The organism is Neobacillus sp. 19 (genome assembly GCF_049463095.1).
Taxonomy (GTDB): Bacteria; Bacillota; Bacilli; order Bacillales; family Cytobacillaceae; genus Neobacillus.
The window spans coordinates 1-56,966 of sequence record NZ_JBMPZU010000058.1; the positions used below are offsets into that span (position 1 = coordinate 1).

Annotated in this window: 63 protein-coding genes, 1 pseudogene and 1 riboswitch (1 of these 65 running past the window's edge); of the genes and pseudogenes, 14 read left to right on the plus strand and 50 right to left on the minus strand. The window is 38.7% G+C overall.

What is annotated here, in order from left to right; translation table 11 throughout:
* Window positions 1-232: pseudogene (locus ACO1D1_RS17680) on the minus strand (lipoate--protein ligase family protein); the annotation flags it as partial.
* A 194-nt stretch (window positions 233-426) separates the two neighbouring features.
* Here ACO1D1_RS17680 and ACO1D1_RS17685 point away from each other — a divergent pair.
* Window positions 427-810 carry a rhodanese-like domain-containing protein gene (locus tag ACO1D1_RS17685; protein ID WP_149870962.1) on the plus strand — a complete coding sequence of 128 codons (384 nt, stop codon included), beginning with the start codon at window positions 427-429 and terminating at the stop codon, window positions 808-810.
* A 92-nt stretch (window positions 811-902) separates the two neighbouring features.
* Here ACO1D1_RS17685 and gcvPB read toward each other — a convergent pair whose 3' ends face one another.
* Genes gcvPB through gcvT form a run of 3 tightly spaced genes read right to left on the minus strand, consistent with a single transcriptional unit; the run spans window position 903 to window position 4,827 of the window.
* Window positions 903-2,363 (minus strand): aminomethyl-transferring glycine dehydrogenase subunit GcvPB, encoded by a 1,461-nt coding sequence (gcvPB, locus tag ACO1D1_RS17690; protein ID WP_149870963.1) that lies wholly within the window; start codon window positions 2,361-2,363, stop codon window positions 903-905.
* On the minus strand, window positions 2,356-3,702 hold the full coding sequence (gcvPA, locus tag ACO1D1_RS17695; protein ID WP_423336599.1) for an aminomethyl-transferring glycine dehydrogenase subunit GcvPA: 1,347 nt from the start codon (window positions 3,700-3,702) through the stop codon (window positions 2,356-2,358). The genes gcvPB and gcvPA overlap by 8 nt, the downstream gene beginning before the upstream one ends.
* 21 nt (window positions 3,703-3,723) lie before the next feature.
* Window positions 3,724-4,827, minus strand: coding sequence for a glycine cleavage system aminomethyltransferase GcvT (gene gcvT, locus ACO1D1_RS17700; protein ID WP_149870965.1), 1,104 nt, complete (start codon window positions 4,825-4,827; stop codon window positions 3,724-3,726).
* A gap of 271 nt (window positions 4,828-5,098) precedes the next feature.
* A riboswitch (glycine riboswitch) is annotated at window positions 5,099-5,186 on the minus strand.
* Window positions 5,187-5,339: 153 nt separating this feature from the next.
* Between gcvT and ACO1D1_RS17705 the strand changes: the two genes are divergently transcribed.
* Window positions 5,340-7,028: a DEAD/DEAH box helicase gene (locus ACO1D1_RS17705; protein ID WP_149870966.1), complete on the plus strand. Its 1,689-nt coding sequence runs from the start codon at window positions 5,340-5,342 to the stop codon at window positions 7,026-7,028.
* A complete protein-coding gene (locus ACO1D1_RS17710; protein ID WP_149870967.1) occupies window positions 7,006-7,797 on the plus strand; it encodes a YqhG family protein in 792 nt (263 codons plus the stop codon). The genes ACO1D1_RS17705 and ACO1D1_RS17710 overlap by 23 nt, the downstream gene beginning before the upstream one ends.
* Window positions 7,798-7,879: 82 nt before the next feature.
* On the opposite strand, the gene ACO1D1_RS17715 is transcribed toward ACO1D1_RS17710, so the two are convergent.
* The 8 genes from ACO1D1_RS17715 to comGA form a co-directional block, all read right to left on the minus strand.
* Entirely contained in the window at window positions 7,880-8,065 is a 186-nt protein-coding gene (locus tag ACO1D1_RS17715; RefSeq protein ID WP_149870968.1) for a YqzE family protein, read from the minus strand.
* Window positions 8,066-8,126: 61 nt separating this feature from the next.
* Window positions 8,127-8,510, minus strand: coding sequence for a competence type IV pilus minor pilin ComGG (comGG, locus tag ACO1D1_RS17720; RefSeq protein WP_423336600.1), 384 nt, complete (start codon window positions 8,508-8,510; stop codon window positions 8,127-8,129).
* The gene (comGF, locus tag ACO1D1_RS17725; RefSeq protein ID WP_223820794.1) at window positions 8,507-8,983 is read right to left on the minus strand and encodes a competence type IV pilus minor pilin ComGF; all 477 of its coding nucleotides are present in this window, start codon (window positions 8,981-8,983) and stop codon (window positions 8,507-8,509) included. The genes comGG and comGF overlap by 4 nt, the downstream gene beginning before the upstream one ends.
* On the minus strand, window positions 8,931-9,206 hold the full coding sequence (locus ACO1D1_RS17730; RefSeq protein WP_149870970.1) for a hypothetical protein: 276 nt from the start codon (window positions 9,204-9,206) through the stop codon (window positions 8,931-8,933). The genes comGF and ACO1D1_RS17730 overlap by 53 nt, the downstream gene beginning before the upstream one ends.
* Window positions 9,207-9,252: 46 nt before the next feature.
* On the minus strand, window positions 9,253-9,693 hold the full coding sequence (gene comGD / locus ACO1D1_RS17735; protein ID WP_149870971.1) for a competence type IV pilus minor pilin ComGD: 441 nt from the start codon (window positions 9,691-9,693) through the stop codon (window positions 9,253-9,255).
* Window positions 9,693-10,013 (minus strand): competence type IV pilus major pilin ComGC, encoded by a 321-nt coding sequence (comGC, locus tag ACO1D1_RS17740; RefSeq protein WP_149870972.1) that lies wholly within the window; start codon window positions 10,011-10,013, stop codon window positions 9,693-9,695. Before comGC ends, comGD begins: the two co-directional genes overlap by 1 nt.
* 15 nt (window positions 10,014-10,028) lie before the next feature.
* On the minus strand, window positions 10,029-11,060 hold the full coding sequence (gene comGB / locus ACO1D1_RS17745) for a competence type IV pilus assembly protein ComGB (protein ID WP_423336601.1): 1,032 nt from the start codon (window positions 11,058-11,060) through the stop codon (window positions 10,029-10,031).
* Window positions 11,047-12,153, minus strand: a complete 1,107-nt coding sequence (gene comGA / locus ACO1D1_RS17750; RefSeq protein ID WP_149872755.1) for a competence type IV pilus ATPase ComGA — start codon at window positions 12,151-12,153, stop codon at window positions 11,047-11,049. Before comGA ends, comGB begins: the two co-directional genes overlap by 14 nt.
* 274 nt (window positions 12,154-12,427) lie before the next feature.
* Between comGA and ACO1D1_RS17755 the strand changes: the two genes are divergently transcribed.
* Together ACO1D1_RS17755 and ACO1D1_RS17760 are read left to right on the plus strand one after the other, a co-directional pair.
* Window positions 12,428-13,126, plus strand: a complete 699-nt coding sequence (locus tag ACO1D1_RS17755) for a helix-turn-helix transcriptional regulator (protein ID WP_149870974.1) — start codon at window positions 12,428-12,430, stop codon at window positions 13,124-13,126.
* 84 nt (window positions 13,127-13,210) lie between these two features.
* Complete coding sequence (locus ACO1D1_RS17760; protein WP_007086339.1) at window positions 13,211-13,453, plus strand: DUF2626 domain-containing protein; 243 nt, start codon at window positions 13,211-13,213, stop codon at window positions 13,451-13,453.
* 38 nt (window positions 13,454-13,491) lie between these two features.
* Here ACO1D1_RS17760 and ACO1D1_RS17765 read toward each other — a convergent pair whose 3' ends face one another.
* Both ACO1D1_RS17765 and ACO1D1_RS17770 read right to left on the minus strand, forming a co-directional pair.
* A complete protein-coding gene (locus ACO1D1_RS17765) occupies window positions 13,492-14,583 on the minus strand; it encodes a class I SAM-dependent methyltransferase (protein WP_149870975.1) in 1,092 nt (363 codons plus the stop codon).
* Window positions 14,584-14,736: 153 nt separating this feature from the next.
* On the minus strand, window positions 14,737-15,372 hold the full coding sequence (locus ACO1D1_RS17770) for an MBL fold metallo-hydrolase (protein WP_149870976.1): 636 nt from the start codon (window positions 15,370-15,372) through the stop codon (window positions 14,737-14,739).
* Between the two features lie 207 nt (window positions 15,373-15,579).
* Here ACO1D1_RS17770 and ACO1D1_RS17775 point away from each other — a divergent pair, with 207 nt between their 5' ends.
* On the plus strand, window positions 15,580-15,756 hold the full coding sequence (locus ACO1D1_RS17775) for a DUF2759 domain-containing protein (RefSeq protein WP_149870977.1): 177 nt from the start codon (window positions 15,580-15,582) through the stop codon (window positions 15,754-15,756).
* Window positions 15,757-15,786: 30 nt separating this feature from the next.
* On the opposite strand, the gene ACO1D1_RS17780 is transcribed toward ACO1D1_RS17775, so the two are convergent.
* The 22 genes from ACO1D1_RS17780 to ACO1D1_RS17885 form a co-directional block, all read right to left on the minus strand.
* Window positions 15,787-16,926, minus strand: a complete 1,140-nt coding sequence (locus ACO1D1_RS17780) for a hypothetical protein (protein WP_190284675.1) — start codon at window positions 16,924-16,926, stop codon at window positions 15,787-15,789.
* 188 nt (window positions 16,927-17,114) lie between these two features.
* Window positions 17,115-18,305, minus strand: a complete 1,191-nt coding sequence (locus ACO1D1_RS17785) for a M14 family metallopeptidase (protein ID WP_423336602.1) — start codon at window positions 18,303-18,305, stop codon at window positions 17,115-17,117.
* A gap of 90 nt (window positions 18,306-18,395) precedes the next feature.
* On the minus strand, window positions 18,396-19,370 hold the full coding sequence (locus tag ACO1D1_RS17790; RefSeq protein ID WP_423336603.1) for an ROK family glucokinase: 975 nt from the start codon (window positions 19,368-19,370) through the stop codon (window positions 18,396-18,398).
* Between the two features lie 9 nt (window positions 19,371-19,379).
* Entirely contained in the window at window positions 19,380-19,589 is a 210-nt protein-coding gene (locus tag ACO1D1_RS17795; protein ID WP_149870981.1) for a YqgQ family protein, read from the minus strand.
* A gap of 105 nt (window positions 19,590-19,694) precedes the next feature.
* Complete coding sequence (locus tag ACO1D1_RS17800) at window positions 19,695-21,323, minus strand: rhomboid family intramembrane serine protease (RefSeq protein ID WP_423336604.1); 1,629 nt, start codon at window positions 21,321-21,323, stop codon at window positions 19,695-19,697.
* Between the two features lie 124 nt (window positions 21,324-21,447).
* Window positions 21,448-21,645, minus strand: a complete 198-nt coding sequence (locus tag ACO1D1_RS17805) for a hypothetical protein (RefSeq protein WP_423336605.1) — start codon at window positions 21,643-21,645, stop codon at window positions 21,448-21,450.
* Window positions 21,646-21,729: 84 nt separating this feature from the next.
* Entirely contained in the window at window positions 21,730-22,683 is a 954-nt protein-coding gene (locus ACO1D1_RS17810) for an L-lactate dehydrogenase (RefSeq protein ID WP_423336606.1), read from the minus strand.
* A gap of 28 nt (window positions 22,684-22,711) precedes the next feature.
* On the minus strand, window positions 22,712-23,443 hold the full coding sequence (locus tag ACO1D1_RS17815; RefSeq protein ID WP_423336607.1) for a DUF92 domain-containing protein: 732 nt from the start codon (window positions 23,441-23,443) through the stop codon (window positions 22,712-22,714).
* Window positions 23,440-24,006, minus strand: coding sequence for a 5-formyltetrahydrofolate cyclo-ligase (locus tag ACO1D1_RS17820; RefSeq protein WP_423336608.1), 567 nt, complete (start codon window positions 24,004-24,006; stop codon window positions 23,440-23,442). Before ACO1D1_RS17820 ends, ACO1D1_RS17815 begins: the two co-directional genes overlap by 4 nt.
* 59 nt (window positions 24,007-24,065) lie before the next feature.
* Window positions 24,066-24,215: a 50S ribosomal protein L33 gene (gene rpmG, locus ACO1D1_RS17825; RefSeq protein ID WP_149870986.1), complete on the minus strand. Its 150-nt coding sequence runs from the start codon at window positions 24,213-24,215 to the stop codon at window positions 24,066-24,068.
* 62 nt (window positions 24,216-24,277) lie between these two features.
* Complete coding sequence (locus ACO1D1_RS17830) at window positions 24,278-24,904, minus strand: hypothetical protein (protein WP_423336609.1); 627 nt, start codon at window positions 24,902-24,904, stop codon at window positions 24,278-24,280.
* Between the two features lie 3 nt (window positions 24,905-24,907).
* Complete coding sequence (locus ACO1D1_RS17835; RefSeq protein WP_423336610.1) at window positions 24,908-26,185, minus strand: glycosyltransferase family 4 protein; 1,278 nt, start codon at window positions 26,183-26,185, stop codon at window positions 24,908-24,910.
* Window positions 26,178-26,732, minus strand: a complete 555-nt coding sequence (locus ACO1D1_RS17840; protein WP_423336611.1) for a DUF4912 domain-containing protein — start codon at window positions 26,730-26,732, stop codon at window positions 26,178-26,180. The genes ACO1D1_RS17835 and ACO1D1_RS17840 overlap by 8 nt, the downstream gene beginning before the upstream one ends.
* A 298-nt stretch (window positions 26,733-27,030) precedes the next feature.
* Complete coding sequence (gene phoU, locus ACO1D1_RS17845; protein WP_423336612.1) at window positions 27,031-27,690, minus strand: phosphate signaling complex protein PhoU; 660 nt, start codon at window positions 27,688-27,690, stop codon at window positions 27,031-27,033.
* A 13-nt stretch (window positions 27,691-27,703) separates the two neighbouring features.
* The gene (gene pstB / locus ACO1D1_RS17850) at window positions 27,704-28,477 is read right to left on the minus strand and encodes a phosphate ABC transporter ATP-binding protein PstB (protein WP_149870991.1); all 774 of its coding nucleotides are present in this window, start codon (window positions 28,475-28,477) and stop codon (window positions 27,704-27,706) included.
* Window positions 28,478-28,489: 12 nt separating this feature from the next.
* A complete protein-coding gene (gene pstB / locus ACO1D1_RS17855) occupies window positions 28,490-29,269 on the minus strand; it encodes a phosphate ABC transporter ATP-binding protein PstB (protein WP_411675500.1) in 780 nt (259 codons plus the stop codon).
* Window positions 29,270-29,328: 59 nt separating this feature from the next.
* A complete protein-coding gene (pstA, locus tag ACO1D1_RS17860) occupies window positions 29,329-30,216 on the minus strand; it encodes a phosphate ABC transporter permease PstA (RefSeq protein WP_423336613.1) in 888 nt (295 codons plus the stop codon).
* Window positions 30,217-31,083, minus strand: a complete 867-nt coding sequence (gene pstC, locus ACO1D1_RS17865; protein WP_223821011.1) for a phosphate ABC transporter permease subunit PstC — start codon at window positions 31,081-31,083, stop codon at window positions 30,217-30,219. It lies immediately after the preceding gene.
* A gap of 135 nt (window positions 31,084-31,218) precedes the next feature.
* A complete protein-coding gene (locus ACO1D1_RS17870) occupies window positions 31,219-32,142 on the minus strand; it encodes a phosphate ABC transporter substrate-binding protein (RefSeq protein WP_423336614.1) in 924 nt (307 codons plus the stop codon).
* 263 nt (window positions 32,143-32,405) lie between these two features.
* Entirely contained in the window at window positions 32,406-34,502 is a 2,097-nt protein-coding gene (locus ACO1D1_RS17875) for a peptidoglycan D,D-transpeptidase FtsI family protein (RefSeq protein WP_423336812.1), read from the minus strand.
* 193 nt (window positions 34,503-34,695) lie between these two features.
* Entirely contained in the window at window positions 34,696-35,922 is a 1,227-nt protein-coding gene (locus ACO1D1_RS17880) for an MFS transporter (protein ID WP_423336615.1), read from the minus strand.
* A gap of 108 nt (window positions 35,923-36,030) precedes the next feature.
* On the minus strand, window positions 36,031-36,639 hold the full coding sequence (locus tag ACO1D1_RS17885) for a superoxide dismutase (protein WP_149870995.1): 609 nt from the start codon (window positions 36,637-36,639) through the stop codon (window positions 36,031-36,033).
* A 354-nt stretch (window positions 36,640-36,993) separates the two neighbouring features.
* Between ACO1D1_RS17885 and ACO1D1_RS17890 the strand changes: the two genes are divergently transcribed.
* The 4 genes from ACO1D1_RS17890 (at window position 36,994) to ispG (ending at window position 40,190) form a co-directional block, all read left to right on the plus strand.
* Window positions 36,994-37,689, plus strand: coding sequence for a Crp/Fnr family transcriptional regulator (locus ACO1D1_RS17890; protein ID WP_423336616.1), 696 nt, complete (start codon window positions 36,994-36,996; stop codon window positions 37,687-37,689).
* Window positions 37,690-37,770: 81 nt separating this feature from the next.
* Complete coding sequence (locus ACO1D1_RS17895; protein ID WP_149870997.1) at window positions 37,771-38,544, plus strand: DUF1189 domain-containing protein; 774 nt, start codon at window positions 37,771-37,773, stop codon at window positions 38,542-38,544.
* 95 nt (window positions 38,545-38,639) lie between these two features.
* Complete coding sequence (locus ACO1D1_RS17900; protein WP_423336617.1) at window positions 38,640-38,972, plus strand: hypothetical protein; 333 nt, start codon at window positions 38,640-38,642, stop codon at window positions 38,970-38,972.
* A gap of 108 nt (window positions 38,973-39,080) precedes the next feature.
* Window positions 39,081-40,190 carry a flavodoxin-dependent (E)-4-hydroxy-3-methylbut-2-enyl-diphosphate synthase gene (ispG, locus tag ACO1D1_RS17905; RefSeq protein ID WP_149870999.1) on the plus strand — a complete coding sequence of 370 codons (1,110 nt, stop codon included), beginning with the start codon at window positions 39,081-39,083 and terminating at the stop codon, window positions 40,188-40,190.
* A 120-nt stretch (window positions 40,191-40,310) separates the two neighbouring features.
* Here ispG and ACO1D1_RS17910 read toward each other — a convergent pair whose 3' ends face one another.
* Window positions 40,311-40,673, minus strand: coding sequence for a hypothetical protein (locus tag ACO1D1_RS17910; protein ID WP_423336813.1), 363 nt, complete (start codon window positions 40,671-40,673; stop codon window positions 40,311-40,313).
* 310 nt (window positions 40,674-40,983) lie between these two features.
* Between ACO1D1_RS17910 and ACO1D1_RS17915 the strand changes: the two genes are divergently transcribed.
* Window positions 40,984-41,592, plus strand: a complete 609-nt coding sequence (locus tag ACO1D1_RS17915) for a 5' nucleotidase, NT5C type (protein ID WP_149871001.1) — start codon at window positions 40,984-40,986, stop codon at window positions 41,590-41,592.
* Between the two features lie 32 nt (window positions 41,593-41,624).
* Here the strand turns inward: ACO1D1_RS17915 and ACO1D1_RS17920 are convergent, their stop codons facing one another.
* From ACO1D1_RS17920 to ACO1D1_RS17930, 3 genes are read right to left on the minus strand one after another with little or no spacing between them, the layout of a single operon-like run.
* Entirely contained in the window at window positions 41,625-42,035 is a 411-nt protein-coding gene (locus ACO1D1_RS17920) for a Fur family transcriptional regulator (RefSeq protein WP_149871002.1), read from the minus strand.
* On the minus strand, window positions 42,022-42,882 hold the full coding sequence (locus tag ACO1D1_RS17925) for a metal ABC transporter permease (protein WP_423336618.1): 861 nt from the start codon (window positions 42,880-42,882) through the stop codon (window positions 42,022-42,024). The genes ACO1D1_RS17920 and ACO1D1_RS17925 overlap by 14 nt, the downstream gene beginning before the upstream one ends.
* Window positions 42,879-43,652: a metal ABC transporter ATP-binding protein gene (locus tag ACO1D1_RS17930; RefSeq protein WP_423336619.1), complete on the minus strand. Its 774-nt coding sequence runs from the start codon at window positions 43,650-43,652 to the stop codon at window positions 42,879-42,881. The genes ACO1D1_RS17925 and ACO1D1_RS17930 overlap by 4 nt, the downstream gene beginning before the upstream one ends.
* A 175-nt stretch (window positions 43,653-43,827) precedes the next feature.
* On the opposite strand from ACO1D1_RS17930, the gene ACO1D1_RS17935 reads away from it, so the two are divergent.
* Entirely contained in the window at window positions 43,828-44,085 is a 258-nt protein-coding gene (locus ACO1D1_RS17935; protein WP_149871005.1) for a DUF2624 domain-containing protein, read from the plus strand.
* Window positions 44,086-44,111: 26 nt separating this feature from the next.
* On the opposite strand, the gene ACO1D1_RS17940 is transcribed toward ACO1D1_RS17935, so the two are convergent.
* Together ACO1D1_RS17940 and ACO1D1_RS17945 are read right to left on the minus strand one after the other, a co-directional pair.
* Complete coding sequence (locus tag ACO1D1_RS17940) at window positions 44,112-45,005, minus strand: deoxyribonuclease IV (protein WP_423336620.1); 894 nt, start codon at window positions 45,003-45,005, stop codon at window positions 44,112-44,114.
* 26 nt (window positions 45,006-45,031) lie between these two features.
* Window positions 45,032-46,348: a DEAD/DEAH box helicase gene (locus ACO1D1_RS17945; protein ID WP_423336621.1), complete on the minus strand. Its 1,317-nt coding sequence runs from the start codon at window positions 46,346-46,348 to the stop codon at window positions 45,032-45,034.
* 262 nt (window positions 46,349-46,610) lie between these two features.
* Between ACO1D1_RS17945 and vrrA the strand changes: the two genes are divergently transcribed.
* Together vrrA and ACO1D1_RS17955 are read left to right on the plus strand one after the other, a co-directional pair.
* Complete coding sequence (gene vrrA, locus ACO1D1_RS17950) at window positions 46,611-47,297, plus strand: VrrA/YqfQ family protein (protein WP_423336622.1); 687 nt, start codon at window positions 46,611-46,613, stop codon at window positions 47,295-47,297.
* Between the two features lie 139 nt (window positions 47,298-47,436).
* The gene (locus tag ACO1D1_RS17955; RefSeq protein ID WP_423336623.1) at window positions 47,437-48,384 is read left to right on the plus strand and encodes a 4-hydroxy-3-methylbut-2-enyl diphosphate reductase; all 948 of its coding nucleotides are present in this window, start codon (window positions 47,437-47,439) and stop codon (window positions 48,382-48,384) included.
* 44 nt (window positions 48,385-48,428) lie between these two features.
* Here the strand turns inward: ACO1D1_RS17955 and ACO1D1_RS17960 are convergent, their stop codons facing one another.
* The 8 genes from ACO1D1_RS17960 to ACO1D1_RS17995 form a co-directional block, all read right to left on the minus strand.
* Window positions 48,429-49,544, minus strand: coding sequence for a Nif3-like dinuclear metal center hexameric protein (locus ACO1D1_RS17960; RefSeq protein ID WP_423336624.1), 1,116 nt, complete (start codon window positions 49,542-49,544; stop codon window positions 48,429-48,431).
* Window positions 49,531-50,262, minus strand: coding sequence for a tRNA (adenine(22)-N(1))-methyltransferase (locus tag ACO1D1_RS17965; protein ID WP_423336625.1), 732 nt, complete (start codon window positions 50,260-50,262; stop codon window positions 49,531-49,533). Before ACO1D1_RS17965 ends, ACO1D1_RS17960 begins: the two co-directional genes overlap by 14 nt.
* A gap of 82 nt (window positions 50,263-50,344) precedes the next feature.
* Window positions 50,345-50,710 (minus strand): cytochrome c550, encoded by a 366-nt coding sequence (cccA, locus tag ACO1D1_RS17970; RefSeq protein ID WP_423336626.1) that lies wholly within the window; start codon window positions 50,708-50,710, stop codon window positions 50,345-50,347.
* Between the two features lie 202 nt (window positions 50,711-50,912).
* Entirely contained in the window at window positions 50,913-52,052 is a 1,140-nt protein-coding gene (locus tag ACO1D1_RS17975) for an acyl-CoA dehydrogenase family protein (RefSeq protein WP_423336627.1), read from the minus strand.
* Window positions 52,053-52,432: 380 nt separating this feature from the next.
* On the minus strand, window positions 52,433-53,560 hold the full coding sequence (gene rpoD / locus ACO1D1_RS17980) for an RNA polymerase sigma factor RpoD (RefSeq protein WP_149871014.1): 1,128 nt from the start codon (window positions 53,558-53,560) through the stop codon (window positions 52,433-52,435).
* 44 nt (window positions 53,561-53,604) lie between these two features.
* Window positions 53,605-55,413, minus strand: coding sequence for a DNA primase (gene dnaG, locus ACO1D1_RS17985; protein WP_423336628.1), 1,809 nt, complete (start codon window positions 55,411-55,413; stop codon window positions 53,605-53,607).
* Between the two features lie 446 nt (window positions 55,414-55,859).
* A complete protein-coding gene (locus tag ACO1D1_RS17990; protein ID WP_423336629.1) occupies window positions 55,860-56,669 on the minus strand; it encodes a pyruvate, water dikinase regulatory protein in 810 nt (269 codons plus the stop codon).
* Between the two features lie 35 nt (window positions 56,670-56,704).
* On the minus strand, window positions 56,705-56,966 hold the 3' portion of the coding sequence (locus ACO1D1_RS17995) for a helix-turn-helix transcriptional regulator (RefSeq protein WP_423336630.1). It continues 398 nt past the right edge of the window; the window shows 262 of its 660 coding nt (coding positions 399-660); its start codon lies beyond the right edge, outside the window; the stop codon is at window positions 56,705-56,707.

Sequence of the window (56,966 nt, forward strand, 5' to 3'; positions counted from 1 at the left end):
GGTCTCCTGACAAACCCCAGCCCATGTTCTTTGACGGCCTCCATGTCAATTTCCTTTTCTACCTTTTGAAAAATAGCCCACAGTACAGAGTGGGAGGATTCCAGCCGTAGAATCGTATAACCGGAGGGATTTTTCCCTCACTATGCCAATCTAGTAATGCTTCATCCAACGCCATATTAAAAGATGGTGAACAATTTCCAGAATCGATAAAACGCCATACTTCTTTTTTCATGAACAAACCTCATTTTTTAAAAATGTTTTCAAGAATTAGTCTACCAAAATCTGATATGATTTCAAAACGTGATGATTCTGCTATAATTTAATTAGACAAAAATGAAAGATTTTTCCCCTTTCATCTTTATCTTTAGGGGAATGACTTATATAATAAAAACTAGTGCAACAAAGCTTGAAAGGAGCAAAAAGAAGTTGAACTCACTTTATGTTTTATTAATCATGATCGTAGCACTTATCATCTACTCCGTTTTCACCTATTTTTATCAAAAAAGGATTGTAAAAACGGTAACTGAGGAAGATTTCCGTGCAGGGTACAGAAAGGCACAACTAATAGATGTTCGTGAAGCAAACGAATTCGATGGCGGCCATATTTTAGGTGCACGTAATATTCCCATGTCACAAATGAAAATGCGCATGAAAGAAATCCGTCCTGATATGCCTGTTTACCTGTATTGCCAAAGCGGGATGCGCAGTGCACGTGCAGCGCAATTTTTACACAGAAAAGGCTATAAAGACCTAACACAGCTGCAAGGCGGATTCAAGAAATGGACAGGTAAAGTAAAGGCGAAAAAATAAATGATTAATGAAGGTTCCGGAACTGTTCCGGAACCTTTGTTATTTAAATAAAAAAGGCCAGATTCAAGCATCGAATCTGACCTTTTTCAGTATTAAGCTCTTTGGTATTTTAAAATCGGTTTACGAGCGGCCATTGTCTCATCCAAGCGTCCGACAACAGTTGTATGTGGTGCCTCTTGAACAACCTCCGGATTTTCTTCCGCCTCTTTGGCAATTTGAATCATGATATCAATGAAAGAATCAAGCGTTTCTTTTGATTCCGTTTCAGTCGGCTCAATCATGATACATTCTTCCACATTTAACGGGAAGTAAATGGTTGGCGGATGGTAGCCAAAATCAAGCAGGCGTTTCGCAATATCCAACGTACGGACACCTAATTTTTTCTGACGCTTTCCACTAAGAACGAACTCGTGCTTACAATGTTTGTCAAAAGGTAAATCGTAATGCTCTGCTAATCTTCTCATCATATAGTTAGCATTTAATACCGCATACTCTGTTACAGCCTTTAATCCATCAGGTCCCATGGAACGGATATACGTATAGGCACGAACATTAATGCCGAAGTTTCCATAGAACGGCTTAACACGGCCAATTGATTGCGGACGATCATAGTCAAGTATAAATTCTTCGCCGCGCTTTGCAATAATTGGTTTTGGCAAATACGGTATGAGATCCGCCTTCACTCCGACGGGGCCGGAACCAGGGCCGCCGCCGCCGTGCGGGCCTGTAAAGGTTTTATGAAGATTTAAATGAACGACGTCAAAGCCCATATCTCCAGGTCTAGCCTTCGATAAAACGGCATTTAAGTTCGCCCCGTCATAATAAACCTTTCCGCCTGCATCATGAACAATATCAGCAATTTCAAGAATATGTTCTTCAAATAATCCAAGTGTATTTGGGTTTGTTAACATAAGGGCAGCTGTATCATCACCGACAACACGCTTTAAGTCCTCTAGGTCAACCAAACCCTTATCAGTTGATTTAACGGTTACCGTTTCAAACCCTGCAATGGTGGCAGAAGCAGGATTTGTCCCATGGGCAGAGTCTGGAACAATTACTTTTGTCCGGTTAAGATCACCATTGGCCTCATGGTAGGCACGGATCATCATCAATCCTGTCCACTCTCCATGTGCGCCGGCAGCCGATTGTAATGTTACTTCATCCATTCCGGTAATTTCAATTAAATGCTCCTGTAAATCATATAATAGGCCGAGTGCACCCTGGACAGAGCTTTCATCCTGAAGCGGATGTACATGGGCAAAACCGTTAAATCGGGCAACATTTTCATTAATTTTTGGATTGTATTTCATCGTACAAGAGCCTAGCGGATAAAATCCTGAATCAAGGCCATGGTTTCTTTTTGAAAGAGCCGTATAGTGGCGCATGATATCAAGCTCAGAAACCTCAGGGAGTTCAGCTTCTTCCGAACGAAGGTACTCGTTAGGAAGAAGACTTGAGACATCTACTTCTGGTACATCCATTTCCGGAAGGCTGTATCCGATTCGGCCGGGTGTGCTAGCTTCAAAAATGAGCGCTTGGTCTTGATTATGCATGCAGATCCCCCAATTCTTTCACTAAAGTATCGATTTCTTCCTTCGTCCTCTGTTCTGTTACGGCTATCAGCATATGATTAGCAAGTTCAGAATAGTCGCGGCCTAAATCATAGCCCCCAATAATTCCTCTTTGTAATAATTTTTGATTAATTTCTTTAATCGGTTTGTCAAATTTTACAACGAATTCATTGAAGGAATATCCATCGTTAACGACTTCAAACCCAGCTTCTTTAAAAGCTGTTTTTGCATAATGTGCCTTCTGTAAATTGGCTGCGGCCATTTCCCTGACACCTTTTTTACCTAATGCTGTCATTGCAACAGCTGCAGCAAGGGCGTTTAGCGCTTGGTTTGAACAGATATTTGAAGTCGCTTTTTCACGGCGAATATGCTGTTCACGCGCTTGGAGTGTCAATACAAAACCACGGCGTCCTTGATCATCCACAGTCTGGCCGACAAGACGTCCCGGAACCTTTCTCATTAATTTGTTCGTTACTGCAAAATAGCCGCAGTGCGGTCCACCAAATGCAGTTGGAATACCAAACGGCTGTGCATCGCCAATGACAATATCTGCACCAAATTTCCCTGGAGGAGTTAGAACCCCTAAAGATAATGGATTGCTGTTTACTACAAACAAACCTTTATGCGCATGAATAATTTCCTCAACCTCTTTTAATGGTTCGATTCTGCCAAAGAAATTTGGATATTGAACGATGACTGCGGAAACTTCATCATTTACCAATGCCGTTAGCGCCTCTATATCTGTTACTCCGTCTTTAACAGGAGCTTCTACCACTTCTATATATTGGCCCTTTGCGTACGTTTTAAGAACGTCACGATATTCAGGATGAACAGCACTTGATACAACAACTTTCTTCCTTTTTGTATGACCGGCACTAAGCATTGCAGCTTCAGCAAGAGCAGTTCCGCCATCATACATCGATGAGTTTGCCACATCCATCCCTGTCAGTTCACAAATCATCGTTTGAAATTCAAAAATTGCCTGCAGCTCACCCTGTGAAATTTCCGGCTGATATGGTGTATAAGCCGTATAAAATTCGGAACGAGATATCACATGATCAACGATTACAGGCATGTAATGATCATAAACACCAGCCCCTAGAAAAGAAACATTTCTTTTAAGATCGGCGTTAAGATCTGCTAATTTAAAAAGCTCTTTCATGAGCGCGGTTTCGGACTTTGCCGCTTTAATGTTGTACTCACCCTTGAACCTTACTTTTTCCGGGATATCGCTAAACAGCTCATCAATTGCAGAAACACCAATGGTTTCAAGCATAGCCTTCTTATCTTGTTCAGTCATAGGTAAATAGCGATGTTTCATAAACCTAACTCCCTCCTTCGTTTACTTTTCTCTTTTATAAAAAGGTGTTGGAACTACTGATGCCTTCAATCGTTTCCCGCGAATTTCAACTTCGATTTCGGTTTCAATCCCGGTAAAATCTGTCTTAATGAGGGCAAGTCCAATATTCTTCTTTAAAGTTGGTGACTGTGTGCCAGTAGTAACCTCGCCAATCAGCTCATCTCCGCTATAAACAGCGTAACCGTGACGAGGAATTCCGCGGTCAATCATTTCAATTCCTACAAGTTTTCTTGATAATCCATTTTCTTTCTGCTGTTTTAACGCAGCTTTACCAATAAAGTCAGCTTCCTTATTTAATTTCACAGCAAAGCCAATTCCTGCTTCAAGCGGTGAAATGTCTGGTGAAAGTTCTTGACCATAAAGGGCTAAATTCGCTTCAAAACGCAGGGTATCACGCGCACCTAATCCACACGGAAGAATCCCTTCCTCCTCACCAGTTTGTAAAATCGCTCTCCAAAGTTCGACAACATCATTTGCATCACAATACACTTCAAAGCCGTCTTCACCGGTATACCCCGTTCTAGATACAAGAGTCTTTTTGCCGTTTATGTTTACATCCTGCTGGAATTTGAAAAAGCCAATATCACTTAAATTTGTGTCAGGCGCCAGTTTTTGCAAAACCTTCTCGGCAAGAGGTCCTTGAATAGCGAGTTGAGCCATTTTTTCTGAAAGGTTTTCGATGCTGACATCACCTTCTAGATGCTCTTCAAGCCATTTGTAATCCTTTTCAATATTAGAAGCATTTACCACTAAAAGATAATGTTCGTCCTCGATTTTATAAACAAGTAAATCATCGATCGTGCCGCCGTTTTCATAGCACATTGCTGTATACTGGGCACCGCCGTTTTTCACTTTCGAAATATCGTTTGTCATCAATTTTTGTAAGTAAGGCAAGCTGTCAGATCCCTTTACCTCCACTTCTCCCATATGGGATACATCAAACAGGCCAGCACGATTTCGGACTGCTTCATGCTCTTCCTTAATGCTGGAGAATTGTACAGGCAGCTCCCAACCGCCAAAATCGATGGTTTTCCCGCCATTTTCTTTATACACTTCAAAAAGTGGAGTACGTTTTAATTCTGTCATCCTAAAGTCCCCCTTCACTCATCACTTCATTAATTTGTTTTAAATGACTCTTTAAAAAAGATTGAACTAATAACAAAATCAGGAAATATTACTATTCAGTTTTGGATTAGTGAAAAACAACAAAAAGTGTAAACATTCTGAAAAAGGGCGCAAAAAAGGACAGAAACCTCCCTTTAACGAAAGAAGGTCTCTGTCCTTGCACCTGAAAGTTTACCTAAATGGTTTTCCCCTTTGGTGGCTGGCCGAATTGGACCAGCACTCTCCAGAGCTGCGTCAAACAAGAGTTCTTTTGCCTGAGAGATTCACATTTCTGCTTGCTCCTTCGGCGCTACAAAGGTAGTCTCTCCCCTTGTTATCATTCGCATTATAATATTTTCCAATTTGGTCATACTAATTATACTTAAAAAATAAATTACCTTATTAAAATATTTAAAACTTTCAAAGCTATTATCATCCTACCATTAAACCCATACATTGGGCAATAACATTTTACATGAAAAGGAGCTGAAATGATGTCGGTCAAAATTGAATTTGATTCCTCTTGGCAGGATGATTTTTTACATAGAATTGACAACGACGGGCCATGGGGGAACTGGGAGTTATTCAAGCTGGCAATCGGGGTTGAAAAACATTTAGTAATCCCTGAATTCGTGGGATTACAAGCACCTAATCACCTGCAAAATTTAACACCCCTCCCACACCAGCTCGAAACAGCAAAACAAGTAATTGAAAACATGAATGGAAAAGCGATTCTGGCTGACGAGGTAGGACTTGGAAAAACCATTGAAGCCGGTTTAATTTTAAAAGAGTACATGATACGAGGTTTAGTGAAAAAAGTACTGATTCTTGTCCCAGCTTCTTTGGTCACTCAATGGGCAATTGAACTGAATAGCAAATTTTTCATCCCTGCGATTACACAAAGGAAAAGTTATGTATGGGAACAATGTGATGTCGTTGTTTCATCCATCGATACGGCAAAGCGTAACCCCCATCGGGATATTATTTATAAACAGGACTATGATCTCATTATTATTGATGAAGCACACAAACTAAAAAATAATAAAACGAAAAACTACGAATTTGTGCAAAATCTAAAAAAGAAATTTTGTTTACTATTAACAGCAACACCGATTCAAAATAGAATCGAGGAAATCTTTAATCTTGTTTCCCTGCTAAAACCCGGACATTTAGGCAGTGAAACAGCATTCTATGAGAAATACAAACGAGATGCACGATCGTTAAATGATGACGAACATTTGAAGGAATTAGTCAACAAGGTGATGATCCGCAACCGTCGTGCCGATACAGGAATTGAGTGGACGAAACGGCATGTGGAAACGATACCAATTGAATTTTCACCACCGGAAAAGGAGCTTTATCAAGCAATTAACACTCTCAAAAACGAAGGGGACTGGGCGCAGACAAGTGCGTTCTCTGTGATGACGCTGCAGAGGGAGGCATGCAGCAGCAGGGAAGCTGTATTTTATACGTTAAAAAACATGCTCCAAAAAAAGGAGAATCCAACTAAGGCCTTCGAGGATCAAATTCAGTTTTTAATCCAAAAAGTAGAAGCTGTCCAGCAAAACTCGAAAGCAGAAAAAGCTCTTGAATTAATTAAAAACGTTAATGACAAGGTTATCATTTTCACCGAATATCGGGCGACACAGATGTATCTGCAATGGTTTTTAAAACAGCATGGGATTAGTTCTGTACCGTTCCGCGGGGGCTTTAAGCGCGGGAAAAAGGACTGGATGCGGGAATTGTTTCAAAAGCATGCACAGGTACTGATTGCAACAGAAGCCGGCGGTGAAGGAATTAACCTCCAATTCTGTAATCATATCATTAATTTTGATTTACCTTGGAATCCGATGCGGCTCGAACAGCGGATTGGAAGAATTCATCGTCTTGGCCAGGAGAAGGATGTAATGATTTACAATTTCGCCATCAAGAACACGGTTGAAGAACATATCTTAAAGCTTCTTTATGAAAAGATTCATTTATTTGAAAAAGTCATTGGTGAGCTTGATGATATTTTAACAAAGCTGGAATTTGGCAATATAGAAGATCATTTAATTGATATTTTTGGACAATCCGCGTCTGAAGGCGAAATGAGAATCAAGATGGAGAATTTATCATCAATGATTGAATTTGCTCAAACCATGAAGGATGGTGATTCACATGCAGCAGCAGGAAATTCATGACTTCCTTTTGGATTATTTTCAAGCAAACGAGTGCCCAATTGTCGAAAATAACGCTGGTCATTTTACAGTCCAGTTAACAATCGAACTTGATAAAGAACTAATGAACCGGCCATTTTACTGGCACTATTTAGAAAAGACAGGCGGCGTTCCAAATCCAATGCGTCTTACCTTTATCACGAACAAAGAAAAAGCCCCTGAAAATATTAAGGGTGAAACGATTCATTTTGGTTCACCGCGTTTGCATCAAATTTTCGAATCAACAAAAAGTCTTGCCAGTTACATTCGCCTTTATGAGAAACATTCCTTTCATGGCAGCCAAACACCCTTGCTGCCATGGTTGTGCATGAATGTAAAGATCTCTTATCAATGTGACCGAAAGCGGGATGTCTTTAAATCGATTGGCTTACAGTTGATTAATGGCCATATGGTTGAGGATTTTCACGACCGATTAATGCAAATACCGCTGACACCAAAAATACCCGACTACTCCTTTACTCTATCGCCATTAGTTAGACCGAAAAGCGGAATGTTAAGAATTGAAAACTATTTGAAATCAGTCATTGAAAAAGAGGATCACTCATGGGCAGAGGATGCAAAAAAACGCTGGGATAAGGATTTAAACCTCTTAAATCATTTCTATGAGGACGTAGATGAAGAGAACGAAAGCTACGAGACAGAAAAAAAGGCTCTCCAGGAACAGTATGAACCAAAAATAAACATCTCGTTCATCAATGGAGGCCTCTTTTATCTAACAGAAAATGCTATATAAAGAAACAAAAGGTCCATTACACCTCGTTTTAATGTAATGGACTTTTTATTATAGGGTTTATTCACAATTTGGAGTCAACTTTTTAGAGTTTCCGTTTCTTCTTCACTTCTGAATAAAGGATATAGGGTAATATCCCAAACCATCGATACCAAAAATCCGCCTTTGTCTGCTTTTTCTCTATCCGAAGTCGTTTTCGTTCATCTTTTGGCTGGTCAACATATTTTACAATGGTTTGGGTCATGTATTTTACATAATCATTTGTCTTCATGGACACACCTGCCTTTTTTGTACACCTACATTATATCCATTTTGAAGAGAATTCAATCAAATCATTTAAGCTCCACCCACTTGACCATTTTTTTTGATTTCGTATCAAATGTTCCATAACCGGAGATGGTTTCACCGGAATTCATACGAAGCGTGAAGGTTATTTTTTGGGCAGATCCGGCCGGGATTTCGGCTTGGTAGTCCATGGTTCCATTTACATAGACAATCGATCCCTTTGATGGATTCATACCATTATTTTGTATTGCCGATTCCATTTTTTTCACTGAAGAAAGTAAATAATATTCCTGTTGCAGGATCGAAGTTGTTTCGTGAGCCATTTTGCTTTCTGTAACTAATTGTTCAATTTGCATCGAGAAAAATAACAGAAATATGATAAGCAGGCACAAGACAAGCGGGTAGGTAAACCCTTTTTCGTTATATTTCATTGGCCTGCATTCCAATTGATTAATGGATAGCATGTAATTGCATATTCTTTACCCCTGATGTCTGTAACATTGATTTTAACAACGTTATTTGTGACGGAGAACGACGATTGAGAAACATTCTGGAGCATTATTTCGTGCCCAGTTGAATTTACCCTTCTTCTGATATTCGTCCCATACACCTCAATTTGGATGATCTCCGAACCCTTTGTGAGGATTAAACGCCCCGAGCTAACATCCGCCCGTGAAGCAAGCCGTACTTCTTTTTTTATTTGGCTGGAAAATACCTCCCATTCCATTGCCTGTAAATTGCTGTCATTACTTTTTGTGTTAAGTAGTATTTGAAAAATTGGGGACATAAAGAAAATAATGGTGGAAAAGATTGAAAAGGCAATCAAAACTTCAATAAGAGTAAAAGCTCTCTCATTCGAGTACACCACAAACTTTGCATTCCGGGAGGGTACTAATTTTTTCAACCTTCACACACACCTCCTTTCGGCCGTCCAATCCTAAATCATTCCAATTGATTTTGTACTCCACCTTATTTCGAATGATGGAGTAATTATTAAAGGATTGACCATCACTAATCTTTGCCTGCAATTCTTCATACATAAGCTTTCGCGCTGTATTCTCTATTTTTAATTGCCAGGATTGTTCCCTTAACTCCATTAATAATGGCAGCAAATATAAACTCAGCATGAACAAAGCTGACAGTGATAACAACAATTCTAGTAAAAAAAAACCACTATTGTTCCGCAACATAAAACCGTCCCTTTCCAATCAAAACGGTTAGTTTGTAATTCTTTTTTGGGGTATAGATAAGGATGGTTCCAAACCTGTTAACATTTCCGTCACTTAAGAATTTGAAATACAATGGGATAGAACCTTCCCTTAGCAAAACTTTTGAAGAATATTTCCTCACGAGAAAAGCGGGATGATCCGATCGTGTAATCATATAATATTGATAGTTATTTGGCTGAAATGTGACTGACACTTCATGCTGGTGTGAAATTGCATATTGCTGTGCATACAGCAGATCTGCTTGTAATTGAGTTAAAAAAACCTTATCCTCCATTACCGTGTGCTGCGGCTTTAAGAAAAAAACGGTAATGGAGGAAATAATCATAAAAATGGAAAAAACGACTAAAGACTCAATTAGGGTAAATCCTTTTTCGCGGTTGTCCATTATGGATTAGTTACTTTTGCAACTGCCGTGACATTACCCTCAGTATCAATCATGACGTCTTTTCCGTTTGGACAGCCTGCTGCTTCTTGATTTATATATCCCTCTGACTTAAGTTCTGCAAGGGTTGGCACTTTGTTCTTATCCATTTTATACGCTTGAACTTGTGCTTGTACCATTTTCACGTATGCGTCGCAGCCCTTGTTATTGATATTTGAATTATGTTTGGCGACATTTGGAATGGTGACAATTAATAACACAGAGATGACAAGCATAACAATCATCATTTCAATGAGCGTAAAGCCTTTTTCATTTTTCAACATGTTTATTCCTCCATTTTATATTCCATCAAGCAAATGGAACATTGGTAATAATATCGCTAAATACATGGATACAACGAGAAATCCAATAAACAAATAAAGAAGGGGCTGGATAGTTTTTAAACTTTTTTCAATCATTTCTTCCATGTTTGTGACGCAGTGTTTGCTGAAAAACAACAGTTCTTGCTCTAATTTTCCATTTTCTTGGCCATGTTTAATAATCATCGGAAATTCCTTTTCGAAAAACGAAAAGTCTGCTAAAATTGATTCTAATTTTTCTCCGGTAACAAGCTTTATTTTAATCTCTTCAGCTACTCGGCTATAGAAAGGCTGCCGCCCATTCTTTTCGAAAAGAATTAGTGCTTCAGAGACCGAAATTCCACCAGATAATAAGAAGCTTAGTTGAATGGAAAAGTAGTGAGTAAAGAGCAATTTGAGGATCCTGCCGGCGATTGGGATTCGTACAAGCTGTGACCTTTGCTGCAGGATGGAGAGTTTTCGAAATACAAAAAAGTAATAGACTGCTGTCAGGAAGAGGAGCACTAACACCGCACCGATTACAATCGGGAAATACTGGTCAAAAGCATAGATGACCTTCGTGAAAAAATTTGCTTCAAGACCGAGTGAGGAAAAAAGTGTTGTAAACCGTGGCAGCAATGTATTTTCAATGAAAATAAAAAGTAAACCGGTAATAAACATTAATAATATTGGATATTGGAGTAATTTAAGAAGTTTCCGCACATCTTTATCCTTTAAAAGTGCGAGTTCACTCCCTTCTAACAAGGCATCAGCAAAGCTCCCATGCTGTTCCGCAAAATATACATAACCAATTAAATCTTTGTGGAACCCCAAATTGTTTAGGACATCATGAAAAGGGGTGCCGTTTTTTAACTCAATCAAACATCCATTTAATTCCTCCTTTCTTTTCGACGGTAATTGTAATGCTATCGACTCAATTGCTTCTGCAATTGGATAGCCCCGTGCTAATAATTCCCCTGTTCTCTTCAAGAAACTAGCTTGTTCATTCATGGGCCATTTACGTGGTTTCATCAGCAAACACCAGCCGTTCATACTCCGACTCTTGAATGTATCCAAGTGCAATCCCCTTGTTAATCACCTTACTAAGGGTTCTGTAATGTGTTTCGACTTTTTCCCCTTTTGCCGCTTTCATCGCTGTGTTTAAATTTCTTCCAGACAACAGTTCAAACACACTCGCTCGTTTCCACCTTCCATAGGAATAACATAAGGGCGAACATTCACCTTCGCAGAATGGGCACGTAAGTTCTACTAGTCTTTGAGCGGTTACCGCAATTAATGTTTGCTCGACCTCCAGCCAATTCACACCAAATTCACGGAGGCGGTAAACTGCTCCCTTGGCATCTCTTGTATGCATAGTTGAGAGTACTAAATGCCCTGTAAGGGCCGCTCTGACGGCAATTTTAGCGGTTTCAGCATCCCTGATTTCTCCAACCATGATAATGTCGGGATCGTGGCGAAGAATCGCCTTTAAACCAGCAGCATAGGTTACGCCTGCTTTTTCATTCACTTGTACCTGAAGAACAGAGTCATAGTTTTTTTCGATAGGATCTTCTAATGTGATGACATTGCGATGAAATAAGTGGGCTGTTTCATTTAAAAGAGAATAGAGAGTAGTCGTCTTCCCACTGCCGGTGGGACCGGTAAAGATGATTAAGCCATGGGCGTGCTTGAGCAGGGCCAGCAATTTCCGCGTCATTGCCGGGAATAATGAAAGCTGGTGGAATGGAATCTGTTCTTGTTGGGGTAATAACCTGATGACGAGGCTTTCTCTGTTGTTAGAGGGGAGTGTTGAAAGCCTGAGCCCCATTAATTGTCCGTCTACCTCACAAAAAATGGCACCGCTTTGGGGGCGTCTTCTTTCACCGATATCCATATTTGCTGTAAATTTAAAGTGTGAGATTAATCTGTCGCATTCATCTTTTGGAAGGGATAATCGGGGAATGAGTTTGTTGGTTAAACGGATTTGAACAAGTGTGTCCTTCTTTCGCGGTATTATGTGAATATCTGTCGCTTGGTTCCGTGCTGCATCTGTGATAATCCGATTCGCTAAAATTTCAATCGCACTAACAATTGGTAACACCACCTTTTTATTTTGTCTTTGCATATATTTCGACATGGTTCATTCTTTTCCTTCTTTATTTTTAAAAAAATATTTTTTTCTTGAAAAGTTAGTTTAAATTCCTTTTTTCCTAAACATACACTATTGACAAACTACAATTTTCCTAAAATATACAACATTTATTTATGATTGTTACAATATATAGACAGTAATTGTGAACATTTTCTAAACATATAGTGTTAAACTTGTTAACTTCATTCCCTTGTTATAATTGCTGTATTATAATGGAATAAATTATGGGGGTCAGAGGTGAACAGAGATGGAACAAACATTAAAAATAACAAACGTTTTATCAGATCCAACACGTTACTACATTTATCAATACATTACAAAGCGACATCAAGAAGTTACTGTTCAAGAGGTGGCAGAAAATTTTAATATTCATCCAAACGTTGCAAGACTGCACTTATCAAAGCTAGAAGATGTGAACATGTTAGCATCTGAGACTAAGAAAACAGGGAAAGGCGGCAGGCCAAGCCGTTTGTATCGTTTATCAGACGATGTCATTCAGCTTCATTTCCCATACCGTGACTATATGCTTCTTTCCAAAGTAGCCATTCAAACGATGATTTCTCTTGGGGACGTTGGGAAGGAAGCCCTTTTCTTAACCGGAAAACGATTTGGTACAGAAATTATTGAACAAGAAATGGTCAAAAAATCGCTCGGAGAGGAATTAACATTTGATCAAAAGCTAACAATATTAAAAAGTGCCTCAACTTTAGCAGGTTTTTACCCGGAATTTGAAGCAAACGGTGATCAAACAAAAATCTATTTCCAAATTTTCAACTGCCCCTTTAAAGAAGTGGCAGAAGAACATACCGAAACAGTGTGCAGTATGCACCATGAATTCCTGAAAGGGATGTTTGGAGCACTTTTCAATACCGTTGAATTAATTGAAAAAGAAAACATGATTTCCGGCTGTGATACTTGCTCATATCAAGCACTTGTAACAAACTAATTCGAAACCATTATTTACATTACACCTCCTTTTACATTATAATATTGTAATGATGGTATCGATGGGGTAAAAGGAGGGATACATATGGATCGCATGTTCAGAGTTTGTGGTTTCTGGACGGGCATTTTTACCGTTATGTTTTATCTAGGTGATATGGATAAAACAGCGATGTTATTTTTAGCCCAAACAGGATTCTTCGTTCTGTTGAGCTATCTTAAACTTTCCGAGCGTATGTATTTATGGGTGTTCGGAGCATATTTAACAGTTTTCTTCGCAGGCTTCACATATTGGACTACGTTCATGATGCCGCTTGGCGGAGGACATTGAGAAAAAAGCTGGAGTATTAGCTCCGGCTTTTTTTCTTTTCATTCAGAAAACACGTCGTTTTCACTTAATTGCAGCCCTTTCTGTTGAACAATTACATGAAAATAAGAACTCATCCCTGAAGGCATGATTAAACTGCGAATTGCCCGATTCCGTTTACTCACCTCGGAAAATGGATTTGGGTCATAATGGTCTTCTAATTCGTTGAGAATCCCTACTTTTAATAAAAATTCATCTTGCCTTAACTTTGTTACCAATTGCAATTCAAACAGCTCGCCTTTTTGAATGAGAGAATCAAAATGGATATGTGTGGTGATATCCATTTCTCCAGGATTCTGTAAGACATTATCTATCATCTGGTGTTGAAGATACCCTCTTAGACTTCCCTGTATCCTTCTTGGGTCCATCCATTCCTCGTTTGTGTAACCATAATCAGCTGTCACAACCATACCTTTAATTAGAACAGCTGAAATCTCTTTCACCATTTTCTCCATTGCTAATGGAATTTCAATCCGCTGATTTTCTTTTAATTCTATTTTACTTTCCTTTAAAAAAGAATGAATTTCAGGATTGGTTAATGGGATTTTCTGCTCGTACAATTTCTCTTCTTGGACCCCTACCATTATCTCGAATAGCTGCCCATTATTTTTTTCTATCACATGGACAGGGAGGGCATCAAAAAGTTCGTTTGAAAAAACCATCCCTTCGAATGGCCCTATCTCGTTCAGACTTACCACTTGTACAATAGAAAAATCGGATGGTAGTAATTCATTTTGTAGGTTCCGATGATATGGACTGCCTTCCACAATGAAATATTGTAAAGGGGCTTTTATCGATTCGTTCCATTCCTGCAAAAAAGCTTTTGCAAAGCGGCCATTACCTGCTCCTATTTCACAAAATACTGGCGGCAGATTCGTTTTTACACAAATACTGGAAAACCACTTTGCTGCCAGCCTGCCATATACATCAGAAATATTACTAGTTGTAATAAAATCTCCTTTCTTCCCGATTTTCTGTTTGTCCCTCATATAATAACCAAATTCCGGATGGTAGAGTGCCGCCTCAATATAGTCAGCATAAGAAATGAACCCCGCTTCTGAATTTGAAATTAACGTTTGTAAATATGTATTCATGGCAACTCCTTTTTATTTAACACTATTGACATAGTGTTAACTTTATTATATTGTAAGGGTAGTAGCTTAACAATATCCCCTCCCATTATATGAAATAAGAACATCCCCCAGAAAGACCCTTCTCATCGGTGAGAAGGGTTTTTCTATTTGTCTTTAAAAGCCATTCAAAAACGGGTTGTGATCCATTTCCTCACCAATCGTCGTAACAGGTCCATGACCTGACAATACATAGGTCTCTTCTGGCATGGTTAACAGCTTGTCGTGAATACTTTTTAATAGCTGATCATGATTCCCTCCTGGCAGGTCTGTGCGGCCAATACTGCCCTGAAATAGGGCATCACCAGAGATAACAAACCCCTCCTTTTCGAAATAACAAGAGATACTGCCGGGCGAATGTCCCGGTGTATGAAAAACAGCAAACTCAAAATCAGCGATTTTCATTGTACCTTCTTTGGTAATAATATGATCAGCAGAATTTACGCGAATAGGTTCAACATGCATAAACAACTGGGAACCATTTAATGCGGGATCCCCCAGCCATTTTTCTTCTAGTTTGTGAAGATAAACTGGAATTTTATATGTATCTCTTATCACATTTACTGCACCGATATGATCAAAATGCGCATGTGTTAAAACAATCGCAACCGGCTGTAATTTTCTTTCGTTCAACAAATGAATCAGCTTTTTTCCTTCCCCGCCCGGGTCAAAAATTAAACATTTCCGGTCGGGATTTTCAACTATATAACAATTTGTTTGCAATGCCCCTAAGGGAATTTGCTGCCATTTCATAATAAAGTTCCTCCAATACAATGATAATTATTATTTTACAGTAAACAATAGAATAAAGAAATCAAAGCTCTTACATTCCTGTATTTTTGCCCTCGACAAATGCGAGAAAAAACTATAAAATAAGAGTCGAATGTATATAATATAGTTACATAATTTTTTCGAAGATGTTAGGCTTTTAGCCTGATTATACTAAAAGGGGGTTTAATCATGGGATTAGTTATCATTTTTGCGCTTGTAACGATTCTAGCTGCAATTGGCGGATTCAGCGCATTAAAGAACAAAAACTTCTTAGGCGCATTTTGGGGTGTAGCATCATTTTTGGTTTTCGGCTGGTTTACAGTCATGACCGTTTTAAATTCAGGTTATCCTACTGGAACACATTAAAAAAAAGACTGTCGATTTGACAGTCTTTTTTTATTGCTCCTGTAAATCATATATCTTTTTCGCTTTTAAATCGATTATTTGTTCAAACTGGTAGCCATACAGCAGAGCATCACCAGCTGGTGAAAAGTAGATTGGTTTATTTTCCAATCCCTCCATAATCAATTTGCTGTTTCCTTTCCTAAAGTTATGGGTTTCCAGCTGAAAACCGTCTGAATAGGAATCAAAATCACCACTACGCAAGGGTTTAAAGGTAATAAATTCTTCCTTCTCTTGATTGAAATCATAATAAGGAATTAGCCAATCAGAAAACTTTGTTAATTGCGGGATTGAAAATGTATCTAGTTTTTTCATTTTTTTATCAAAAAATGAATAGTCAGCCAGTGTCTGATCTTGCTCGTTAACTGAGATCGTCATCAGCAGATTTCGAAAAGCTGAAAACTGGGTGGCCGACGGGAACACCGTTTTTTCAAAGCCATTTTCTAGTTCTTTAACGGTAAGCGGGGCAAATAATGATGGATTATCTTCATCCCAATCTAAAAAGGCAACCTCTTTTTCATTTATCCATTTTACAAATGGCTGTGGTAAGGTAATATCGGTAAGGTTATTGTTTTTCATGTTAAGTAAAAATAGTTGGAAACTCCAATCCTCATCAAATTTTGAAACAAAAACCTCAGACTCATTATAGGGATTCCATTCAAACACTAGTTCATAGGATGGAAACGACTTCTTCCATAATTCGGTTCCATTAAGATTAATTATGGTGACGATTCCTTCATAAGAGGACGGTGAGGAATGGACCAAAAGATTGTTGCGCGAGGGACTAATTTGTACAGTAACTATGGGATTCTCGCTCTTTAAGATTAATTCACTTTTACCTGATAATAGATTGTAACGAAATACGTCTGAAGTTTGTTCAAGGTTGGTAATATAAACTATTTCACTATCAGAAAGCCAGCCGGCGATTTTGTAAAATTCACCTTCGCCATTTGGAATGGAGATAGGCAATTTCCATTGTTGTCCAAGAGCGGCAGCAGGTTCTTTAGGCCTTTCATTTTTAGCTGGTATTGTATGGTTAGGCTGCCCCTTATTCGTGCAGGCAACAAATAGGAGGGTCAATACAAATAACATTAGTATAATGAAAATTCGTTTAATACGTTTTAGCTGATACAATTTATTGAAATCCCTCCCCCAAATACCTTCAAATGTTAGTACGTTTTTTTAACAAAAATGTTTCAATATTTTCAAACATATTAAAAAAATAGAAAAAAAGCCGGAGAAGATCAGCTTTAATCACAATCCATACACTAATGATATCTAATTGTAATCAGTACCTAACGATATTACAAGTGAAAGGTCCACTATTGAATGGTAATAGCTGCAATAAAGATCGCTTCTGCACTTTTAAGTATCCGGGGAAATTGTGAAAGTGGCAGCGGATTAATCCCTTTGCCCAACTCAAGTGTAAAACCCGGACGCTTAAATTCTTGAATAAACCAATCCTTAAATCCCGCATGGCTGTTTACATAGCGAATCGCCTGATATCCGCTTTCTCGTTCAAATTCCTTCGCAAGATGCTCGGATTCCTTAGGTTCAAACCCTTCGTAGCCCCAATAAAATTCTTCTCCTTGGGTATGGAAGGCGAGGACACAATCAAATAGCTGGTCTTCTGCTAATTGAGCCATAGCAGCTGCCTCAGGCTCAGTTAACGGTGCGTGCCCAGGGAAGTCCCTTGGTGCAGGTGCGTTGACCTTTTTATACTCCTTGCAAATATCCCAATTAGCCGGAAATTGATTATTCAAGTCAATTCCATTAATATTCGCCTTCCAATGGATAAAATCATCGCTGTCTTCATTTATATCTATTACAGAATCTCTATAATTGGAAGGCGGACCATTTAAAACAAGGTCTACCCCATCAGGATTGACCATCGGAACGATCGATAACTCGACCTCTTTATACAGGTTATTGACTGTAATGCCTTTCATCAATGTCCCATTTGTTAAAGATAGTAAGTATTGGTTAACCAAGCTCATTAGAACCATCGTTGTTATCCATTCATTTGCATGGAAGGAGGCATTCATATGTATTTTTTTAGCCCCCTTTCCAATCCTGATTTCATGAATTGGATGACCAATAACACTCCTGCCAATTGTGTTTACTGCAATAAATGGATAAACTCTTTTTAGATTATTAATTATTTTAACCAGTCTTTTATAATCACTCGGAAAGTTAGTCTCTGTAAATGGAGAATTTATTTTTTCAGGCAAAAAAATGGTCTCACCCACTAATAAATGATCAGCATCCTTAGTTTGATTAAGTAGTAAAAGTGAATCAACCGCTAGATTTTTTTCGTCGGCTATTTTCCAGAAGGTATTCCCCTCTTTTATTGTATATGGAACAGAAATATAACCTGGCACTTGAATTTTCTCTCCTGGTCTTAGGTTATCTGGATCTACTTTTGGGTTAGAATCTATAATCAAATGAACGGGCACCATGAATAAATTGCCGAAATAGGACAGTGTATCTTCAGAGCGTACAATAATCTCCATTTCCATCTCCTCCCATCATAAAGAATCATATGAGGGATTAAGGAAAAAATGATAAAAACCCGCTTTATGCGGGCTTTTCTTTAAAAAGGATTATTGATTTAATTTATTTTTAATAAGCCAGGCAGCTCCTAACACACCCGCATCATTTCCTAAAGTAGCTAATGCTAGTTTTGTTGAATCCCTTACGGCTGAAAAGGTAAATTTTGCAAAATTTTCATTGACGGCTTCTAATAAAATGGATCCTGCTTTCGAGACACCGCCGCCTAATACGATTTTTTCCGGATTTAATGTATTGGCTATACTCGCTAAAACAAATCCTAAATGGAAGGATACCTCACCTAATACTTTTTTGGATACTAGATCACCATTTCTGGCGGAATCAAATACATCCTTAGCAGTGATTTTTCCATTCTTCGTAAACAGCTCGCTCAATTCACCTAATAATTCATTTTTAGTAAGTTCTGCCATTGCTAACCGGACAATTCCCGTTGCTGAAGCAATTGTTTCCAGGCAGCCTGTCCTTCCGCAATTACAAGAGGCTCCTCCGAAGGGAATGGCTGTAATATGACCTATTTCGCCTGCTGCACCGTTTATCCCTTGAACAATATTTCCATTTGCAATCACGCCGCCGCCCACACCAGTTCCTAATGTGACACAAACAAGATCCCTGGCACCGTTGCCGGCGCCCTTCCACATCTCGCCCAATGCCGCACAGTTTGCATCATTTTCAATCACCGCCGGGAGAGAAGTTGCGGCTTCAAGACTGTCTTTAAGCGGATAATTATCCTGCCAGCCTAAATTAACCACATTTAAAATAATTCCAGTTTCATAGTCCACCGGTCCAGGGGCACCCATCCCGATTCCTGCCAGCTTGTCATGTGTCTCACCAAGCTCATCAAGTTGTTCCGAGAGTGCCTGAGCAATATTGATCGTAATATTTCGGCCTTCATTGGAATTATCGGTTGGAATTTCCCATTTATGAACAATTTCTCCATCCATCGTAATAAAAGCTATTTTAGTAGTTGTTCCGCCAAGATCAACACTGGCTAACCATTGTTCTGCCACGTCATTCACCTATCTCTGTTTACTTTTTTCTTTTTGCATTTGGATTTCATGCCTTAGGATTAAAAGTGCTGTTTGAAATTCCCTTGTTTCAATCAATTGCGCCTGATAAAGTTCCTTTAATTCTGATTCCATCAGTTCAAGATTGCCGACACGATCACCTACATAAATAATCGTTCCAAACTGCTTTAAGAATTGTTGAATCTCATAAATTGTTTTCATTTTTCTCTACTCCTCCCCCTAATTTTAATGGAGAGTTTGATTTAATTCACATCACAAGAAAAAGGATAACGCATGCATCATTTTACCGCATGCTACCCGAAAAATCTATCCTCCTCCGCCAGTGGATTGAATATGTTGATTAATTTCACGGACTAATTCGGAGTATTGCTTTTGATTTGGTTCTAATTTTGCCGCCTTTTCGGCATTTACCTTCGCCTGTTCAACGTTATTTTGCTCCAGATTAATGAGTGCCAGATTAAAATAGGCTTCATGAAATGCAGGGTCAAGTTCAATAGCTTTTTGTAAATGTTCCTTTGCCTCAGTAAGCATACCCTTCTTTATTTCTACAAATGATAAAAGAAAATATGTTTTTTCGGTCAGGTTGCCTGCTTCCTCTTCGGATTTCTTTAAAACACTGTAAGCCTGATCATATTTATCCTGTTTTATATATTCTTGCGCCATTAGCAGGTTGGCATTTTCATCAACCGATTGAGCGGATGTGTTAAATCCGTAGGTTAATGCCCCCCATACAATCGCTCCCGAGGCAATCAGAAACACCAATTGCCCTAAAAACCTTTTCTTCTTCGGAAAGTGGACAACGCCGGCTGCTAGGAATCCCCCTGCCAGACCCCCTAAGTGGCCAGCATTATCAATTCCTGATGCCGTAAACCCAAACACAAGGTTTATGCCTAGGACAATAATCAAATTCATTCCCATGGTCCGGAAAAATAATTTTGGATAGATGGCCCCAAAATACAATAACGCACCAAAACAGCCGAATATAGCACCGCTTGCCCCTGCCGATAAGGTGGAATTAAAAATAAAACTAGCAATAAAACCTGTGATACCCGAAAACAAATAAATAAATAGGAAACGCACATTACCAAACATTTTTTCGACTGTCGTTCCTAGAAAATACAATGCCATTGTATTCATCACCAAATGCAAAAAGCCAATGTGCAAAAAAACAGGTGTAATAAATCTCCACCATTCTCCCTCTTCAATCAATTGGTTTACCTTTGCCCCATATTTAATCAGAGTGGATGTATTTGTACTCCCGCCATGCAGTTCAAGCCAGAAAAAGACAGCTAACTGTATGGCTATAAATACATAAGTAAAGAAGGGTTTTCCATTAGAAAGAAGGGACTTTTCCGTTTTCACCTTTTTTATTGCATATTCCAATGCTGCTTTCTTTATGGTCTCTACATCTTCTTCTGAATAATTTTCATGAAAGGTCAGGGTACTCGCCGCCCCAAGCCTTTCGGAAATCCGCTCAAATCCAGTATCATATTCACCTTTTGTTAACAGGATCGTGCTTACAGACGTTTTATTACCTTCCGGATATACAAATGGTTTTGATATCCGATATTCATATTCATCAACAGGCGGGAATTGGCTGACGTAAATATTCATTACATTTAACTCAGACCGGCCAATTTGCTTGCGGATTCTTTCCCCATTGGAAGCAGTATATTCAATGTCTCTCTGCATCGCATTACTCCAGTCTAAATCATGGAGCAGCATGCGAATAATAGGAGCCTGCTTGTTTTCTAACCTTTCAAGCCATAGTTCTTTTTGATTTTCAAATAATTGAATGATTCGATACCCATGATCAGAGATGAAAGAATAGGCCAGCCTCCAAAAGATGTAACTTTCTTTATTATTCATTTCTCCCCTACTTTCTTTACAAAATGCCACTCCGAAGTTATCCATCATGACAATCAGCTTATTCATATGTAGTTTATTTTTGCCGCTATGCTTTTATTATAAACGATGGAAGCCCTTTTACATTACTGAAACCACTTGAATTGTGGATATTTCATAAACTCTGTAAAATGTAAAAAACCATCTGTGGTTTTCACCATTCAGATGGTCTTCCAAATACCGATTGCATCATTTTATTTTTCACACCGGGAAAGCTCATAATCGAACCTACAGTAAGCCGGCGCATCCAGCTTGAGCCAAGCAACAGATTTATTAGTCGGTAGCGGTAACGGAAAACAAAATAACCAATCGATCCAATCATAAAAATAGATGTTAACATTCGAGACATCATAAATCCCTCCTGCTATTATTCTGTGATAGATCCAGTTATTTTATCCATAAAAAGCGCGGATTCCAATAATCATGTCTGTTCCATTTAAATATTATTAAATACAGGTTCCATTGTTTTCTTTAATACCCTAACAGAATTTGTGAATTTTGCATTTTCCTCATCATTTAAATCCAATTCTACTATTTGCCGAATTCCCTTTCGGTTAACGATCGCCGGTACACCAATGTAGATATCGCTTTGTCCATATTCGCCATCCAAATAAGCTGATACAGTTAAAACAGAGTTTTCATTTTCGAGAATTGCCTTGGTCAATCTAACTAGTCCCATAGCAATTCCATAATGGGTAGCGCCCTTTCGTTGAATAATGTGGTAGGCAGCATCACGGACATTTAAAAAGATCTTATCGAGATCTTGATGATTAAATCCATCTTTATTTTTAGTCCACTCAGAAATAGAGGTACCTGCAATATCTGCATGACTCCATACTGGAAGCTCTGTATCACCGTGTTCCCCAATAATATAGGCGTGAACATTCCGGGTGTCTACATCAAAATATTCTCCAAGCAAAAAGCGGAACCGTGCTGTATCTAGAATGGTTCCAGACCCAATTACCCGTTCTTTTGGAAGACCGGAAAACTTCCAAACAGCATAAGTTAGAATATCTACGGGATTAGTAGCTACTAGGAAAATCCCATCAAATCCAGAGGACATAATTTCTTCTACAACACCTTTAAAAATCCTCGTATTTTTTTCAACTAAATCGAGCCGTGTTTCACCAGGTTTTTGATTTGCACCTGCTGTAATAACCACTAAATCAGCCTCAGCGCATTCACTATAATCACCATACCAAATTTTTGTCCGTGATGGAGCGAAGGGAAGTCCATGATTTAAATCCATTGCATCTCCTTCAGCCTTGTCTTTATTGAGGTCAATTAAGACAAGCTCTTCGGTAATTCCTTGATTTAAAAGCGCAAATGCATAACTGGAACCAACAAATCCTGTTCCAATAAGAGCAACCCTATTCACACGTTTTAACATTACTCATCCTCCAGTAGAAATATTTTTATTATGAAACAATCATTAGCAAAATCGCTAACATAGCTGCAAGGAATCCTGAAAGAAAATTCACCATATCATTATCCACTAATGTAAATCCTTTTATTCTAGTTGTTGGCAGCAGACAATGCTTCTTTTTTTCCGTCTCCAATCCGCAACGCTGACAAACATATACCTGTTGGTAAAAGGCACCTATGAGAGTATCAATGACATTACCAATAAAACCAAAGAAAAAAACTAGGAAAGTTAAAATAATGTTTAAATCAAATAGCAAAAAACTTAGCACCGAAATAAGTAATGACCCTGAAAGTGCAGCAGCACTCCCTAATAAGCTGATGGCTCCTGATGTTCCATTATCAACACGCTTCATTGTTCGTATGTAAATCGGTTTTTTTCTACTTAAACTGCCGATTTCTGATGCCCAAGTATCCGAATTCGCACTCGCAAGACAAACAATAAACCCAATAAGCCAAATTTGATCAGGCTGTAAAAAATACATTATGCTAAAAAATCCGGCTCCTCCGCCGTTGGCCATCACTTGACGCCAATTTCTTGCTGATCCGTTTGCCAGCTTTTCTTCCATAGGTTTTTTTACTGAACTTTTATATTTTGACCAAAAGCTTGATGTAACAAAGAAAGTACAGATTACTACGATTCCATTAATACCAAAACCTATATAGACAGCCAGCCCTACTAATATCGCAGTAAAAGCCCCGGAAGCAGTCAGTAAACTAGTCATCATACAATTTTGATTGTCTCATTGGCAGTGATTATTTTCGAGACAGGAATATCATGTGTTGCTACCGGGAAGTATGGGATAATTTGTTCACGAAAAGCAAGTGATAGGGTTTTACCGGAGTAATTTGTTAAATATCGATCATAGTAACCGCCTCCGAAACCTAGGCGATACCCTTCCACTGTATATGCCAAGCCAGGAACAATTAATAATTCAATCTGTTCAGAGGTTACTTCTGTCGTCAACGCCTCAATCGGCTCGAGTAATCCATAAAAAACAGATTCAAGCTGCGAAAATTCAGAAAATATTCTAAAAGACAATCTTTTTTCTTTCGGATGACATTTCGGCACTGCCACTTGTTTTCCCAGTTCCCAAGATTTACGGATAATTTGGTATGTATCTACTTCAGGCCGTTTCGAAACAGTAATCCCGATTACCTTTGCTTTTTGAAAGTCTTCGTCTTCAAAAAGCCTGCCTGCAATTTTATAGGAATAATCTTCATAGAGGGGTTTGGATAGCTGTGCGAGGGATTCCTTTACCTGATTACGGACAGAATTTTTATCAATCATATGTATTCTTCTTCCTCCTATCAATAAACAACAAAAAAAGCAGCAGGAAGCCCTACTGCTTATTTTGTTTCACGGTGTGCTGTTGATTTTTTGTCTCTTGGGCAATATTTCTTAAGCTCAAGACGGTCTGGGTTGTTACGTTTATTTTTTGTTGAAATATAGTTACGATCTCCACACTCAGTGCAAGCTAACGTAATATTTACACGCATGTCAATTTCCCTCCAAACGAATAAGCTAGTTCGTGCATACGACTTTTCTATAATATCACTTTTCAAAGGGAAATGCTAGTGTTTTTCTTAAGAGCTTTTTCCATTAATATTAATTCACTTTTGCTTGAACCAGTTATCGTCCAAGTGGTCATTTTATTGGTTTCGTGTGGTGCAACGGACATCTTCATGGCAAAGATACTGGCCGCAGGTCCTTTGGCCATTGGCTGATATTTTAAGATCCCCTTCTGAATCGAACCCCAGATTTGATCGGTATAAGCGGTCCACAGCGGCATGGACGTGTATTCTTTCATGCCTGATTGATTGTAATTTGCGTTAATTAGAAAAGCCTTTTTATTTGCATGATGAAAGATGTGATTATCTGCTGGCGAAACAAATGTTAAATGGTCTTGTCCAACATTTAGAAAATGGTGCATCGCTAAAATTTTTATCTCTTTCATCTGATCGCTGTGATTACTGACATATACACTTGAAAAACGAATTTTGGAGTGGATTTGTTCCTGCTTTACTTTCATAATTAATTCTTCATCGTAAATAACCTTTTCCATGGTATTTTGCAGCCAATGGCAGTTGCCATTTACCCATATACCGGGAACAAATTGGAGTATATCAAGCGGCGAGTGGTTTTCAGTAGACGGTTGGTTTTTTTGTCGTTCCGTTAGATTCATCATCCATTACACCTTTTTTACATATGATTTGTTAGTCGGTGTTACATTTTGCACATTTTCATTCACGCGTGTGTTTAATAGAGTATCTTCCATCACTCTGATGGTTTCAAATGCGATTCGTTTCCAGCTGTACATGCTTTTAACAATTTGTCTTCCCTTTTCACCGATTTCTTCCGCTTTTTCAGGATTATTCATGAGGAAATGGACTTGTTCCAGTAAGCTTTTGGCATCCCCTGGAACCATCAGCATCCCTGTTTGTAAATGCTTCACAATCCCCTTCATACCGCCTGTATTGGAAACAATAGTTGGTTTCCCAAGCATCATTGTTTCCAGTGCAACAATGCCAAATGGTTCATATAAACTTGGAATGACCGTTATTTCACTGCCATTAATGAGAGCATTTCTTTGTTCGTCAGTAATATATCCAATAAAAGCTACATATTTGTCTAATTTTTTCTCCCTAATTTGCTGTTTATAGGTTTCAAGCATGGGTCCCTTACCCGCAACAACGAAAAAACAGTTCATTTCCATCTCTTTGGCTAATGCTGCCGCCTCAAGAATTGTTTCAAAACCTTTTTCCCTAACAATTCTTCCAATCGAAAAAATATATTTTTTCTGCGTTATTTCAGGAAAGCACGGCTTGAAATTTTGTTCCACATTCAAATTATCAATCCCATTTGCAATGATGGCAATCTCATCATCTTTAGCATGAAAAATGGACATAAGCTCATTTTTCATATAATCACTGCAAACAATAATTTGATCAGAGTCAGATATTAATTGTTGTTCTTTATCATGAATAAACTGCTGTATTTCGGTATGGATACCATTATTCCTTCCATGCTCGGTGGCATGAATAGTCGTTAATAAAGGGACTCTCAGTGACTCTTTTAGTGCAATAGATGCTGCACCAACTAGCCAATCGTGTGCATGCAGCAGATTAAATTGGATATCTTCTGACAGCTGTTCAGCCTGGATTGCCATTGCTAAATTTAGACCGGCAATCCAGGAAAGGAACTGATCATCCTGTTCATTTATTGGGCGCACTCGATAGACATTTACACCACTCATTCTCTCAAAAGATGGAAGCTTACTATTTCCTGCAGTTAAACAATAGACATTGTGCCCCTGGTCAGCCAAATGAGTGGATAATCCGAATACGTGTCTAGAGAGACCGCCGACGATATTAGGAGGAAATTCCCAGCAAAGCATCAATATATTTAATGGTCGCTTTTGTTGTGATTTACATTCTAAATCTTTTTGCTCAAAAGTTTTATTAGTCATTATTCTCCTCCAATTTGTTCGATTCCAGGTAATAGCTGTATGTACTTACCTGTTCCATCCATTTTGGAGTCTCTTCTTCTTCATACTTCTTAAAATGCAGAAAATCCTGCTGCGGTACATTTCCGTTTGGCATTTCAGGTGTCGGAGTATGAATACAACCAGAGCGGTAAAGCGGAAAATAATCCTTCCCGGATATATATATCCCAATTTCAGCAATATAGCTGCGATTTTCCACCAAACCTTTTATAAACCAATGTCCGCTGTTATAGGAGACGGGTAACTCGTGGTAATAATGCGCATTCTTTCCATTGAAGAGTATGTTTGTAACATCATAAATCCTAACAACCTGGACAAAACCCTCGAACTTTTGATCAAAAAATAAATTAATAATCCTTTTCGGTAATTCAGAAACATCCCAAAAGAGAATTATTTTCCGTGGGGCAACAAGCTTTGCTTGTAGTTCTCCCTTTAGTGGCAAAAATTTTGCTGAGGCGTTTGTTTGATGCAACAATCCATCCCCTCTAAGTTTGATCATTTCCTCAATCATGTCTTTCCTCCATTCTGCAAACACTCAATATATGCACGAAGAATCCAAATTATTCATATTTATTGATAATTTAATCGTATCATTAGAGAGGGAAGCAGACAATAAACACAATTTGTCGTTTTCTGCCAGTCCATACAAGAAGCGAGATGGAGAGTGGGAAATTTTTAATATTTTAAAGTTAAATGCGTCTTTCTACACGAATCAACATCAATCAATTGTGATCACATCCTGTTTTTCGACACTATTTAAAATAAAAAAAAGATGAAACTAATGGTGTTAGCTTCATCTTTTTAACTATTTAAGCATTCAAATTGATTCGTTTTCCGGTTGCAAGATAAATCACGTTCTCAGCAATATTTGTTGAATGATCTGCGATCCTTTCAATAAACCTGCATACAAATGCTAACTGAATAATCTGATTCGTTGAGTTTGGATTTTGCGGGATATAGCTTAATAGCTCATGTACCAACTCTCCAAACATTTTATCCACTTCATCATCTTTTTTCGCACATTTTTTAGCCAGTTCAATATCTTCGGAATAATAGGCAGTAATGGATTCAGAAACCATTTCTAAGGCAATCTCCATCATTTTGGGTATATCGATGATTTCTTTAAAATGTTGTTCATTCCCGATATGCTGAGCAGATTTAGCAATATTTACCGCTATGTCGGCCAGCCTCTCCACTTCAGATGAAACCTTTAATGCTACACTAATTTTCCGAAGGTCAGTTGCAACCGGCGATTCCATAGCAATTAATAATAATGCCTTATCGTTAATTTCATCTTCCAAATCATCGATTTCATTATCGCCGTCAATAACCTTCTTCGCCTTATCCATGTCCTGATTTAAAAGTGAAAGCATTGCCTCTTTAATTGCTATTTCCGATTTATGGGCCATTGTTAAAAGCATTTCTTTTAACTCTTTTAAATTATGATCAAAATTTGCTCTTGCACTCATTTATGCCACCTCTTCATCCGAATCTTCCAGTAATATAACCCTCTGTACGTGAATCATGGGGATTTGAAAAAATAGTTGATGTTGAATCAAGTTCGATTAGTTCACCCATTAAAAAGAAAGCCGTCTTATCCGAAACCCGTGAGGCCTGCTGCATGTTATGAGTGACAATGACAATAGTATATTTTTCTTTTAACTCTAAAATTAATTCTTCAATTTTCAAAGTAGAAATCGGATCCAAGGCAGATGTGGGCTCATCCATTAACAATACATCTGGTTTTGTCGCAAGGGCTCTTGCAATACATAACCGTTGCTGCTGTCCGCCCGATAATCCTAGTGCTGGTGCATTCAATCGATCCTTAACTTCTTCCCATAAAGCAACATCCATTAGCGATTTGATGACAAGTTCATCAAGATGCTTTTTCTTTTTGATTCCATGGACTCTTGGACCGTATGCAACATTATCATAAATTGATTGGGGGAATGGGTTTCCCTTCTGAAAAACCATACCAACATGCTTTCTTAGATCGACAAGATCAACTTTATCGTCTAAAATATTTTTCCCGTTTAAGTTAATTTCACCAGTCATCTTAACATTAGGAACCATGTTAATCATCAAATTCAGTGTTTTAATAAATGTAGACTTTCCACACCCGGATGGACCGATAATAGCCGTTACTTCTTTTTTATTAATTGGAAAATTAATATCCTTTAATGCATGATGATCTCCATACCATAAATTTAACTTATTGACATCAAATACTTGTCTTGTCAATGTTGCAGTAACCATACCGTTTCCCCCTTATCCAAACCTTCCGGAGATATATTCTTCCGTCTTCTTAACAGAAGGATTGGTGAAGATTTTTCCAGTCGCATCATATTCAATTAAATCACCGTTTAAAAAGAAGGCCGTTTTATCCGATATACGGGAAGCCTGCTGCATATTATGGGTGACAATTATGATGGAATAATCCTTTTTCAATTCAACAATCAGCTCTTCCACCTTCGCATTGGAAATTGGGTCCAATGCCGATGATGGTTCATCAAGGAGCATTACCGTCGGCTTCATCGCAATCGTCCTGGCAATGCAAAGACGCTGCTGCTGTCCACCTGAAAGTGAAAGCGCGGACTTATGGAGCCTGTCCTTTACCTCATCCCACAATGCTGCTTTTTTTAAGCTTTCTTCGACAATTTGATTGAGTGTGCTTTTATTTTTAATACCCGCAAATTTAAGTGCGTGGGTAATATTTTCGTAAATTGATTTTGGAAAAGGATTAGGCTTTTGAAATACCATGCCAATTTCTTTACGCAATGCCACTACATTTATTTGTTCAGACAAAATATTTAGGTCTTCATAAATAATTTCTCCTTGTGCCCTTGCACCAGGAATCAGGTCATTCATTCGATTAATACTTCTTAAAAATGTAGACTTTCCACAGCCAGACGGTCCAATAAGGGCCGTAACGGAATTTTTTCCAATATCCATTGAAATCCCATTCACAGCTCGTTTCTCGCCATAAAATATCTCTAAATTCTTTACATTTAAAATATTTTCCATTTGCAACGGGACGGTTGATTGCATCGTTTGTTCTGTCGTTTCTCTTTCCATTAAAGTCGTAACCATCCGTTCTCACCTGCCCTTTATTTAGTTGCAGTAACTTTATTCGTAATCATTCTACCTATCCATCTAGCCAAAAGGTTAAAAAGTAAAACAGAAATAACTAGGACAGCTCCTGACCCACTCGCTATTTCCTCGACATCCGGTATTAACCCTTGGGTGTTGACTGACCAAATATGAACAGCAAGAGTTTCTGCAGGACGAAAAATATTTAATGGTGATTGGTCAGAAAATGGATTCCAATTGGCATAATCAAGCCGCGGTGTGGAAAGGCCAGCAGTAAATAAAAGTGCTGCCGCTTCACCGAATACCCTTCCCGCAGCGAGGATGACACCTGTTAAAATTGACGGGAATGCACTTGGCAAGATTACGGTTTTTATCGTATGCCATTTCGTAATTCCTAATGCAAGACTTGCTTCTTTTAAATCCCTAGGCACTGAACGGATGGCGTCTTCACCAACCCGTACGATGGATGGCAGATTAATAATGGTTAATGCTAAGGCACCGCCTAAAATTGTATATCCCCAGCCTGTTGTATTAACAAATACCAATAATCCAAACATGCCGATAACAATCGACGGAAGGGAGGCTAGTACTTCGATACAGGAACGAATGATATCCGTAACTTTTCCAGGTTTAGCATATTCGGCCATATAAATGGCACCACCCAAGCCTAGTAGAATCGAAATCAACATCGTAATAAAAAGGACATAGAAAGAATTAAATAATTGGTCACGTATTCCTCCGCCTGCTCTTACATTACTCGAAGGGCTCGTTAAAAATTCCCAAGAAATATGTTTAAATCCATTTATAATAATAAACGAGAATAATCCAACCAAAATCGTAATGATAATAATAGCTATGGCAATAAAGACTCCAGTCGCAATTCGATCAGCAGTTTTGCTTTTCATTTACAGCTTCCTCCTTGATGAGAGATATCGAATCAGGAGAATAAAGGCAAACGACATCACTAATAAAATTAAGCCCATAGACCACAGGGTGTTATTTTCAACACTTCCATAAGTGGTATGACCCATGTTTAAAGTAATAATGGTCGTTAACGTTGCCGAGGCATCTAATAGACTCGATGGTAAATTTCTCACGTTTCCGATTACCATTTGTACTGCTAAAGCTTCACCAAATGCACGTGCCATACCTAGAACGACAGCAGTAAGCAAGGATGGGAGTGCTGCAGGGATGAGCACCTTTCGAATCGTTTGCCAGCGTGTTGCACCAAGCGCATAAGAGCCCTCTCTTAAATTTTTTGGTAAAGAGCTCATTGCATCTGTAGCTATAGTGGTAATTGTTGGTAAAATCATAACAGCAAGGACAATAGTACCCGAAAGCAAACTAAAACCTAGCCCTCCGATATGATCCCTGACAAAAGGAACTAATACTGTAAGCCCGATGAATCCATAAACAACAGATGGAATTCCAACTAATAGCTCGACGACTGGCTGTAATATTTTCCTTCCCCAAGAAGGTGCTATCTCTGTCATGAATATCGCGCCACCAATTCCTAATGGTGCTGCGACTAATGCAGCAAGAAATGTAACGGCAAAAGAACCGAAAATAAATGGCAGCGCACCATATTCTGGATTGGCTTTATTGGTAGGATTCCAGGCTGTACTGGTTAAGAACTCAATAAGACTTACACCATTTTTAATAAATGATTGTAAACCCTTTGTGCCCAGAAAAATGGTAATGGATATAGTTGCTGAAATCATAATAACGGCACATAGAATTACCAGAATCTTTCCACGTAATTCCCCATCCATTCTAGTTTTTGAGGTTTTTAACAATCTTTCTTTTGCAGGAAGTATCTTTTCCAAAATGCACCAAACTCCTCTGTAATACGTCGTAACGGGGTAAATGCCATTATGCATTTACCCCGATTATTCATTTACTTATTTTTAAAGATTCTTTTGATTTCCTTCAGCATCGCGTTCAACTTTCATTTTTGTTACAGGAAGATATCCTTGTTCTTTAAGAAGTGTAGTTTGGATTTCATCTGACATTAAATAATCAAGGAAGGCTTTTGCTAAATCAGTTGCTTCACCTTTTGTGTATGAATGTTGGTAAGCCCAGACAGGGAATTTACCAGACTGTACATTTTCTTCTGTTGGTTCTACACCATCAATCGCAAGTGGTGTTACAGAATCATCAGTGAAGTATGAGAATGCAAGGTAACCAATCGCACCTTCTGTTTCATTAATAATCTTTTTTACAGTGTTAGATGAATCTTCTGTAATACCTTCTGCTGGTGTTGCACCATCAAGAGCAAACTTATTGAAAATTGCACGTGTACCAGATGAATCAGGACGGTTTACAAGAACGATCTTTTGATCAGCTCCGCCAAGTTCTTTCCAGTTAGTGATTTTACCAGTGAATACTTTGATTAAATCATCTTTTTTAATGTCTTTAATGCCTACTTTAGGATTAACAGCTGCCGTCATACCTACAACCGCAACTTTATGATCCACTAACTGATCAGCAGGAATTCCTTCTTTTTCTTCAGCAAATACATCGGAGTTCCCAATTTGTACAGATCCTTCAGCAACTTGTGATAAGCCTGTACCAGATCCGCCTGCTTGTACTTGTATATCAACTTTTGGATTTTCAGCCATAAACTCTTCTGCCGCAGCAGCAACCAATGGCTGCATAGCAGATGAACCGGAAATGGATAGTGAGCCGGAAAGTTCCTTAGTTTCTTCAGTTTTTGTCGAATCATCTGTTCCTTGAGTCTTATCTTTAGATGCTCCGCCACCACATGCAGCCATAACAACCATTAACGCTGCAAAAATTGTAAGTAGGCTAAATTTTTTCAAACTTTTCATTTCCTTTATTCCCCCTAAGGTTTTTGTTGGTGATGATGTTTGTCTGCCTTACATGTTTTAGAATAAGGGATGACTGTAAACTGCGTTTTAATGAATTGTAAAGGTTTTGTAAATTTATGTGCTTCTTTTGTAAATCGACAAATTCCTGCATGTACCTAGTTGTTCTAACAAAAGATTACACATTCTTTAAATTATATTGCTCAAGTAGTTTGAGCAGTATGTAAAAAAAATACCCGCCTCACACGAGACAGGTATTTAACAAGTTATTGCCCAGATTGCTGGCTGTTTTGAGTTGTGTCAGTAGTATTTGTTTGTTGCTCTGTGGTGGTGTTCTCTTCATTAATCGGACGGGTTTTTTTCAATTCAAAATAGGCGTCCATTACTCGCTTGCCAATCGTCATATTAATACTTGGACCAGTATTCCCTTGGTATGCCCAAGGTACAACCACGGCCATTGCCACTTCCGGATTATCAAATGGAGCAAAGCTGACAAGACTTAAGTTCATGACATCTACATTTTTTTGCGATTTTACAGGACCATCATAAAACGCTTGGGCTGTTCCCGTTTTACCAGCTGGGCTATAGGTAACACCTTTAAATGTACCAACACCAGTACCGTCACCCACTTGCATGACCATACGAAATCCTTCTTGAACTCGTTTGATCCATTCATCTTTCATATCTAAATGATTCAGCACTTTCGGTTGGATTTCTTCGACTATAGGACCCAATTCATTACTATCCATAACCGGTTCGCGAATTTCCTTAACAATATGCGGCTGTACCCGGTTACCTCCATTTGCAATCGTGGACACATATTGAGCAAGCTGTATAGGTGTATACGTATCATACTGACCAATTGAAAGGTCAAGAAGTAAACCAGGTCTGTTATCTGATCCTGGAAAACCGCTCATTTCATTTGGAAGATCAATCCCTGTTCGAGTCCCAAGACCAAATTGACTAAAAGATTGCCTCATCGTATTAAATGTCTTTTCAGTATCTAATACAAGCGGCCCGTTCGGAACATACTTTCCATGACCCATTGCAATGACCGTTTTCCACATGTAGACGTTGGATGAAACCTGTAATGCTCTTAGATCATTGATGGAGCCAAATGTTTTCCAGGATTTCTTTGGTTTTGTTCCCTTAATAACTAACGGCTGATCAAGCAGGTAATCCCCTGGGCTTATTGCGCCGGTTTTATAACCAGTTAATATCGTCGCTCCTTTAACGGCAGAACCAACGTTATAAGAGGTGGTAATATTACCTCCGGCAAAATCATTCATAACCGTTTTGCCATCTTTATCCTTCCCAATTTGTCTTCCTGCGAGCGACAATACTTCCCCTGTGTGAGGATTCATTAAAACTACAAAGGCACGATCCAGAAGAGCAGTACCAGACTTTTGTTTGGCACTCCACATTTCTTCTTCAATAATCTTTTCTACTTGCTGCTGCAAATCCATATCGATGGTTAAGACAAGGTCTTTTCCGCGCTTCCCTTCCGAGATTACCTCAGTAGATAGAATTTTCCCAGACTTATCTGTTACATTTTTCACTTTTGCTTTTTGACCGTGAAGAACGGCTTCGTATTTAAGCTCGAGATAACTCTTCCCTACGCGGTCATTTCGGCTGTAGTCACGAGCAAGATATTTTTCCAGTTGTTCTTTAGGAATACCTGCTTCTGAAGTTGTCACATCCCCCAAGATGGATTTTAACGTATTACCAAATGTATACATACGTTCCCAGTCTGTTGTCGTATCGACCCCAGGCAGATTCTCTAAGTTTTCGCTGACCACTGCAAATTCTTCCGGCGTTACCTCTTTATTTTTGACAATTTGAGGCGTTAAGGCATATCCGCTGTTAAATTCCCGGTAAATCGCCAGTGTTTCAAGGTCTTCCCCTTGAATACTTTCTACCTCAGCATCAGTAATACGGTCAACCTGCAATTTATAAATTTGCTTATCATCTAATTTTTCCTGATCATATAAATCCCATTCTTTTTTCGTGATTTTTGCTTTTGCTTCCTCTGGGTGTTTAATGATCCAAAAATCCTTTTTGTCACGGACTGGAACCTTTGATGTATCCTTGTTAATTAATTTAGCTAATTTTTCAGCTGTTTCAAGCATTTCCTTTTGATTGGTAGTTTGGTATTTTGTGTAAGTTATAGCATTTAAAGGGGTGTTGTCGACAATCACTTTTCCATTTCGGTCAAACATTTTCCCTCTAGGCACTGGGTTATTAACAGTAATATCCTCAGTCCGTTCAATTTCCCGTTTAAAATCATCTCCAAAAACTATCTGTAATTCGCCCAGGCGAAGAACTAGTATGGAAAAAAGCATAAATACCACAAAGAATACCATGTTCAAACGAAACGGGACATGTGTTTTCTTCTTTTTCTTTTTGTTATCCAAGATCTATATACACTTCCTTTTTTCTGCGCTTAACATAACTTTCTTTATTTTATAAGATAATGTCCCATTTATCTATGAAAAACCCTTGCCAATTACAAGAAAACTAAAACCCTTATTAAAAATGCGATGAGTCGGAAGAAACTCATCGCATTTTTACCTCAGGAACATGAACCCTCTTTATGAACAGATATATTATGGAATGACCGGCACCCAAAAACAGAAGTAAAATGGGAATGCTTGACGTCTCATTAAACCAGGTCACTGCAGCTAGGAAAGCAAGAATGGATACAATACGCCCTATATTTAAAAAGATTTCTCTGACAACTATATACTCAATTCTCATTTCCGCTGCTTTCCAGCCGCTTCCAATTACATCATATGTAGTTGACATATATGGCACAAGCAGCAGCGGATAGGCAACCGCAATCATTGCAGCGTAAATTAATAATTTAACAAAATTTATATCCCAAACGATTAACAGGACAGCAGCATAAAGAATAATCCCGCCAATAAGAATGGCTTTTTTTCGATAATTTTTTTTAATCATCCTGGAAGCTAAATAATAGGCAATAAAGGATATTCCTGAATTAATTAGACCAAATGTACCTAAAGCCATTTCACTTCCCGTGGAGATATAGACAAACACTGAAATGATAAATAAAAACGTCCCTTCTCTTAGACCCTGAAAAAAGTGGGCATTCGTAACGAGACGCCAATTTTCATTTACTTTTCTTTCCTCTAAAATCCGCTTAAAACAGTACCTGCCTGCCGCAGGTCTCGGCTTTAATGAAAAACTCATGAAAACAGCAAGTGCAAATAAAGCTAATGATATGCCAAAAATAATCGTATAACCGGTAAACTTTTCAAATCGCGTTATGATAATTCCAGCGGCAATTGGGCCAATCATTCCCCCTGCAGACGTAAGCGTACCTAAAAATCCATTAAAAAAATCTCTGGTTTCAGGTTCTGTTATTTCAAACGTCAACACATTATAAGCAAGCCAATAAAAACCATAGCCGACTCCCAAGAGGCCGCCTAATAATAGTAAATAGGTGGCTGCATTTGTACCTGTTATTAATACGGCAAGGTAAAATAACGCTAAAAAGATTACACCTATTCTAAGGACAATCACTCTGTCGATTTTCTTAGCCCATCGCCCTGCCAATATAAATGTTAATGGCTGTAAGACGACAATTGATAAGTTATACAAAGCTAAATCAGAATACTTACCTGTTTGTTTCCATAGGTATATATTCACAAATGTGTTGGATAAGGCAACGCTCAGTGAGTATAACCCGCCAATAATCAGCAATAGTGATAAATCCTTGGTTAATTCAACATCACCTAAAATTTTAAATCTTTTAGCCATAAAAAAACTCCCCTTTGTCTTAAGGGTAGTCTTTATCAAGGCAATGGTTCTTATTCAAATTTGGGCAAATGAAAAAAGACAGCTTTAGGGCCGTCTTCTTTCATATCATTATTTCGCTGCGTTAAAACGTTTTGAAACTTCGTCCCAGTTAACTACATTCCAGAATGCACCAATATAGTCTGGACGTTTGTTTTGATATTTTAAATAGTATGCATGCTCCCAAACATCAAGGCCAAGAATTGGAGTTTTTCCTTCCATTAATGGAGAGTCTTGGTTTGGAGTGCTTGATAATTCTAATTCGCCATTGTTTACAGATAACCATGCCCAGCCAGAGCCAAAACGAGTAGTTGCTGCTTTAGCGAACTCTTCTTTAAAGCTTTCGAAGCTGCCAAATTTGCTGTTGATTGCGTCAGCTAATTCACCAGTTGGTGCACCGCCGCCATTTGGAGAAAGAATTTGCCAGAATAATGAATGGTTAGCGTGTCCGCCGCCATTGTTACGAACCGCAGTACGTGCAGCTTCTGGAACCGCATCCAAATTAGAAATTACTTCTTCTACTGATTTAGAAAGTAATTCTTCATTACCTGCTAATGCATTGTTTAAATTTGTCACATATGTGTTGTGGTGTCTAGTGTGATGAATATTCATGGTTTCTCTGTCAATGTGTGGTTCAAGCGCATCCTCTGCATAAGGTAATGCCGGTAATTCAAATGCCATGTTAAATTCCTCCTATGTACATATTATTTTTTAGGCTTTAGTAATTCTTACTTTATAAGAATATTTCTAAAGCTTTAGTCTAAACATACCAAAATTGATGCTTTGTTTCAAATAAAATGCTTTAATTCAAACATATATACATTACCCTTTCCGCATCATTTTATTCCCGCTTTTAAAAAGGACTTTGTAATTTAGATTTTCAAAAAATTGTCATAATTCATCAAAACAGCATCCTGTCAACGATTTTTGTCATAACTGCACTTAACTCCTTCCAAATCATGTAAATACCATATTGACATGTTGTTAATAATTCATTTAAATCAAGCTGAAGGGCTGATAAAGGAGTGACTAAATATGCAACAACACAGCATCACTATATATAATTTAATGGTCCAATTTTTCCAAAAAAATGAACCCATTCAAAAGTTTAAATCGAATTCCGTGCTTTTCCAAGAAAAGGATCCCGTAGAAAATGTTTATTTGCTGTTAAAAGGAAGCATTGCCCTTGGAAGGGTTCATGTTAGGGGAAAGGATTTCATATTAAAAATCTTAAATGATCGGGAATTAATGGTTGAATATCAATTATTTAAAGCCCATCCTCATTATCAATTTTACGCAAAAACCTTAACAGACTGCGAATGTCTTGTTATTAAAAAGGAACAATTTGAGGATTTTGTCTTAACAGATCCTGATGCAATGAAGGCACTTGTTGCTTGGTTAAGCACCGGGTATTTAAAAGCTCAAATGAAATGTCAGGATTTAATTATGAATGGAAAAAAAGGGGGGCTATACTCCATCCTTATCCGACTTTGTAATTCTTATGGAGTAAAAACAGACAATGGGATTCTTATTAATCTCCCTTTAACACATCAAGAATTAGCTAATTTAACCTACGGTACGAGAGAAGTCATACAACGAGCCTTGAAAGATCTACGTGAGAAAGATATTATTTCATATGAAAATCAAATGTTTACAGTTAAAAATGTGAATTACTTGAAAGAGGAAGTTGATTGCCAAAACTGTTCGTTTGAAATCTGCGGACTTAATTAATTTTCTGAGAAACCACTTTGGGTAGCTTTTTACTATTTCACAAGCTACAATAGAAATGAATCTGTTTAAAGGTGGTCCAGTATGAATATTTTCAAACAATTTTATAAGAGTATCTACTCTCCAAAGGATATTGCTTTATATCGTTTTCAAGGAATCGGAAAAACGATTTTATACGTTTTTTTCCTAACCTTCATTTCAGTTCTTCCGTCTATTATTTATTTAAGTACTGCACTTACAACGGGAATAGATTCTGCGCGATCGATTATCAAAGATGAAGCACCTGACTTTTCAATACAGAATGGTCAGCTGTCAGCTAAGACTGAGGTTCCAATTACCATTAATAAAGATGATTTTACCATTATTATTGATCCAACTGGAGCCATTTCGGATGCAGATGTGGAGAATGAAGGAAATGCCTTCGCCATGTTAAGGGATGAGTTTGTCCTCTCTTCAGGTGGACGGACTGATACATATTCCTATTCAATGTTGCAAGACCTCCATATTACGAAGAATGATTTCCTTGATTTCACTAATACGATTGGTGGATTAAAGGGAATAATCATCCCAGTTGCATCACTATTAATTTATTTGGTTTCCAGTGCCGCTAGCTTTATTGAGGTATCGATATTAGCCTTGTTTGGTCTCGCATTAAAAAATCTTTTAGGCAGAAAGCTGAATTACCGACAATTATGGAGAATGGCTGCATACAGTGAAACCCTTCCAACCTTATTTTTCACCATTATGGCGGCCGTTAAAACGTCCGTACCAAACAGCTTTGTCATTAACTGGGTTGTCGCCATTATCGTCTTATCCTTAGCCATAAACGAAATGCCTAAACCGAAAAAAGCAAATTAAAAATGCGCCCGAGGGGGCGTATTTTTTTATTGAGTACTTTTTAAGAGTGGACAAGCATAGGAATGTATAAACATTCCCTTTTGGAGGCTTGTACGATGAATAAGATAGTAGGATTTCTTTTTGTTATTTTAGTCATATATGTTATTTACTTTGACTTAACTGTGGGTACCCTGCCCGCCTCCAATACGAAGCAGGTTGATGCCAAAATCGAGTCTATTGAGAAGTTGTCCAAAACAGACATACCTTCCTTCGCTGCAGAAGTAAAACCCGGTGAAACTGTGATTTCAATTGTCGAGCACGAATTAAATAAACCAATTCCAGTCTCTATCACAGATTTGATCGAAGACTTTAGTGAACTGAATCCAGGACAATCCCCGGAAAAAATTCAAATTGGTGCTACATATCTATTCCCTGATTACTCAAACTAAAGTGGATAGATGCTTATTCTTGTCAAAATCTGCTGTGGACTGATACAATTAAGTCGAATTGTTTAAATACAATTATTCGAATTCATTTTGAAGGAGAGCGAATTCCACGTGAGTGAAATTATACATCGTACAAAAACCCGTCCAATTAAAGTCGGCAATTTAACGATTGGCGGGAGCAATGAACTTATTATTCAAAGCATGACAACAACAAAGACTCATGATGTTGAAGCAACCGTTGCGGAAATTAAACGCCTTGAGGACGCTGGATGTCAGATTGTCCGTGTGGCCTGTCCTGATGAACGGGCGGCAAATGCCATTCCGGAAATCAAAAAAAGGATCAACATTCCACTTGTGGTCGACATCCACTTTGACTATAAATTAGCACTTAAAGCCATTGAAGGCGGAGCCGATAAGATCCGAATCAACCCGGGAAACATTGGAAGACGAGAAAAGGTCGAGGCGGTCGTAAAAGCTGCTAAGGAACGCGGTATCCCTATTCGTATTGGGGTAAACGCTGGATCGCTTGAACGTAAAATCTTGGAGAAATACGGATATCCAACTGCCGATGGAATGGTGGAGAGTGCCCTTCATCATATTAAAATTCTCGAAGATTTAGATTTCCATGACATTATTGTTTCCATGAAAGCTTCAGATGTCAATCTTGCAATCGAGGCATATGAAAAAGCAGCACGGGCATTTGATTACCCGTTACATTTAGGTATTACTGAATCTGGAACGCTTTTTTCCGGTACCGTAAAAAGTGCGGCAGGACTAGGCGCGATCATTAGTAAAGGGATTGGCAATACGCTCCGTATATCCTTGAGTGCCGATCCGGTTCAGGAAGTAAAAGTTGCCCGAGAACTGTTAAAGGTATTTGGCCTTTCGTCAAATGCAGCAACATTAATTTCCTGCCCAACCTGCGGAAGAATTGAAATTGACCTCATTAGCATTGCAAATGAGGTCGAGGAGTATATTTCAACTATTAAAGCCCCAATTAAGGTATCTGTTTTAGGCTGTGCAGTCAATGGTCCCGGTGAGGCTCGTGAAGCAGATATCGGGATTGCCGGTGCCCGCGGCGAAGGGTTGTTATTTAGAAAAGGTGAAATTGTCCGGAAGGTACCCGAAGCAGATATGGTTGAGGAATTGAAAAAAGAAATTGATCTTGTCGCAGAGGAATATTTCCAAAAAAAGGCTGAAGAAGAAAAGCTAACGAAATAAATATTAAGAAACCCGGTTTTTAGTAACCGGGTTTCTTTTTTTTATCCAGCTCCAGCGCCCTAGCGGCGAGACGCCGCTGATCAGGCGCATACGCCTTTTTTGCTCCTATTGCAAGATCTGTTAAAAGAACGGAAGTATGAAGATACCAACAACAATCGATATCACTCCGATACCGATTGCCCAAGCCCCTAGGCCCGTGGCACCTCTGCTTCTGGCAACGAACCCTAACACAATACCTGCAGCACCAAATAGAATAGGCATTACAAATAGTGATAAAATCGATAGTGCTAATGCAAGGGTACCCATTCCCGTACCGCCAGCAGTACGCTCCCGATTTTCATCCTGTTCCCTTTTCCGGATTAGAGGAACAGGTGCAGCAATTTCTGCAGCTGTTTCTTCTCTAAATTCAGAAGATCGTAACGGAACAGAAGCACCAATTTCAGGAACATGCTCTTCTTTTTTCAATGAATAGGAAGTCTTAATAGGTGCAGCGATTTCTGATGCTGCTTCCTCCCTGAATTCTGCGGGAGAATTGGGAATATCTTGACCAATTATCGAACTTCGAAGAGCTTCTTGCACCCTCGTGTCTCTTTCATCTGCCATCCTAATCCCTCACTTTCAGTTATAGGAGCATTACTTATTGTTTACGTCTCTTCTCTTTTTACTATGTTAATGATTGTCTTAAATAGGTGATTATTTCATATGCCGAGAATTATTTCATAAAAATAAATACTTCATTGTCCCGTTATTTTGGTAAAATATAATGAGATAATAAGATGAAGGTGAAGACACAATGAGAAAAAAATTCGGAATTGATATTGACGGCACCGTAACATGTCCGACTTCAATCATCCCTTTTATAAATAAAGCCTTTGGTATGAATATTATGTATGAGGATGTAAACCAGTATGACCTCACACCTTTTGTAAATGTTTCAGAAAAGGAATTTGCAAAATGGTTTATTGAAAACGAACCGGTTATTTATCAGGAATCCCCGCCTGCCCAAGGTGCGGTGAACATTCTTAATAAATGGAAACATAAACATGAACTGTTTTTTATCAGTGCCCGCGGATCCCACTTGCTTGATGTCACAGAGGAATGGTTCTTGCAATATGGCTTAACCTTTCACCATATTGAACTAATTGGCTCTCATGATAAAGTGGAAACAGCTAAGAAACATAAAGTGGATATTTTTTTTGAGGATAAACATGATAATGCCGTCATGATTCATGAAGAGTGCCGAATTCCGGTTATTTTATTTGATACACCTTACAATCAGGATCCAATCCCTGCAGGTGTCATCCGCGTGAGCAACTGGGAAGAAGCCAACTTGTGGGTAGATAAATGGTTAAAGCAGGAAAAAACAAATCGTGAAGAGGCTGGTATATCCCATTCACGTTAAAACCAGCTTGTGCGGATGCACAAGCTGGTTTTTTAATGACATTCCGGGCAGCGTCCATAAATTTCAAATTTATGTCCGGATATGTCGTATCCTTTTAAATTTTCACTTAATCCATCCATTGGACATGTATCAATCTCTTTTGTTTTACCACAGTCGAGGCAGATAAAGTGATGATGATGCTGGTGTCTTGAACAAGTAAAACGGAAATGCTTTTCACCGGATAACTCTGTCATTTCTAATATCCCCATATTTACAAACAAAGTCAGGTTCCGATAAATGGTATCAAAGCTCAATCCTGGATAATCTTCCTTTAATTGGTCAAGAACCTCCTTGGCCGTTAAATATTTATCACTATCAGCAAATAATTGGAGCATATCCTCCCGTTTTCCCGTTTGTTTAAATCCATTTTCTTTTAAGTACTGAATTGCTTCATGTACGTTCACTCTGCTCACCACCTATAGCACTTGTTAGTTTTTTATAAAAGATTGTTATGATCAAAATGAAAACTGCTAGCATAACGATCGTTCCTCCTGGTGCCAAATCCAGATAGTAGGCCGTAAAAAGCCCGCCAAGAACAGATACTTCCCCAAAAAGGAGGGAGAAAAAAATAGTCTGTTTAAACCCTTTGGCAATTCGAATACTTGCAGCAACAGGTAAGGTCATTAATGAGGAAACTAACAGAATCCCGACAATTCTCATGGATGCGGCAATGACAAGGGCCACCATGACAATAAAGATGAAATGAATGCTTTTGGCAGCAATCCCGGAAGCCTTTGCATGCTCTTCATCAAATGAGAGTAAAAACAGTTCTTTGTATAATAAAATGATCACTAAAATAACTACTAGACTAATGATAAAAATAACCCATAAATCCGTTCGGCTGACCGCAGATACGCTGCCAAACAAATAACTAAACAAATCTGTATTAAAGCCATTTGCAAGTGAAATAAAAATGACTCCCAAGCCAATCCCGCCGGATAAAATAATCGGGATAGCTAATTCCTGATAATGTTTATAAACCCCTCTTAGTTTTTCAATAAATAACGCCCCTCCCACGGAAAATACCATTCCTAAGTAAAGGGGATTCAACCCTGACATCATCGTATACTTTCTTTCAATGAGCAGGCTTGCAGCAATTCCCGCTAGTGTCACATGGCTAAGGGCATCGGCAATCAATGATAATCTTCTGACGACGATAAAAACCCCCAGCAACGGGGCAAGAAATCCAATCATCAATCCTGTAAGGAAAGCATTTTGTAAAAATTCATAATGAAATAATCCTTCAATCATTTTACAACGCCTCCGTGTTCATGATGATGAGCAAGAACATGAACCTCATGACCATACACCTTAGACAATCCAGTTGTGCTAAGCTGCTCAAATTCTGCTGTTTCTCCATGGAAATGCAAATGTTTATTCAAACAAGCCACATGTGAGACCTTATCCGAAATGGTTCCAATATCATGTGTAACTAATAAAAGCGTAATGTCCCGGCTCTTATTTAATTCACCAAGCATTTGATAAAAGGAACTAACATTTTCCGCATCAACACCTACTGTAGGCTCATCCAATATCAGAAGGCTTGGTTCACTAACAAGTGCGCGGGCAATAAAAACTCTTTGCTGCTGACCGCCGGAGAGTTCTCCAATATTTCTGCTGCTGAATTCCTTCATTCCCACGGCCTCTAGAACTTCATTTACCTTTTTTGAATGTTCTTTCTTAAAGAACTTAAACAGTCCTAACTTTTTGGTTAAACCACTCGCAACCACCTCAAATACAGTTGCCGGGAAGCCCGTATTAAAGGAATTGGCCTTTTGCGAAACATAACCGATTTTTTGCCAGTCTTTAAATTTATTTATTTCTTGGCCGAATAAAAAGATTTCCCCTTTTTGTGGTTTTAATAAACCTAAAATTAACTTTAACAATGTGGATTTTCCGGACCCGTTGGGACCAACAATCGCCAAAAAAGAACCATCTGGTACATCCAGGTTGATATCCTCTAGGACAGTATCTCTTTCATACCGATAAAAAAGATGTTTTATTTCAATTATTGATTGCATAGTTTGCACTCTCACCTTTAATTATAAGAATCATTCCGATTTAACTTCAAGTAGTATACAATAGGAGTTTCTGATTGTAAAGGCGGAAGAACCGTTTACAAATTACTTGGCCACTTATATTCCATTGTCACACTCCCCGGCCTTCTTCATACATTAGCATGGAGGAGTGGTGAGGGTGAAAATATTTGAGAGCATCATTAATCATAAAATTAACACGATAACGGCTGAAGAACTGCTAAAGTATGCAACTCAGTTTAATATCTCCGTCAATCGGCCGCAGGCGAAAAAAATTGCCGAATACTTACGTGGAAAAAATATCAATATTTTTAACGATAAAGAACGTGCCCTTTTAATTAAACAAATCGCAAAAGCAGCCGGTCCTGAAACGGCACGGGAAGTGAATAAACTTTTTATGCAATTAACAAAAAGTTAAAAGCTGTGCCAAGGCACAGCTTTTAATTATCCTTGCATTATTTGATCAAGCAGATCTTCATTGAATTGCTGTTTACGAAGCATGTCTATTTCAAATTTGTAGGGCGCTTTTTTATTGTTCTTATCTTCGCCGACAAATGGAGTTTCTAGGATTTTAGGAACTTCCATTAGTTGTGGATGATGAACGATGTAGTTTAGAGTCTTAAAGCCGATATGGCCAAAACCGATATTTTCGTGACGGTCCTTTCTCATCCCTACTGCATTTTTACTATCATTGATATGGAGCACCTTTAGTTTCTCCAAACCAATAATCTTATCAAACTCATTTAAGACCCCGTCAAAGTCTTCGACAAGATTATAGCCGGCATCATGTGTATGGCATGTATCAAAGCAAACAGACAGCCTATCACTGTAATTTACACCATCGATAATCATCGCCAATTCCTCAAACGACTTTCCGCACTCCGATCCTTTGCCTGCCATTGTTTCCAAAGCTATTTGCACTTGCTCCTTACCTGTTAAAACTTCATTCAAGCCTTCAATAATTTTCTTAATTCCTTCTTCTGTACCTGCCCCCACATGTGCACCAGGATGAAGAACGATTTGTGTTGCCCCTAGAGCTTCAGTTCGTTCAATTTCAGTTCGAAGAAATCTTACACCTAATTCAAACGTGTCAGGATTCGTGGTATTTCCAATATTGATTATATATGGAGCATGGACAACAATTTCTGAAATCCCATTCGCTTCCATATGTCTTTGCCCTGCTTCAATATTTAGGTCTTCAATTTTCTTTCTCCTCGTGTTTTGCGGTGCACCCGTATAGATCATAAACGTATTGGCACCATATGACACTGCTTCTTCACTTGCCGCGAGCAACATCTTTTTTCCACTCATCGAAACGTGTGAGCCAATTTTCAACATTTTCTAACTCTCCCTTTCCAAACCGATTATTTCTTTCTTTGGTCGATTCTTCGCTGGCGTTTTTTAATTTTATCCATTTCCCATTGCATTTTCTTTTTATATCCCGGTTTTACTTTTTGCGGTTTCTTCACAATCGATTTGGCTTTTTTATCAGCCTCATCTTCTTTCCTTACCCGTGTCTTTCGCTTATTTCGTTCATCTGTTTCAGCGAATTCTCCATTTTTCAGATCTACATACTTAAATTGAATCCCCATTTTTTCTAGACGATTTAGGGCATCTTCGTCTGAGCTTTCATAAACCGTAAGAGCAATACCTGAATTTCCCGCCCGCGCTGTCCTGCCCACCCGATGGATATAGAAATCTAAGTCTGAAGGGAGTTCATAGTTAATAACATGGCTGACACCTTCAATATCAATGCCCCGTGAAGCAAGGTCCGTGGCAACGATATATTGGTATTCCAAATCTTGAATCTGCTTCATCATTTTTTTCCGTTCCCGAGGGTTTAAATCACCATGCACCCGGCCAACTTTTAAGCCTTTTTCATTCAAAAAATAAGCAACTTCTTCGGCCATTTTTTTTGTATTTGTAAATACAATCGCTAAATAGGGATTATAGGCGAGTAATGTATCAAGAACAAGCTGCTTTTTACTACGATGTCTTGATGGCAGCAAATAATGCTCTAAATTTTCCGCCGCTTTTCTTTTTGGTTCAATCTGTACCATTTTTGGATTTTCCATATACTTTTTTAGAAAAGGTTTTAATTTTTCAGGAATGGTAGCTGAAAAGACCAGCATTTGCAGTTTTTCCTGCATCTTAGCGGCTACTTGATCCACTTCTTCTATAAAACCCATATCCAGCATCATATCAGCTTCATCGACCACCAGTATATCTGATGTATGGATGAACAATGCTTGGTCAATCATTAGATCCTTAATTCTTCCAGGTGTCCCTATAACAATGTGCGGCTGCACCTTCAATTTTTCAATCGTGCGCTGCTTGTCTGTTCCGCCAATATAACATCTCGTCATAATCGAGCTCTCAGGACTGCATTGTGCAGTAACCTTCAAGATTTGCTGATAGATCTGGGAAGCTAATTCCCGTGTGGGTGCAGTAATGACAGCCTGTACCTCCTGGCGCGCAGGATCAATTTTTTCAAGAATCGGCAGTGCATAAGCCAGCGTTTTACCTGTTCCTGTTTGCGATTGGCCAATTGCACTTTCTCCTTTTAAAACCAATGGAATCATCCGCTCCTGAATTTCGGCTGGCTCAAAAAATCCAAACTGATTCAGGGAGTCTATAATAAACGGTTGAAACTTAAAACGTTCAAATCGATTTTCTTTCATAAAATGGCTCCTTATTATAAAAATAATCTAATGTCTATGGAGTAGTTTTTTACCCTTGTTGAGAGCTTCTTTCTTTCCATCATGTAATTATAGTAAAAATCATCCTAAATAACCAGCTAACAATTCTTTTATTCACATCTTTTACCTTTCAGCCGCTTTTTAAAACGAAATTTAGTTTTTTCCTTGTGGTTAATACCTAAACCAAATTAGGATAAATGCATATTTTAATGTATGAAGATTAAGGTGAAAGGAGGGCATCTGTATGTTGCCAGGACCAAGAATGCCTATGAATGGCGGAATGGGCCCAAATCTATTTGGAGGAAGAAGCCCGATGATGGGAACAGGCGGGAATCCATTTGGCGGTGGAGGGCCGATGATGAGGCCGCCGGCGGGTCCTATGGGCGGAGGTAATCCAATAATGCGGTCTATGATGGGTGCCGGCCAAATGAACAGAGGCGGCGGTTTACTTTCGAAACTTCTCGGAAGAGGTAGTCAAGCTGGCGGACCGGGAGGACTAATGGGAATGCAGGGAGCGGGAAGAGCCGCAGGAGGAGGAGGAGGCTTACTCCAATCTTTGAGTAACCCTGGGGGACTATCAGGGATTCTAAATAACACCCAGAATGTCTTAAAAACCGCCCAGTCTCTAGGGCCGATGATTCAACAGTATGGACCTATGGTAAAAAATCTGCCGGCGATTTGGAAGATGTATCGAGGCTTCAAAAATGCCTCAAAAAGTTCGGATTCATCTTCCGATGCAACAAATTCAAAGAAAATAGCAGCTGAAGAAGAATCTTCAAGCAATGAATCAACTGAAATAAGAACTACAAAGAAAACAACACGCCGAAGCAAAATCCAAACTACTGGTTCTAAAAAAAGAAACCAACCGCAAAGCTCTATGCACAGTAGTTCATATCAAAAGGGAAGCTCAATACCAAAAATGTATATTTGAACAGGTGAATGCCGGGGCTACCGGCATTCTTTTATTTTTCAAAAACTTTAAGTGAAAAATGTATCTTTGTATTATACCTATTAGTCTTATATAATAAATACATAGACTACCAATAATGTCTTTTAGGGGGACTTTATATATGCAAATAATTAAAATATCACCGCGCGGTTACTGCTATGGCGTAGTGGATGCTATGGTCATCGCAAGAAATGCCGCACTTGATAAAACATTGCCTCGTCCAATCTATATTTTAGGTATGATTGTTCATAATAAACATGTTACAGATGCCTTTGAGGAAGAAGGAATTATTACTCTTGACGGGAAAAATCGCAAGGATATTCTTGATAAAGTAGATAAGGGTACCGTGATCTTTACTGCCCATGGGATCTCCCCAGAGGTAAGGGAACTGGCAAAAAAGAAAGGGCTTGTCACTATTGATGCTACTTGCCCTGATGTCACCAGAACACATGACTTGATTGAAGAAAAAACAAAAGAAGGATATCAAGTAATTTATATTGGCAAAAAAGGCCACCCCGAACCTGAGGGCGCCGTCGGGGTTGCTCCAGGTATGGTTCACCTAGTGGAAACACCTGTTGATGTGGAAGCATTAACGGTTGAAAATGACAAGCTAATTGTCACTAACCAAACTACAATGAGTCAATGGGATGTGGCCGATACCATGAAAAAGGTTCAGGAAAAATATCCTCATGTCCAGGTTTATAATGAAATATGTCATGCGACACAAATACGCCAAGAAGCAGTTGCCGAGCAAGCCACAGAAGCGGATGTAACGATTGTTGTGGGTGATCCGATGAGCAATAACTCGAATCGTTTAGCACAGGTTTCGGAAGAAATTGCCGGAACAAAGGCATATCGCATTGCCGATATTACCGAATTAGAAATCGACTGGATCAAGTATGCCAAGAATGTTGCTGTAACATCCGGGGCCTCGACACCAACCCCTATTACAAAAGAAGTGATTACTTTCCTTGAACAATTTGATCCAAATAATGAAGCAACTTGGGAACGGAGAAAAAAGGTTCAGCTAAGCAGAATTCTACCAAAAGTAAAAAAGACTGAGGTATAAGTTAGATCGAAAAAGAACCGCTCATTTGACCGGTTCTTTTTCGATTAAATAAATTGAAACGGATCTGTGTTTACTTCGGAAGGAAAAATCTCAACAACATATCCTGAATTGGTACACAGCTTTTGTAACGTTGCTGTCAGCCCCTTTTTCATTACTTTTTCAACATTGTGCCCAGGATCAATCATATTCAATCCTTGCATCATCGCATCATGTGCAGTGTGATAGTAAATATCACCTGTAATATACACATCTGCTCCTTTGAACTTAGCATTCATGAAGTATTTATTGCCATCGCCGCCTAAAACCGCAACTTTTTTTACCTTAGCAGTTAAATCACCGACGACACGTACTGTATCTACTTCAAGTGCAGCTTTCACTTTTTTTGCAAATTCTCCAAGAGTCATTTCACTTACCTTGCCAATCCTGCCTAACCCAAGGACTTCTCCCTGATTTTCCAACGGGTATACATCATAGGCCACTTCCTCATATGGATGCGCCTTAATCATTGCTGTAATTGCTTTTTTCAGCTGCTGCTCCGGAATGATCGTCTCAATTCTTACCTCGTCCACTTCTTCTAACATTCCAGCTTGTCCCATGTATGGCGTTGTATTGTCCCCAGGTAAGAATCTGCCTGTTCCATTTGCAGAGAAAGAACAATGACTATAATTGCCGATAAATCCTGCTCCCGCATCTCCAAGGGCTTTTCTAACTGATTCAGCGTGGCTTGATGGAACAAATACGACTATTTTCTTAAGCACTGTTTCATAAGTTGGTACAAGCACCTCTGCCGCTTCTATCCCTAAGGCATCTGCCAGCAGATCATTTACCCCGCCCTTTGCCACGTCAAGGTTAGTATGGGCTGCATAAACAGCAATATCATGCTTTAATAACTTTTCAATCATTTTCCCCTGTACCGTATCTGTCAGCACATTTTTAAGCGGACGGTAAATCATCGGATGGTGCGCAATAATCAGCTGTACATTTTTTTCGATTGCCTCCTCAATGACATCTTCAAGAACATCGAGGGCAATCATTACTCGTTCAACCTTTTTGTTTAAGCGGCCAATCTGAAGACCAATCCTATCACCTTCCATTGCCAGCCCTTTCGGTGAAAACTGTTCAAATAATTGGATAATTTCATGACCATTAGGATTCTTCATCTTGGATTACCTCCTTTACCAACGACATTTTAAATAAAATCTCCTGCTTCTTTTCAATCGTATCAGGAGTTTGAGCAGCATTTTCAAGCTGATGGTATATTCGCTCCCAATTTCCCCTCTCATTTTGCCACTTTTTCTTAAAAACCGCACTCTTCTCTTTAACAAGATACGGTCCGAATAATAAGCCTTCTTGTAAGTTCTCTCCATAAAGCATCAATGAATCTTCGGTGTCCTTGCCTTTTTCGGCGACCAATACCTCATAAATCTTTCCATCTTCTTCGAGAATCTCTTCCGCCGACAGCTTCCAGTTATGATCTAGCAGCCATTTTCGAATGGAAATTGCACTAATGTTGGGCTGTAAAATAAGCCTTTTCACAGAACCCAGCTTGTCCTTGCCCTTTTCCAAAATACTTGTAATTAATGCTCCACCCATGCCAGCTATTGTTACGTATTCTATTTCTCCCGGTTCAATAACGTCAAGCCCATCTCCTAAGCGAACGGCAATAACCTCCGACAAACCTTCAGCCAATACATTTCTTTTCGCGGACTGATAGGGTCCTTCAGCTACCTCACCCGCAACAGCAAAGGTAATACCGATGTTCTTCGCCAAAAAACATGGTAAATAAGCATGATCTGAGCCGACATCGACTAATGTTGCACCGGTGGGCACATATTTTGCAACTGTTGCTAATCGAGACGATAATCTATCCGAATTCAATACCAACACCACTCTTTAATCTAATATGTATAAAAAAGGTCCTTTACCGATGCAAAGGACCTTTTTTGGAACAGTATAACTTTTACTTTAATTTAGAAACCCACTCAGCCATTGCATCAATCTGTTCTGCTGGTACAAGACCTGCAGGCATTCCTGTACCTTTACCATTCGTTAGGATATCTTTAACTTCATCCTTTGATAAACCAGTACCTTTTAATGAAGGACCCACTCCTCCTTGGTATTGATCACCATGACAGCCGATACAAGTTGATTTATAAATTTCTTCTGGATTAGATGCGGCAACTTCTGTTTTCTCTCCGCCTTTTCCTTCGCCATTTTCTTTAGCGACTTCCTTCATGTCGCCAAGGCCTTTGAATGACAAGAAGAACACTAGTACAATTCCAAAAACCATGACGAGAACGTAAGGTATTACCGGATTTCGATTCATGATATAACCTCCCTATGTACGTAAACTGATCATTAAATAAAACTGCATCTGCAAACAACTACTATTTTACTTGAAAAATAACAGAAGGAAAAGCCCTAAACTTATTTTATCACTATAATCTTTGTAAAAAAGATAAAAGAGGTGAAACAAAGTGAATTTACACACTTTTTCCTCCCCTTGTTATCTTCCCCCTATTTTCTTGTTAACAACCAATTAATCGTGAAATAACCATTCTTTGCACCTCTGAGGTACCCTCACCTATTTCAAGCAGCTTGGCATCACGCATCATTCTCTCCACATGATATTCCTTCATATAACCGTATCCTCCATGTATTTGCACTGCTTGATCTGTAACTTCCATACAAATCTCAGAAGCATACAGTTTACACATGGCTGCTTCCTTTGAAAAAGGTCTGCCTTTGTCTTTTAGCCATGCTGCCTTATAAACCATATTCCGAGCCAATTCAATTTTCATTGCCATATCCGCAAGCTTAAACTGAATCGCTTGGAAGGAGGAAATCGATTTGCCGAATTGCTTACGCTCCTTTGCATAAGCAAGAGCTTTCTCATACGCCCCCTGAGCAATCCCTACAGCCATTGCGCCGATTCCGATACGTCCGCCATCAAGCGTTATTAAAAACTGTCTAAAGCCCTCTCCGCGCTTTCCCAGAAGGTTCTCTACAGGCACTCTAACATCCTCTAATACAAGCTCTGTTGTATTCGATGAATGTAAGCCCATTTTTTCGTAATTATCAATGACTGTAAAACCAGCTCCATTTGTTGGAACAATGATTGCACTTATTTCCTTTTTTCCTTCTCTTTCACCTGTAACTGCTGTTAAGGCCAAATGATTGGCAAAGCTTGCATTGGTGATGAAACATTTATTTCCATTAATAAGGAACTCTCCATTGACTTCTTTGGCCGTTGTTCTTGTCCCCCCTGCATCAGACCCCGCATTAGGTTCCGTGAGACCAAATGCTCCAAATGATTCTCCTATACAAATAGGTGTTAAGTATTTTTGTTTCTGCTGCTCCGTTCCAAACAAATATAATGGGGCCCCACCTAAAGAAATATGGGCAGAATAGGTGATTCCAGTCGAGCCGCATACACGGCTTAATTCTTCAACAACGATAGCAAAGCTAACCGTATCTGCCCCTCCGCCGCCATATTCTTCAGGAAAAGGCAGCCCCATAATCCCCATCTCAGCCAGTTTCTTGAATATATCTGCAGGAAATTGTTTTGTTCGGTCCCGTTCGATAGCACCAGGCGCAACTTCTTCATCCGCAAACTGGCGTAATGTCCGTTTAATCATTTCTTGTTCGGAAGTTAAATCAAAATTCATATCCATCCCCCCCAAGGCATTTTTGTATGCGCTTTCTTTACCATTATAAGAGAAATTGTCTAAATTTCTCAATATTAATAAATTTTTAAAAATATTATATTATTCGAATATAACAAAAATCATGTTGCTATTTGGTAATATGAGGAATAGTCTTATATTATTAACACTTTAGTAAAAGGGAAAATGAGAACTATTTCTTTTTTACAAAAATAAAAACGAGGAAAATCAACTAATAAATCCAGAAGGATATTTGCAAAATGAGAGACAATTCAGTAAAATAAAGAAAAAACGGAGAAAGGGTTTTCATTTAAAAAAATTAGAGCCTTTTTTCAAAAAAAATAGTCTACTCCTTTAAAGAAGTAAACTATTTTTACGGTATTCTATTCTAAGAAATCTTTTAGGCGTTTGCTGCGGCTTGGATGACGTAATTTACGTAATGCCTTCGCTTCGATTTGGCGAATACGTTCTCGTGTTACGCCGAAAACTTTGCCCACCTCTTCTAGTGTGCGGGTGCGGCCATCATCCAGTCCAAAACGCAGGCGAAGAACATTTTCTTCGCGATCAGTTAAAGTATCAAGCACATCTTCCAGCTGCTCCTTTAATAACTCATAGGCAGCATGTTCAGATGGTGAGGTTGCATCTTGATCTTCGATAAAATCCCCAAGATGTGAATCATCTTCTTCACCAATCGGTGTTTCAAGTGAGACAGGTTCTTGGGCAATTTTTAAAATTTCCCTAACCTTATCAGGGGTTAAATCCATATCTTCGCCAATTTCTTCAGGTGTTGGTTCGCGGCCGAGGTCTTGAAGTAATTGACGCTGAACACGAATCAGTTTATTAATCGTTTCAACCATATGCACTGGAATTCGGATCGTTCTTGCTTGGTCTGCAATTGCACGAGTAATCGCTTGTCGAATCCACCAGGTCGCGTACGTACTGAATTTGAAACCTTTTCGGTAATCAAATTTCTCAACTGCCTTGATTAGACCCATATTACCTTCTTGAATCAAATCAAGAAATAGCATTCCACGGCCCACATAGCGCTTGGCAATACTAACAACAAGGCGGAGGTTTGCTTCAGCAAGACGTCGCTTAGCTTCTTCGTCGCCTTCTTCAATCCGGTTGGCCAGTTTAATTTCTTCTTCAGCAGACAGCAGGTCTACACGGCCGATTTCTTTTAAGTACATACGAACTGGATCATTTATCTTAACTCCAGGAGGCACGCTAAGATCATTTAAATCAAATTCTTCGTCATCTTCTTTTGCAATTTTTTTATCATCCGGATCCTCGTCATTATCTCCGACCAATTCGATTCCTTGATCACCTAGAAATTCTAAGAATTCATCCATTTGCTCAGACTCTAATTCAAAATTAGCAAGCTTTTCCGCAATATCATCATAGGCAAGGACACCGATTTTTTTACCCAGCTCAGTTAACTGGTCTTTTACTTGTTCAAGGGTTAATTCATTTTCAACCTCTTTTGAACGGGCTGATTTTTCAGCAGCCATAAGGGGGTCCACTCCTTCCAGAATCAAAGACACTAAAATGGAATTTAAAGCAATTTACGCAGTTGATTGATTTCATCACCAATTGCAGCAGCCTTTCCAAAATCACTTTGTCGCTCCGCTTCTTTTAGTTCCACTTCTTTTTCTTTTATCTTTAACAATTTTTGATAATTCAACACCTGTTTGATATAATCAGTTAATTCTTGGTTGCTTATCTCATCATTTATAGCCATCATTTCAATATTGGCAACCATTCTTCTAAGATTATCATCTTGAATATAGGTTAAAAATGCACTGCTATCAGGTTCCAAATGATCCTCATAAAATCCTAACAGATATGTTATTATTGCCTGATGTTCATCAATATTAAACGTGTTTCCTGCAAGTAATTCTTGAACCTTGTATGCCACATCGCGATTTTTAAGCATATGGGCAATTAAACACCTTTCCGCCTGATAATGTTTAGGTTTTAATTCCTTCACTGGTTTCGGGATGACCAAGGGTTTTTGGAAAGGTTCATTTTTTCCAGTTGACTTTCTTTTTTCAGCAAAGAAAATTTGCTGTTGCTGCTGTTTTAATGCATCTAACGATAGCGAAAATTCCGCTGAAAGCTGCCTTAAATAATGATCTCTTTCAACAGCCTTATCCAAACGGCTGATTTCTTTGATTATCACTTCGATATATGCAAGCCGATCTCCTTCATTCTGAAGGTTTTTTCCTCTTCGAAAGTAAAGAAATTTAAATGCCATCCAGGTTAAACTTGCACCAATCACTTCATTGCGGAATTTGTCGGGACCATTTTTTTTGATATAGTCATCCGGATCCTGTCCATCAGGCATCATAGCTACCTTAATTTGAAACCCAGCATCATGAAGGTGGTTCCCTGCACGGTAAGCAGCTTCTATACCTGCTTTATCGGAATCATAGCAGATAGTCACCGATTGAACGCTTTGTCGTAAAAGGGCTATATGTTCATCTGTCAAGGATGTCCCCATTGTGGCAATACCATTCTCCACTCCAGATCGTTCTGCTGCAATACAATCGGCAAATCCCTCAAACAAAACAGCATGCTGCGCTTTTTTTATACTTGGCTTAGCCAAGTGATAATTATATAAAATTTTACTTTTATTAAAGATTGCTGTTTCGGGACTATTTAAATATTTTGGCTCTTCGGCCCCTAATGATCTCCCTGAAAAAGCAATCGTATTACCATGACGGTCAAAAATAGGAAACATAATTCGATCCCTGAATCGATCGAAATACGTCCCGTCCCTTTCTCGTTTGATCATTAAACCGGCTTTTTCCATCCACTCAGGTGCAAAATCCCTTTTAGTAAGGAATTTGCAAACAAAATCCCACGAATTTAAAGAATAACCAATTTGAAACTTATCAATCGATTCCCGGGTAAATCCTCTTCCCAGTAAATACTCTAATGCATGCTGTCCTTCTTTTGTATTTACCAGTAAGTGATGATAAAATTTCCTTAACAGTTCATGAGCATCAAGCATGGATTGAAGCTCGGCTGAAACTTTTTTCCCGCTTACCGCTGAAGGTAAATTAATCTCAAGGTCGATATTAACCTTTGAAGCTAATTTAATAGCTGCCTCTTGGAATGACATTCCTTCTAGTTCCATTAAAAAAGAAAATACATTTCCACCAGCTCCACAGCCAAAGCAATGGAATATTTGTTTGTCCGTTGAGACTGAAAAAGAAGGGGTGCTTTCTCCATGGAAAGGACATAATCCGAAGTAATTTCGCCCCTGTTTTTTCAGTTGAACATAATCGCTGATTACCTCGACAATGTCAACAGCCTGACGAATTTGATCTATCTTTTCTTCGGCAATGCGTTCCGCCATGAAAACAACTCCATTTGTACTACTGTCCTACAGGTATTCGGCAGGTAATGATTAGATTCCTGCAAATTTCGACAAAATTTTTGTTTAGGTCGCAACTTCCATACATGAATCAACATATTTCCAAGTAACATATGTAACGGGGCAAGAATCTGCAACGACAAAAATAGCCGGTTTTCCTTTTACATAAGTATAAATTCTACATCTCTCCGTATATTCCTTCTTTAAGCAATAACTTTTTAAAAGGATTTATGTCGAATTTTTTCGGGGTCTCCGCCTTGACATCTGACAATAAATAGTTTATTCGTTCCCATGCAACTCTAAACCTAAAAAGATATATTTTTATCACAATTTTTTATTATAGTATATTCATTATCATTTTGCCATAACTTTTTTTCAGTTTTCCTCCACATTTTACGTAAAGAAACACATAATCAGATGATTATGTGTTAAAGTCTGCCTTTTTGAAAATAATTTATAATAACATTTGCTGTTTCTTCGACTGCCTTATTGGTAACATCGATTACTGGACAATTTATTTTCTTAACAATATTTTCAAAAAAAGTTAACTCTTCTTTAATCCTATCTATATTTGCATAACTTGCTAGATCATTTAGTCCTAAAGAAATCAATCGTTCCCGTCTAATATTGTTTAATTTCTCCGGACTTATTTTTAAACCAAAGCATTTTTCGATTGGAACTTTATAAAGTTCTTCAGGGGGGTCTACCTCAGGTACGAGAGGGACATTTGCTACCTTAAATCGTTTATGTGCCAAATACTGTGATAAAGGCGTCTTTGAAGTCCTTGACACCCCAATTAATACAATATCCGCCTTTAAAAGTCCCCGCGGATCTCGGCCATCATCATATTTTACAGCAAATTCAATGGCTTCTACCTTTTTAAAATAATCCTCATCAAGCTTCCTTACAAGGCCAGGTTCGCAAAGTGGAGTTTTTCCGCTAAAAATCTGAATTTGGTCCATGATTGGACCGATTAAGTCCACAGCAATAATCCCTTCCACTTCTGCTTGTTCCTTCAAATATGTACGCATTTCGGGTTTGACAAGTGTATAGGCGACCATGGCATTGTCATGGGCTACAAGAGATAACACTTCATCGATATGTTCCTGATCCTCCACATAAGGAAATCTTTTTAAGGTCATTCCAGACCCGTTAAACTGGCTAATTGCCGCTTTTGTAACTAATTCGGCAGTCTCCCCAACCGAATCAGATACAACATATATGATTGGCAAACTCATTCTCCCTCAACAGCTCCTCGTTATTATACTTTTGTTTACTCATCACCTAACGAAACAAAGGCCTTTGTAATGTTTGTTTTCGTCACTCTGCCAATAACCTCGTAGCCATTTTCTGATTTTTTCACAATTGGCAAGGCATCTATTTGTTTTTCAATTAACTTCTTAGCAATATCAATTAATAAATCCTCCCGCTCACACATCGTTATGTTCGGCATCCTTGTCATAATGATATGGACAGGTATGCTTGTAAGCTCCTGCTTGCCAATACTTGCACGGAGCAAGTCCTTTCTGGAAAGA

Bases quoted from the DNA above. Each gene is read 5' to 3' on its own strand.
- ACO1D1_RS17755 (WP_149870974.1), top strand. From the start codon at position 12,428: ATGGAACAAACATTAAAAATAACAAACGTTTTATCAGATCCAACACGT.
- ACO1D1_RS17930 (WP_423336619.1), bottom strand. From the start codon at position 43,652: ATGCAATCAATAATTGAAATAAAACATCTTTTTTATCGGTATGAAAGA.
- ACO1D1_RS17900 (WP_423336617.1), top strand. From the start codon at position 38,640: ATGAATAAGATAGTAGGATTTCTTTTTGTTATTTTAGTCATATATGTT.
- comGA (WP_149872755.1), bottom strand. From the start codon at position 12,153: ATGCAAAGACAAAATAAAAAGGTGGTGTTACCAATTGTTAGTGCGATT.
- ACO1D1_RS17940 (WP_423336620.1), bottom strand. From the start codon at position 45,005: ATGTTGAAAATTGGCTCACACGTTTCGATGAGTGGAAAAAAGATGTTG.
- phoU (WP_423336612.1), bottom strand. From the start codon at position 27,690: ATGAGTGCAAGAGCAAATTTTGATCATAATTTAAAAGAGTTAAAAGAA.
- comGG (WP_423336600.1), bottom strand. From the start codon at position 8,510: ATGAAATATAACGAAAAAGGGTTTACCTACCCGCTTGTCTTGTGCCTG.
- ACO1D1_RS17975 (WP_423336627.1), bottom strand. From the start codon at position 52,052: ATGAATTTTGATTTAACTTCCGAACAAGAAATGATTAAACGGACATTA.
- ACO1D1_RS17960 (WP_423336624.1), bottom strand. From the start codon at position 49,544: ATGAAGAATCCTAATGGTCATGAAATTATCCAATTATTTGAACAGTTT.
- ACO1D1_RS17760 (WP_007086339.1), top strand. From the start codon at position 13,211: ATGGATCGCATGTTCAGAGTTTGTGGTTTCTGGACGGGCATTTTTACC.
- ACO1D1_RS17840 (WP_423336611.1), bottom strand. From the start codon at position 26,732: ATGATTGAGGAAATGATCAAACTTAGAGGGGATGGATTGTTGCATCAA.
- ACO1D1_RS17785 (WP_423336602.1), bottom strand. From the start codon at position 18,305: ATGGAGATTATTGTACGCTCTGAAGATACACTGTCCTATTTCGGCAAT.
- ACO1D1_RS17770 (WP_149870976.1), bottom strand. From the start codon at position 15,372: ATGAAATGGCAGCAAATTCCCTTAGGGGCATTGCAAACAAATTGTTAT.
- ACO1D1_RS17705 (WP_149870966.1), top strand. From the start codon at position 5,340: ATGTCGGTCAAAATTGAATTTGATTCCTCTTGGCAGGATGATTTTTTA.
- cccA (WP_423336626.1), bottom strand. From the start codon at position 50,710: ATGAATCGAAATCCGGTAATACCTTACGTTCTCGTCATGGTTTTTGGA.
- pstB (WP_149870991.1), bottom strand. From the start codon at position 28,477: ATGGTTACTGCAACATTGACAAGACAAGTATTTGATGTCAATAAGTTA.
- ACO1D1_RS17820 (WP_423336608.1), bottom strand. From the start codon at position 24,006: ATGATTGATAAAAATTCTGTCCGTAATCAGGTAAAGGAATCCCTCGCA.
- ACO1D1_RS17810 (WP_423336606.1), bottom strand. From the start codon at position 22,683: ATGTTAAAACGTGTGAATAGGGTTGCTCTTATTGGAACAGGATTTGTT.
- rpmG (WP_149870986.1), bottom strand. From the start codon at position 24,215: ATGCGTGTAAATATTACGTTAGCTTGCACTGAGTGTGGAGATCGTAAC.
- comGC (WP_149870972.1), bottom strand. From the start codon at position 10,013: ATGTTGAAAAATGAAAAAGGCTTTACGCTCATTGAAATGATGATTGTT.
- ACO1D1_RS17885 (WP_149870995.1), bottom strand. From the start codon at position 36,639: ATGGCATTTGAATTACCGGCATTACCTTATGCAGAGGATGCGCTTGAA.
- ACO1D1_RS17800 (WP_423336604.1), bottom strand. From the start codon at position 21,323: ATGAATAAGCTGATTGTCATGATGGATAACTTCGGAGTGGCATTTTGT.
- ACO1D1_RS17815 (WP_423336607.1), bottom strand. From the start codon at position 23,443: ATGATGACTAGTTTACTGACTGCTTCCGGGGCTTTTACTGCGATATTA.
- ACO1D1_RS17880 (WP_423336615.1), bottom strand. From the start codon at position 35,922: ATGGCTAAAAGATTTAAAATTTTAGGTGATGTTGAATTAACCAAGGAT.
- ACO1D1_RS17795 (WP_149870981.1), bottom strand. From the start codon at position 19,589: ATGAAAACAATTTATGAGATTCAACAATTCTTAAAGCAGTTTGGAACG.
- ACO1D1_RS17870 (WP_423336614.1), bottom strand. From the start codon at position 32,142: ATGAAAAGTTTGAAAAAATTTAGCCTACTTACAATTTTTGCAGCGTTA.
- pstA (WP_423336613.1), bottom strand. From the start codon at position 30,216: ATGAAAAGCAAAACTGCTGATCGAATTGCGACTGGAGTCTTTATTGCC.
- pstC (WP_223821011.1), bottom strand. From the start codon at position 31,083: ATGGATGGGGAATTACGTGGAAAGATTCTGGTAATTCTATGTGCCGTT.
- gcvPB (WP_149870963.1), bottom strand. From the start codon at position 2,363: ATGCATAATCAAGACCAAGCGCTCATTTTTGAAGCTAGCACACCCGGC.
- ACO1D1_RS17715 (WP_149870968.1), bottom strand. From the start codon at position 8,065: ATGAAGACAAATGATTATGTAAAATACATGACCCAAACCATTGTAAAA.
- ACO1D1_RS17875 (WP_423336812.1), bottom strand. From the start codon at position 34,502: ATGGTATTCTTTGTGGTATTTATGCTTTTTTCCATACTAGTTCTTCGC.
- ACO1D1_RS17805 (WP_423336605.1), bottom strand. From the start codon at position 21,645: ATGATGTCTCGAATGTTAACATCTATTTTTATGATTGGATCGATTGGT.
- ACO1D1_RS17765 (WP_149870975.1), bottom strand. From the start codon at position 14,583: ATGAATACATATTTACAAACGTTAATTTCAAATTCAGAAGCGGGGTTC.
- vrrA (WP_423336622.1), top strand. From the start codon at position 46,611: ATGTTGCCAGGACCAAGAATGCCTATGAATGGCGGAATGGGCCCAAAT.
- rpoD (WP_149871014.1), bottom strand. From the start codon at position 53,560: ATGGCTGCTGAAAAATCAGCCCGTTCAAAAGAGGTTGAAAATGAATTA.
- ACO1D1_RS17890 (WP_423336616.1), top strand. From the start codon at position 36,994: ATGCAACAACACAGCATCACTATATATAATTTAATGGTCCAATTTTTC.
- ACO1D1_RS17710 (WP_149870967.1), top strand. From the start codon at position 7,006: ATGCAGCAGCAGGAAATTCATGACTTCCTTTTGGATTATTTTCAAGCA.
- ACO1D1_RS17895 (WP_149870997.1), top strand. From the start codon at position 37,771: ATGAATATTTTCAAACAATTTTATAAGAGTATCTACTCTCCAAAGGAT.
- ACO1D1_RS17835 (WP_423336610.1), bottom strand. From the start codon at position 26,185: ATGACTAATAAAACTTTTGAGCAAAAAGATTTAGAATGTAAATCACAA.
- comGB (WP_423336601.1), bottom strand. From the start codon at position 11,060: ATGAAACCACGTAAATGGCCCATGAATGAACAAGCTAGTTTCTTGAAG.
- ACO1D1_RS17945 (WP_423336621.1), bottom strand. From the start codon at position 46,348: ATGAAAGAAAATCGATTTGAACGTTTTAAGTTTCAACCGTTTATTATA.
- ACO1D1_RS17830 (WP_423336609.1), bottom strand. From the start codon at position 24,904: ATGATGAATCTAACGGAACGACAAAAAAACCAACCGTCTACTGAAAAC.
- ACO1D1_RS17915 (WP_149871001.1), top strand. From the start codon at position 40,984: ATGAGAAAAAAATTCGGAATTGATATTGACGGCACCGTAACATGTCCG.
- ACO1D1_RS17925 (WP_423336618.1), bottom strand. From the start codon at position 42,882: ATGATTGAAGGATTATTTCATTATGAATTTTTACAAAATGCTTTCCTT.
- comGD (WP_149870971.1), bottom strand. From the start codon at position 9,693: ATGGACAACCGCGAAAAAGGATTTACCCTAATTGAGTCTTTAGTCGTT.
- gcvT (WP_149870965.1), bottom strand. From the start codon at position 4,827: ATGACAGAATTAAAACGTACTCCACTTTTTGAAGTGTATAAAGAAAAT.
- ACO1D1_RS17990 (WP_423336629.1), bottom strand. From the start codon at position 56,669: ATGAGTTTGCCAATCATATATGTTGTATCTGATTCGGTTGGGGAGACT.
- ACO1D1_RS17775 (WP_149870977.1), top strand. From the start codon at position 15,580: ATGGGATTAGTTATCATTTTTGCGCTTGTAACGATTCTAGCTGCAATT.
- ACO1D1_RS17955 (WP_423336623.1), top strand. From the start codon at position 47,437: ATGCAAATAATTAAAATATCACCGCGCGGTTACTGCTATGGCGTAGTG.
- ACO1D1_RS17730 (WP_149870970.1), bottom strand. From the start codon at position 9,206: ATGCTGAGTTTATATTTGCTGCCATTATTAATGGAGTTAAGGGAACAA.
- gcvPA (WP_423336599.1), bottom strand. From the start codon at position 3,702: ATGAAACATCGCTATTTACCTATGACTGAACAAGATAAGAAGGCTATG.
- pstB (WP_411675500.1), bottom strand. From the start codon at position 29,269: ATGCAATCAACCGTCCCGTTGCAAATGGAAAATATTTTAAATGTAAAG.
- dnaG (WP_423336628.1), bottom strand. From the start codon at position 55,413: ATGGCGGAACGCATTGCCGAAGAAAAGATAGATCAAATTCGTCAGGCT.